The following is a 57,671-nucleotide window of genomic DNA, read 5'->3' as shown; positions in this document are numbered from 1 at the left end:
CAGGGCATCCGGCGCCTCCTCCATGGCCATGACCACCGCAGTGCTGGCCGACAGGTGAATGCGTTCGCCGTGTTGCCGGCTTTTGTGGGCCAGGCCCTGAACGGCCTGTTGCAGTTCCAGCGCCAACAGGCGTGCCTGGCTCTCACCGGTATTGGGCAGCAACACCACGAAGCGGTCGCCGGCCAGTCGGCAAAGCAGGTCTTGCCGGCGCAGATTGAGCAGCAGCAAATGACTGAGCGCCTGCAACACGGCATCGCCCTCGGCATGCCCGAAGGCCTGATTGATCGCTGCGAAGTTATCGACGTCCAGCGCCAGCAATGACAAGGGTTGCGCTTGAGCTCGACTGTCCTCAAGGCTGCCGATCAACTGGCGCTTGAGGTAATCGGCGCCGCCCAAAGGCGTGAGTTTGTCGAACAACCGATGTTCGCGAAAAAGCTTTTCGCGTTTCTCCATTTGCACGCTGATCGCCAGTTGTTCACGGTGCCAGTGATAGATGCCCAGGGTCAGCAGAATCATGCCTACCGGCATCGGCCCGGACTCCAGCCAGTGGTCCCAGGTGATGCTGTCGGGCAGACGGATGAACTCGTCGAGGCTGTCGATCCACCACGAGAAAAAGATGCAGGTCAAGCCCAGCACCAGGTAATGGGTGACGCGCCCGGCCGGGCGACTCTTGAGTACCAGCCCCAGCCAGACCAGCGCGAGCAACGCGGAACCGCCTTCACCGGCGATGTCCAGCCAGACCCATTCGCTGACACTTTTCAGCTCACCGCACGCCAGGTGCAGCAGCAAACCCATGTTCGCCGCCAACAGCAGCAAGGTGAGTTTCCAACGATGGGGTTTGAGCACTGAAAACATGGCCGTGGTCCTTTGGCAAAGAGGTCATGCGCGTCAGCACAGCAGATGTTTGTGACAGTGGGGTGACGGGGCTGTGAGGTCGAATCAGCTCACCCGGTTATGCGGATTTTCTGGCGCAACTGCGTATGAGCGGGCTTGCTGGCGATCAGTCTTCAGCGTTGCGCGGGTGCCGGGACGCCTTCGCTGGCAAGCCAGCGCCTGCAGGGCGCGTTGACGACAGGTCAAATCAGCTCAGTTTGCGTCGCAATCGCGGCAAAACCCCGGTTTGAAGCGCGTCCCGCCAATCGATGTCACAGGACTGTCATCCCCCGACCCTAGCGTGCCCTCCCAGTTGCCGGGCCACTTGCCTGGCGTTATCGGACTCTTGGGGAGGACCACCATGTACCAGCGCAGCCGCACTGCCGGGCTCGTCAGCTTCACGCTCACCGCTTTGGCCATGGCGATGGCCAGCGAGCGCTTGAGCGCCGCCCAAACCACCCCCGACACTGAACACGTCGAAGTGGTCGGGCAGGCAGCGAGTATCGACCAGGCGCTGAAGGAACAGCGCAACGCCGACAGCATCAAGAGCGTGGTGCATGCCGACGGCGTGGCGCAACTGCCGGACGAAAACGTCGCCGAGGCGGTGCAGCGATTGCCGGGGATCAGCGTCGAGCGTGATCAGGGCGAAGGGCGGTTTGTCAGCGTGCGTGGCCTGGGGCCGGACCTCAACAGCGTGACCATCAACGGCACGCTGGTGCCATCGCCGGAAAGCGAACGCCGCGCCGTGGCCCTCGACGTGTTGCCTTCGGAACTGGTGCAGTCGTTGTCGGTGATCAAGACCCTGACCCCGGACATGGACGCCAACTCGCTGGGCGGCACCGTGGATGTGAAAAGCCTCTCGGCCTTCGATCATGCCGGCCTGTTTTACACCGGCAGCAGCGAAGCCAGCTATGACAAGAACACCCACCAGACCAGCCCGAAGTTTTCCGGCGCGGTCAGTGACCGTTTCAGCCTCGGCGATGGCATCGACAACTTCGGTGTCGCCGCCGCACTGAGCTGGCAGAAGCGCGACTTCGGTTCGGACAACGTCGAAACTGGTGGTGCGTGGGATTTTGAGCAGGGCGCCAGACTCGAGGAGTTCGAGCAACGCGACTACGACATCAGCCGCGAACGCGCCGGCGGGGGCCTGAACTTCGATTACAAGCCCGATGACTTCAGCAGCTATTACCTGCGCACCCTCTACAGCCGTTACAAGGACAGCGAAACACGCAACTCGACCAGCCTCGAATTCGCCGACCCGCTGGCCGCAGGCGAATTGGGTGACGCCGAAGGTTCGCGCAAACTCAAGCAGCGCGAAGAGACCCAGGAAATCCAGTCTTACGTTTTTGGCGGCGAGCGCATGTTCGGCCTCTGGACCCTCAGCGGCCAGGCCGGTTACAGCCGTTCCAGCGAGGACAGCCCGGGCCACATCGCCAATGCCGAATTCGCCGGCATCGATGACTTTGCCGACAGCGGTTTCTACGACAACGACAAGCCAAGGCCGATCATTGGCCAGGCGTTCTACGACCCGAGCAACTTCAGCCTCGACAAAGTCGACTGGGAACAACAGAAAACCACCGACACCGAGAAAAACCTGCGCCTGGACCTCGCTCGCGACTACGACTTCAACGGCTATGCGTCCCAGGTCAAGTTCGGCGGCAAGGTCAGCCGGCGCAACAAGGACAACGACCTCGACGCCTGGGTCTATGAAGACTTCGACAACCTGGGTTTCAGCGATGAGCAACTCAATCTGACGCAGTTCAAGAAGGGCACGGTCGACTACCGCCTCGGCCAGTTCGGGCCGGGTATCAGTGGCAGTGCGGTCAAGCAGTTGATCGGCGGCCTGAACAAGGCGGACTTCTATGACGAGACCGAATCGCGGGTCAACGACTTCAAGATCAGCGAGGACATCAACGCCGGCTACCTGATGAACACCCTCGACATCGACGACTGGCGGTTCATCGCCGGCCTGCGCTATGAGGGCACCGAATTCGAAGCCAAGGGCACCGGCGTGACCGATGGCGAATTCCAGTCCACCGAGACCAAGCGCCGTTATCATCACTGGTTGCCGGGGCTGCATGCGCGCTATCAACTGGACAGGAACACTCAGGTTCGCGCGGCCTGGACCAAGTCCGTGGTGCGCCCGACCTTCGGTCAACTGGCGCCGGGTTTTGTCATCGACGATGACGAGGCGACCTTCGGCAACCCGGAGCTCAAGCCGCTGGAATCGAGCAACCTCGACCTCGGTATCGAACACTACATGGGCCGCGCCGGCACCGTCTCGGCGTTCGTGTTCTACAAGGACATCAAGAACTTCGTCTACAACACCGACCTCGCCGGCACCGGTGCCTGGGTCGATTTCACCGAGGCCCACTCGTTCGCCAACGGCGACAGCGCCAAGCTGTATGGTCTGGAACTGGCCTACTCGCAGAAATTCGACTGGCTGCCCGCGCCCTGGAACGGCCTGCTGATCGGCGCCAACACGACGTTCAGCCGCTCGGATGCCGAGATCAAAGGCTTCGACGCCGCCAGTGGCACCCACCGCAAACGCGGCATCGATTTGCCCAATCAGTCCGACACGGTCGGCAACCTGATGCTCGGTTGGGAAGACGACAAGCTGAGCCTGCGCCTGTCGGCCAACTACAAATCGGATTACCTCTATGAGCTGGCCTCGATCAACGACAAGGCCCACGACCTGCACGTCGACGCCCAGACCTTTGTCGACTTCAGCGCGCGCTACTCGCTGACCAAGAACCTGCAGGTCAGTTTCGAGGCGCAGAACCTCACCGATGAGCCGTATTTCGTCTACACCGGCCACCGCGCCTACAACGGCCAGTACGAAGAATACGGCCCGACCTACAAAGTCGGCCTGACCTTCACCCACTTCTAAGCCCCGATGCCGCTGCCCCACGACAAGGACTTTGCCTGTTCATGAGTATTTCGTTTCTACCCACGCGCCACACGCTGGCTGCACTGATTTGCCTGGCCGCCGGCCAGGTGTTGGCGGCCGCACCGGCCCTGACTCTCAAGCCCTGGGCCCCGAACCTGTCGGTCGATGCCGTGGCGTTTCTGCCCGCCAGCCCCGACGGCGAGCGCCTCGCCGCGAGCGAGCGTGATGGTTTACTTCTGCTGGATGCGCAAGGCAAGGAGCTGGCGCGCTTGAAGGGCTCGTTCAATGCCGTGGACAGCCGCGCCGCCGGCCAACGGGTATGGGTCGCGAGCCTCGACAGCCGTCGCCAGCAAGCGCTGCTCGTCAGCCTCGATCCGCGCCAGCGCACGTGGGGTCAACCGGTGTACCTGCCGACGCGGGGTTACCCGGTCAACGGCCTGTGCCTGTACCGCGACGAAGCGAGCAACCTGTTCCTGTTTCTGGTGGGCGAGGAGGGCAAGGGCGAGCAATGGCTGGTGGGCGATGGCGCGACGCTCAGCGCGCAGCCGCAACGTGTGCGCGGTCTGCCGCTGCCGCCTTCGGCCACGGATTGTCAGGTCGACGATGGCGCCAATCAGTTGGTGGTCAACGAGGAGAACGTCGGTTGGTGGGCCTACCCGGCGCACCCGGAAGCCGATGTCACGCGCAGTCCAGTGGCCATGCGTGAACCGTTCGGCGAGATCGAAAATACCGCCGGCGCCATGGCGTTGGTGCCAGGTGGCATCGTCGCGCTCGACCCGAAAGCCGCGCACTTGCACCTCTATCAGCAGCAGGAGGAACGTTGGTCCGCTCGGGCAACCCTGGCGCTGCCAGGCTTGAAGGAACCGGAAAACCTCGCCCTGCGCCCAACCGATAAAGGCCTGCAGATACTCCTGCGCGACGATGACGACGGCCGACTGTATCAAGGCGAACTCGACTGGCAGCCCATGCCGGTGCCGGTGCCCTCCGTGCTGCCGAACGTAAAGGCGCTGAGCCAAAGTGATCCGGTCGGACGTCAGGGCGATGCGGCGGACGATCCGGCGATCTGGATTCACCCGCAGCAACCGTCGCTGAGCCGCGTGTTGGGCACCAATAAAAAGCAGGGGCTGCTGGCGTACGACCTGCAAGGCAAGTTGCTGCAGGACTTGCCGGTCGGCCGTCTGAACAACGTCGACGTGCGACCGAATTTCAAACTCGGCCAGCAGACAGTGGACCTCGCCGTGGCGAGCAATCGCGATCACAACAGTCTCAGCCTGTTCAGCATCGACCGCCGTAGCGGCGAGCTGCGCGAAGCCGGCGAGATCGCCACGCCGCTCAAGGACATTTACGGCATCTGCCTGTTTCAGCCAGCCAGTGGCGAGCTCTACGCCATTGCCAACGATAAGGACGGCACCTTCCTGCAATACCGCCTGAGCGCGCCGAACGGCACGGTGCACGGTGAGTTGGTGCGCCAGTTCAAGGTCGATAGCCAACCCGAAGGGTGCGTGGCCGATGACCAGCGCCAACGACTGTTTCTCGGTGAAGAGGATGTCGGCGTCTGGGCGGTGGATGCCCGCGCCGATCAACCGGCGACATTGAGCAGCGTGATCAAGGTCGGGCCGCAACTGCAGGCGGATGTGGAAGGGCTGGCGCTCTATCAAAGTGCGGGGCACGACTACCTGGTGATCTCCAGCCAAGGCAACGACAGCTACCTGGTGCTGGACGCCGAGCCACCGTTTGCTTCGCGCGGCGCCTTTCGCGTCGGTCTGAACGCCGGGCTCGGCATCGATGGCGCATCGGAAACCGACGGCCTGGAAGTCACCTCGGTGAACCTCGGCGGCCCCTGGAGCCAAGGCCTGCTGGTGGTGCAGGACGGCCGCAAGCGTATGCCCGAACAGACACAGAACTTCAAATTTGTGCCCTGGGCCGAAGTCACCCAGGCCCTGAAGTTGCCTTGACCGGGCCTGTCATCAACGCGTCATCGGATTTCCATCGAATAGCTCAACGGTCGTCGCTCATCGGCGGTCCGCGAGCATCAGACAAGGAGTTTCACCATGCAGGCCACGCTCGAACACATGACGATCTGGGGACTGATCAGCGACGCCAGTCTGTTGGTCAAGGCGGTCATGCTGACCCTGTTGCTGGCTTCGTTGCTCAGTTGGTTCCTGATCATCCAGCGCAGTTGCGTGCTGCGACAACGTGAACGGCAGATGAACTCGTTTGTGCAGCGCTTCCGCGGCGCCTCGGACTTGCTGCCGCTGTACCGGGAAACGGCTGACAGCGAGAAGGGCATCGAGCCGATCTTTCACGCCGGGCTCCACGCGTTCAACCATCTGCACCCGCACACCGGCAGTGCCGCCGACGTGGTGCTCGAAGGTGTGGAGCGGGCGTTGTACGTCGCCATCAGCGAGCAGGAAGTGCAGCTGGAGAAAGGCTTGCAGTTCCTCGCGACCGTCGGTTCGGTGAGCCCTTACATCGGCCTGTTCGGCACCGTCTGGGGGATCATGAATTCGTTTATCGGCCTGTCTCAGGTGCAGCAGGCCACGCTGTCGACCGTGGCGCCAGGCATCGCCGAAGCGCTGATCGCCACGGCCATCGGCCTGTTTGCGGCGATTCCGGCGGTGATTGCCTACAACCGCTTTTCCTCGCGCAGCCAGACCTTGCTGACCCGTTACTACGCCTTCGGCAATGAGCTTCAAATGCGTCTGCATCGCACCTTGCACGGCAAGCCGTTGAACCTGGCCGCTGCAGCCTGAGAGGAGAATCGAGATGCTGGTCAGACCGCAACGCAAGCACGGGCCCAAGGCCGAAATGAACGTGGTGCCGTACATCGACGTAATGTTGGTGCTGCTGGTGATTTTCATGGTCACCGCACCGATGCTGACTCAGGGTGTAAAGATCGAGCTGCCCAAGGTGGCCAGTGAAGCCCTGGCCACGGACACGCGCCAACAGATACTGACCCTATCGGTGAAGGCCGAGGGCGGTTACTACTGGAACCTGGGCGGTGAACTCGATACCCGGCACCAGACTGACAGCGCGGTGACGCTCGACGACATGCGAGCGAAGGTCACGCAGATCGTGACCGAGCGGCATGATACGCAGGTCTTCATCCGCGCCGACAAGGACGCCGGTTATGGCCGCGTGGTCGCGGCGATGGCGGCGTTGCAGCAGGGCGGGGTCAGCAACCTCGGGCTGGTGACCGAGGCCCCGCAATGACGGCGATGATCATGCAGACTCCGACCCTGACGTTGCAGCGCAGTGTTCGCAGCGGGTTCTGGCAGAACAGTCTCGCGGCGGGCCTGGCCGTGGCGCTGCATGTCATCGTCCTGGCCTTGTTGGTACACGGCTGGTCGCCGCAAACAACGCCGGCCACGCAACCAACGGTGTTGCGAACCCAGTTGGTGATGCTGCCACCCGCTGCTCAGCCGCAGGCTCCTGAGCCGGTACCGGCATCAACGCCACCAGCACCTCCCGAGCCCGTTGCTGCCGCCCCCGTCGAGCCGGTCAAACCGGCTGTCGACCCTCAGCTCCAGGTCCAAAAGAAGCTCGAACAGGCCGCCTTGGCGCGCAAACGGGTCGAAGAAAAAAAACGCGAGCAGCAAGCCGAGCAACAACGCGAGCGACTGGAGACGCAACGGCTCAACCGTGAGGCCGAGCAGCAACAACTTGCCCAGCAACAAGCCCAGCAAGCACAACGCGCCGAACAGGCCCGGTTGGCCGACGAACGCGCGCGCCAACTGGCCGCCCAGACGGCTGCCGACAGCCGTCAGTACCTGCCCCTGAGCAAGCAGGCACCGGACTATCCGCAGCGGGCGCTGGACAAAAACATCGAGGGTGATTGCACGGTGGAATACACCGTCAACCCACAAGGCAAAGTCGAAAACCCAAGCGTGCTCGAGGGTTGCCATCCGCTGTTCATTCGGCCGTCGCTGGCCGCCGCCAACACCTTCCGTTACCAACCGCGAATCGTCGACGGCCAAGCCGTTGCGGTGCCGGCCGTGCGCAATACGTTCCATTATCGGATCAAGTGAGGAGGGCACCACGTGAGCGCCAAGTCGGGTACGCCTGTATTCGGGGTTGCTGGCCAACATCAGGCAACCGAGGAATTGGCCAACGCAGGGCAATGGTCGGGCTGACGGCGATATCCAGGCTGGCGCCGTCGCTGGGCCGGCCCGTCAAAGTCTGAGCCAGGCACTCATCAACTGCGCTGAGGGAGGGATTACTTTGCAACAGCCGACATCAGCAACTTGCGAATTTCCCCTGTAATTGCACTTTTGGTGCCTTGTTCCAATATTCCCACCCGGCGCACTGCCAGGTCGCCCGGCAATGGCAGTACCCGCAGGCTTGGGTCTTTGTGCCAGTCGAAATTCTTCAGCAGCGGCACAATGGCCACCCCGACTTGCTGGCGCACCAGGTCGGCGATTCCGATGATCGAATTCAGTTCCAGGATCTCCAGTGGTTCGACCGATTCACTCTTGATGATCGACTGCACCTTGCGACCCACTGCCGTTGACCTGTCGTAGCGAATAAACGGCTGCGTTCTCAGCAACTCCACCGCATCGTTGATGCCAGCGGTCTGTGCGGCATTGGCGAGCATCACGATCGGTTCGTTATAGAGCAGGGTCCAGCTCAAGCCACTGAAGTTTTGCCGCGCAGTCTCGATCAGCAGTGCGGCATCCAGTTTGGCGGCCTGTACCAGGTTGACCACTTCGTCGGATCGGGCGGTCATCAGGTTGACCGATATCCTGGGGTGCAGTTTTTTCAGTTGCACCAGGCAATTGGCGAGCAGGCCCATGCCAGAGGTGATGCCGCCGATCGACACTTCGCCCTCCATGGCCTCGCCGTCAGGGGCTTCGGCGATCATTTGCTCGTAGTCCGCCAGCAGACGCTTGGCTTTGGGCAGCAGTAACACACCATCGCGGCTCAGCTTGATCTGCCGCTGGCTGCGGTCGAACAGCGGCCGGCGCATTTCCTCTTCGAGTGCGCGCATTTGTTGGCCGACGGCGGCATTGGTCAGTGCCACGCGGTCGGCAGCGGCGGCAAAGCTGCCGTACTCGGCGACGGCGATAAACGTCTTGAAAAAACGAATGTTGCTCATGGGTGGGCTCGCAGCCATGGGTAAGGCGTGATCGTAAAGGTTTTGTTTGCTCGGGATAAAGTTTAATTAGATTTTCTTTTTATAGCGCTCGACCAATACTCAAGTCCGAACTGACTCGGCGAACTTTCCACATGAGCAATCCAGATACCAACCCCATCGACGTGGCCTTGCGTGCGGCCAGAAACGTGTATCACCTCGGCGCTACCACGGTGTACTCGCACCACAAGGACAGCCGTTTTGCCTACACTCTCTATGTGCCCGAAACCATCGAAGACAGCTCCCGGCCCGTGGACCTGGTGGTGTCGCTGCACGGCTCGACCCGTGCGATGGAGATTTATCGCAATGGCTTCGCAGAGTTTGGCCGCTGGAACGATTGTGTGATCCTGTCGCCACTGTTCCCGGTCGGCGTGCTCGGTGACAACAACGGCGATGGCTACAAGCAGATGGTCGAGGGTGATATCCGGTACGACCAAGTGTTGCTCGACATGATCGCCAGCGTCGGCAAGCGCTATGGTCGCCGCTTCGATACCTTTGCGCTGTTCGGCTATTCCGGCGGCGGACAATTCACCCACCGATTCTGCTACCTGCATCCCGAGAAACTCTGGGCGGCGTCCATCGGTGCGCCGGGCTCGGTGACGCTGCTGGATGCCGAGCAGGACTGGTGGGTCGGCGTGCGGGACTTCGCGACGCGCTTTGGCAAGCCGTTGAACCTGCAAGCCTTGCAGCAACTGCCGGTGCACATGGTGGTCGGCGATTCAGACCTCGAAACCTGGGAAATCACCCACCGCGAAGGCGGCAAACACTACATGGCCGGTGCCAATGCTGCCGGGCGCACGCGCCCGGAGCGCCTGGCCAGCTTGAAGGCCAGCTTCGAAGCGGCCGGCGTGAAGGTCCACTTCGATCTGTTGCCCAACGTTGCGCACCAGGGCATCAAAGCCATGCCGGCTGCCCAGGATTTTTTCGCCAGGGTGTTGCGCCACAAGCGCAGCCTCGGCTGATACACCGCTGGTCGATGCACTCAGAACAGGCCGTACAACAATAACCAAGGATTCACTCATTCTGATGCCGGTCCTGCCTTGGCCCTCGCCACTGACCGGAAAATTTCTTCAAGGAGTCTTTCTCCCGTGAACAGTTACGTAAAGACGGCACTGGCCGTCGCGATGTCGGCGTGCACCTTTTCCATGGCCATCGCGCAAGACAAGGTCATCAGCGTTGGTCTCAATGGCGATATCCGCAGCACCGACCCGGGCGTCAACCGTGACGACAATACCGATGCGGTGATGATGCATATCGTCGAAGGGCTGGTGGCGTATCGCGAAGACACCAGCATCGCGCCGATGCTGGCCAGTGCAGTCGCTGTCTCGCCGGATGGCCTGCGCTACACCTTCAGCCTGCGAGACGGCGTGCACTTCCAGAATGGCCAGCTGTTGACGGCCAAGGAGGTGCAATGGACCTGGCAGCGCTACCTGGACCCCAAGACTCAGTGGAGGTGTCTGGCGGAGTTCGACGGTCGTGGCGCCGCCAGGATTGTCGACGTCGCCACCCCTGACCCGAAAACCGTGGTGTTCACCCTGGACCAGGCCAACGGCTTGTTCCTCGCCGCGATGGCTCGCCCTGATTGTGCCGGCAGCGGCATCCTGCACCCGGACTCCGTGGCCGCCGATGGCAGTTGGCGTGCACCGATTGGCACGGGGCCGTTCACCCTGGGCAAATGGCAGAAGGGCCAGTACGTCGAGCTGGATCGCTTCAAGGCATACACCCCGCGCGCCGAGGCCGAGGCGGACGGGTACACCGGTAACAAGCAGGCGTTTGTCGACAAGGTACGTTTCGAGGTGATCCCCGATTCGGCCTCGGCCAAGGCCGCGCTGCTCTCGGGTGGCGTCGACCTGCTGCCGGACGTGACGGCGATGGACGCCGCACAACTCAAGCAGGTCAAGAATCTGCAGATCCAGGTCAGCCCGATCATGACCATCAGTGGCTTGCTGTTCCAGACCCGTGACCCGTTACTCAAGGACGTGCGCATCCGTCGCGCAGTGGCGCTATCCCTGGATTACGCACAGATGGTGGCGGCCCTGTCCGATGGCTTGTCGGTGGTCAACAACTCGGTCATTCCCACCGCCAGCCCGTACTACGACGACATCGCGCATCAGGGTTACACCTACAACCTCGACGAGGCCCGGCGCCTGTTGAAAGAGGCCGGTTACGGCGGCGAAAAAATCCGCATGCTGGTCAACAAGCGCTACCCGCAGATGTTCGACATGGGTTTGCTCAGCCAGGCCATGACTCAGGCGGCGGGACTGAACATCGAAATGGAAACCCTGGAGTGGGGCACGCAGCTGGAACGCTACCAGACCGGCAGCTACCAGATGATGTCGTTCTCTTATTCGGGGCGTTTCGATGCGGCGCAGAGCTACGAATCAGTGATCGGCGATAAACGCAAAGAGCCACGCAAGGTCTGGGACAACCCCGAAGCCCTGGCGATATTGCGCGAGGTCCAGCGTGAGGTTGACCCCGCCAAGCGCCGGCCGCTGTTCGACAAGCTGCACACCTTGATGCTCCAGGATGTACCGATGGTAGTCATCTACAACGGTACCGCCATCGGCGCCATGGGTAAACGCATTGAAGGCTATCGCTCCTGGCCCGTTGCCAAACCGCGCCTATGGGGCGTGAAGCTGGCCGACATTTCCAAGTAAGGCGTACCGTTATGTTTCGATTCATAGTGCACAGGCTCGGCATGGCGGTGCCGACCCTGCTATTGATCTCGGTGATTGTATTTGCCTTGATTCGCCTGATCCCCGGTGACCCGGCGTTGCTGATGCTGGGTGACATGGCCGACCCGCAAAGCCTTGCCGACATGCGCAGCAGTCTGGGGTTGGACCACTCGGTGCTGACCCAGTACCTGATCTGGATCAAGTCGGTCCTCAGTGGCGATCTCGGGATGTCCATCAGCAGCCGTCAGCCGGTATTGGCGTTGTTGATCGAACGCTTCAGCGTCAGCGCCACCGTAGTGCTTGTCGCGGTGTTACTGGCAACCCTGCTCGCGGTGCCGGTGGGTTTGCTCGCGGCCTGGAAGCAGAACAGTGCGTTGGACCTGGGCCTGGTGGCCACGGCGACGTTGCTGCTGTCGGTGCCGAGTTTCTGGCTGGGCTTGTTGTTGCTCTACGTATTTGGCATTCAGCTCGGCTGGTTGCCGGTGATCGGTTACGTCGGCTTTGCCAGCGACCCGATGAAAGCGGTGACCTATGTGGCGCTGCCGATCATCACCCTGACCCTGGTGGAGTTCGGCGCCATAGCGCGGATGGCGCGGGCCAGCACCATCGAAGTGCTGCGCCTGGAGTACATCGCCCATGCACGGGCCAAGGGATTGTCGGAGGGGGCGGTGCTGTGGAAACACGCGCTGCGCAACGCCTTTGCTCCCACCTGGACCTTGATTGGCCTGATTCTCGGCAATTTGCTCGGTGGCATTGCGGTGCTGGAAACCGTGTTCACCTTGCCCGGTATTGGCCGTTTGATGGTCGATGCGATCTTTTCCCGTGACTACCCGGTGCTACAGGGTTGCCTGCTGCTGGTCACCTGCATCTACGTGTTGGTCAACCTGTTGGTGGATCTGTTGTATCCGCTGTTCGATCCAAGGGTGAAGCTATGAACCTCAAGACTACTGCCGTGCCGATAGGGCTGGATACCCAGCCTCGACGTGCCTGGCGTTACCCGCCGTTGAATGCGTTGATCGGCGGCAGCTTGCTTGCGGCACTGGTATTGCTGGCGTTGCTCGGCGTGGTGTGGACACCTTATGACCCGCTCAAGCTCGACCTGTTGTCGCGCCTGCAAGCGCCAAATGCTCTGCACTGGCTGGGCACCGACGAATTCGGCCGTGACGTGTTCAGTCGATTGATCATTGGTGCACGCACCAGCCTGTGGATCAGCCTGCTCTCGGTGAGCGTGGCGGTTATCTGCGGCACGGTAATCGGTATGCTCGCCGGTTACCTGCGCGGCTGGACCGACCGCGTGCTGATGATGCTCAACGATGCTCTGCTGGCGTTTCCGGGCATTCTCATGGCCCTGGGCATCATGGCAATCGTCGGTGCCAGCCAGTACGGCATCGTGCTTGCCCTGGGCATTGCCTATACCCCGTCCGTCGTACGGGTGGTGCGCGGCAGTGTGCTGTCGTTGCGTGAGCTGGAGTTCATCGAAGCGTCTCGGGTGATCGGCAACTCTGAGCTGTACACCATGTTTCGCCATATCACCCCCAACTGTCTGGCGCCGCTGTGTGTGCTGGGCACCAGCATGTTCGGCTGGGCGCTGCTCTCGGAGAGTGCACTGAGCTTCCTTGGCCTGGGCGTTCCGCCGCCAGCTGCGACCTGGGGCAGCATGCTCTCGGCGAGCCGCACCTACATCTCGTCGGCGCCGTGGCTGGGGATCTTCCCGGGTATTTTTATCAGCCTGACGTTGCTGGCCATCAATCTGTTCGGCGATGCCTTGCGTGATCGTCTCGACCCGCGCATGAGGAAATGAACATGAGCGTTCCAGTGCCATTACTGGCTGTTGAAAATCTACAGATTCGCGTCGGTGCGGACGGTCCGCTGGCCGTCGATGATTTCAGCTTCACCATGGCCCCTGGCGAGATCGTCGCGCTGGTTGGCGAATCGGGCAGCGGCAAGACCATGGCCGCACGCGCTGCCATTGGCTTGCTGCCGGCACCGATGCAGGTGTGTGGTGGACGCATCACCTTCCAGGGTGAACCGCTGGACAGCAGCAATGCCAAGGCGATGCGTGAAGTGCGCGGTGCGCGGATCGGCATGGTGTTCCAGGAACCAATGGTCTCGCTCAACCCTGCGCTGACCATTGGCCGGCAGATGAGCGAAGCGCTCGCACTGCATACCACGCTGGATGCGGCGACGATTCGCGAGCGCTGCAGCGCCATGCTGCAACGCATCGGTATCAAGGATGCCGAGAAATGCCTGGGGTCCTACCCGCATCAGTTCTCCGGCGGCATGCGCCAACGCATCATGCTGGCCTCGGTGATGTTGCTGCGCCCGGCGCTGCTGATCGCTGACGAGCCAACCACGGCGCTCGATTGCCTGGCACAACTGGACGTGATCGAGTTGATGCTGGAGCTGACGCGCGAGCAGGGTACGGCGATCTTGTTCATCAGCCACGACCTGTCGCTGGTGGCGCGTTATGCCCACAAGGTGGTGGTGATGCGTGCAGGCAAGGCGGTGGAGCAGGGCCGTATCGAAGACATTCTGTTCGCACCGAAGGCCGACTACACCCGGCAGTTGCTTGAAGCGCTGCCACGGCGCGGCGAGCTGGTGCCATTGCCGGCCGCCGACAACGCCTTGTTGCAGGTCCGGGAGGTGTGCATCGAACACCCGGGGCCGCGCAGTTTCTGGGGGCGCAGCGTACCCAAGCGCGTCGTGCATTCGGTGAACCTGAGCATCGCACCGGGCGAGACCCTGGCCTTGGTCGGTGGCAGCGGTTCGGGCAAAACCACCCTTGGGCGTGCAGTGGTCGGACTGGTCACGCCCTGTGCCGGGGCCATCCTGTTCCAGGGCGTGGATATCCTCAAGGCCGCCAACCGCGCGCACCGCCTGCAATGCCAGATGATTTTCCAGGACCCGTACTCTTCCCTCGATCCGCGCATGACCGTCGGCCAGATCATTGCCGAGCCACTACGCCATGAGCCGGGGTTGACGGCCGCACAAAAACGCCAGCGGGTCACCGAGACCCTGGCTGACGTCGGCTTGTCCGAGCAGTTCCGTGAGCGCTTTGCCCATCAACTCTCCGGGGGCCAGCGCCAGCGCGTGGCGATTGCCCGGGCACTGGTCAGGCGGCCCAAGCTGGTGATTGCCGACGAGCCGATTTCGGCGTTGGACATGACCATTCAAAAGCAGATTCTCGAGTTGTTCGAGCGTTTGCAAGGCCAGTACGGCTTCGCCTGCCTGTTCATCTCCCACGACCTGTCGGCCGTGGAGCGCATCGCTCATCGCGTGGCGGTGATGAACCAGGGCGAAGTGGTTGAAATGGGACCGCGCGACACGATTTTCGACGCCCCGCAGCATCCCTATACCCGCCGGCTGCTCGCAGCGGCCAGCCCCTTGGAGAAACGCGCGGATGGCAGTTACCGCCTCCGTGCCAGTGTGATCTAGGTACTGCTGCACCCCCAGGCCATGTCTTGCAATCCAGACCTTCGTCAATCGGTGATCGGCGAAGCGGGCGAAGCCATGGCCGAAGAAAACAAAAACAACCCCACTCAACCTGTCTGCCAGGAACCTACACATGAGTAACCGCATCAACAACGTTTTCACCCGTGCCAGCGTCATGGGCGTCGGATTCATGCCCTTGTTTGCCCAGGCTGACTTTGTCGCCGACAGCAAAGCCTCGCTTGAATTGAAGAACTATTACTTCAACCGCGACTACCGCGAGTCCAGCGGACAGAACAAGCGCGCCGAGTGGGCGCAGGGGTTCATTCTCAATCTCCAATCGGGCTTTACCGACGGCACGCTGGGTTTTGGTCTGGACGCGGTCGGCATGCTGGGCCTGAAGCTCGACTCGAGCCCGGACAACTCTGGCACCGGGCTGCTGGCGCGCTCGAGCGTGGCCGAGCCAGGCTCTCCCAGCTATGCACGCCGTGCCCATGACAATTACTCCAAACTCGGCATCACCGGTAAGGCGCGCATGGGCCAAAGCGAGCTGCGTGTGGGCTACATGGTGCCGGACCTGCCCACCCTGCAACCAAACCTCAGTCGTCTGTTCCCGCAGAGTTTCAGTGGCACAGCGCTCACCTCCAGGGACATCGACAAACTGACCCTGACCTTGGGTCAACTGGACCAGGTCAAGCAGCGTGACTCGACCCACTACGAGGACATGGGCCTTACCAGCCAGTACGGTGCCTACAAAAGCAGCGCCAAAAGTGATGAGTTCCGCTACGCCGGCGGTGAGTACAAGCTCACGCCAACCACGGTCGTCACCTATCAGTACGCGCAACTGGAAAGCCTCTACCAACAGCACTACCTGGGTTTGAAAAACAGCTTCAAGTGGGGCCCCGGTACGTTCAAGACCGACATCCGTTACTTCAACGCCAGTGAAGACGCTGCGGCCCTGGCCGGCAAAGTGGATAACCGTGCGTTGAGTACCCGTATCGGCTACAGCCTTTATGGTCACAACCTCAGCGGCGGTTACCAGGAACAGTACGGCTCGACGCCGTTCACCTACGTGGACGGCACCAACACCTACCTGTTCACCGAGTACCAACTGGCCAACTTCTCCCAGACCGGCGAGCGCGTGTGGCATGCCCGCTACGACTATGACTTCGCCTCGCTGGGCCTGCCGGGCCTACTGTTCTCGACTCGTTACGCCAAGGGCGACAACGCCGAGGTCATCGGATTCAAGGGCGAAGGGCGCGAGTGGGAGCGTGATTTCAGCCTCGGCTACGTGGTGCAAAGCGGCACGTTCAAGGATGTGTCTCTGCGTTGGCAGAACGCCAGCGCCACCAGCAACTTCACCCGTGACACCAACGAAAACCGAGTGATCCTGGGTTACACCGTGGCGCTCTGGTAGCAGTAACGGCGTGCAACAGGGCCAGCCTGTTGTGCGCCAAGGCAGTGCAATTGAGGGGATAGATCAGATGACGAGTTTGCCGTTGCGGCGGGCGCTGCCCAGCCAACAACGCGTATCGGCGCGTGGCGTGAGTGATTTCATTGTTGCGGTGAACGCTGCGGGCCTGGAGTTGCACAGTTTCATGCTGTACCGCGACGGTGCGGTGGTGGCCGAAGCGTTTTGGGCGCCTTATCGTGCCGAACGGTTGCATGTTCAGCACTCGGTCACCAAAAGCTGGGTGTCCATGGCCATCGGGCTGTTGGTGGATGACGGCGTGCTGTCGCTGGACGCCAAGGTGGTGGACTTTTTCACCGCAGATTGCCCGGCCGTTGTCAGCGAAAACCTGGCGGCCATGACCGTGCGCGATTTACTGACCATGCGCACCGGTCATCGTCAGGGCATTTCCGGCGGGGCCTGGCGTGGGCGCAGTGAAAGCTGGGTCAAGCTGTTCCTCGATGAACCGGTTGAAGATCCACCAGGGCAGCAGTTTATCTACAGCAGCGCCTCGAGTTTCATGCTCTCGGCGATTGTCAGCGTGGTCAGCGGTCAGACGGCCCATGAGTTGTGCAATGCCCGTATCTTCCAACCCATGGCCATGGGAGCCATCGAGTGGGACCTTGCACCTGGCGGCTTCAACACGGGCGGCAATGGCCTGAGTTGCAGCACCGAGGACTTGCTCAAGTTTGGTGTGCTGCACCTGCAACAAGGCAACTGGGAAGGGCAGCAGTTGCTTTCCCGGGAATGGGTGGCCGAAGCCACCCGCGGCCATGTCGATGACGTATGGATGGGTGCCTTCGACGGCAAGCGTTACCAGGGCCGCGACTCGAGTGACTCAGGTATCACGCGCCGCGAAGGCTACGGCTACCAATGGTGGATGACCCTGCACGGTGGCTACTACGCCTCCGGGGTATTTGGCCAGCAGTGCATCGTCTTGCCACGCCATAACGCGGTGATTGCGTTTACCGCCGGACTGCCCTTGGGCGAGCGGCGTTTGCACAACCTGCTCTGGGAGCATTTGTTGCCGGCGCTGGGTGTGCCCGCCGACGGCGCGGCGGATGCCGAGTTGGCGGCGCTGTTGGCAAACCAGCGGCGGCCGTCCCTTGCGGGGGCCTCGACCTCGCCGCGTCGTGCCGAGTTCAGCGGCACGTTTGTGGTGGAGGCCAACGAAGATCAAGTCAGCGAAATACGTTTGGTGCTTGGTACGGACCATTGCGACTTCTACCTCACCGACCCCCGCGGCACACACTGCATTCGCGCCGGGCTGGCCAACGGCATTGAAAGCCAGACCAGCATGACCGGCCACTATTTGCATCACCAATACCAGCCGGAACTCACCTCGGTGGTGGCGCAGGCGCGCTGGACCGAAGAGGGGGTGCTATGCATGACCTGGCAGTTTGTCGAGATGGCGTTTTGTGACCGTGTCAGCTGCCGCATCGAGCGCGGCATGTTGTATGTGGACCGCAGCGTCAACGTTAACGCAGGCCCGTTGCAGCGCCCGACGCTGACCGGCCATCCAAGAACAGCTTTGCAGGAGTCGCTATGAACGATATTTCCAACCCGACAGGTTCCGAGTGCGGCGCGTTCTGGGCACCGTTCACGCCAATGCGCCAGTTCCAGCAACAACCGATGATGTTCGCCAGTGCTGACGGCATGTACTACACCACCACCGATGGGCGTCGTGTACTCGATGCAATGGCGGGACTGTGGTGCGTGAATGCCGGGCATGGCCAGCCGAAAATCGTCGAGGCCATTCGCGAAGCGGCGGGGCGCCTGGACTTTGTCTCGTCATTCAAGATGAGCCACCCCCACGCTCTGGAGATGGCCGAACGCCTGATCGACATCAGCCCTGTCGGCATGGAGCAGGTGTTCTTCACCAACTCAGGTTCCGAGGCCGTCGACACCGCGTTGAAGATTGCCCGGGCGTATCACCAGGCCCGCGGTGACAGTCGCCGTACCAAGTTCATCGGGCGGGCCAAGGGCTACCACGGCATGGGTTTCGGTGGGCTGTCGGTATCCGGTATCGGTCGGCAGAAGCGTGACTTCGGTCCGTTGTTGGGCGAGGTATCGCACCTGCCGCTACCCTACGACGCGGGTATGCGTTTCAGCGCAGGGCAACCGCAGCAAGGCGAACGTTATGCCGACGCGCTGACCCAACTGTTGGACATTCAGGATCCGAGCACTGTGGCCGCAGTGATCGTGGAGCCGGTGACTGGCTCCGGCGGGGTGTACCCGCCGCCCCAGGGTTACCTGCAACGCTTGCGCGAGATCTGCACCCGGCACGGCGTGTTGCTGATTTTCGACGAAGTGATCACCGGTTTTGGCCGCGTTGGCGCCAGCTTCGCCGCCCAGGCGTTCGGCGTTACGCCAGACCTGATCACCACCGCCAAAGGCCTGACCAACGGCGCCGTGCCCATGGGCGGCGTGCTGGTCAGCGGTGCAGTGTACGAAGCGTTCATGGCCGGGCCCGCGAACGTCATCGAGCTGATGCATGGCTATACCTACTCGGCGCATCCGCTGGCGTGTGCGGCCGGCTTGGCGACCATCGAGGTGCATCGCGAACTGGGCATCAATCAACATGTCAACGCGGTCAGCGGTCCCTGGCAGACGGCCGCACTGGCGCTGCAGGGTGTGAGTCCGGTGCTGGACGTACGCACCATCGGTTTGCTCTGCGCGGTCGAACTCGAGCCGCGCCCCGGTGCCGCCGGCGCCCGTGGCAGTGAAGTTGCGCAATGGTGCTTTGAGCACGGCGTTCTGGTGCGCGGTTCGGGCGACACCATCGTGATTTCACCGCCGTTGGTGATCAGCCAGCAGGAGATCGCCCAGGTGTTCGACACCTTGGCGGGCGCCTTGAATCAGGTTGTCTGAAGGGAGTCGTGGGTATGTACGATTTGTTTGAGTTCTACATTGACGGTGCCTGGGTCAAACCTCACGGCGAAACCGTCGAGACAGTGGTAAATCCGTCTACCGAACAGGGGGTTGCGCGCATCATCCTGGGCGATGCTCGCGATGTAGACCGTGCGCTCTGCGCGGCCAGGCAGGCTTTTGCGTCGTTCGCCGCCAGTTCGCTCGAGGCACGTATCGACTTGCTGCAGCGCATCATCGAAGCCTACAAACGCCACAGCGAGGCATTGGCCGAGGCGGTTCATCTGGAGATGGGGGCGCCGCTGTCTCTGGCCCGAAGCGCTCATGTCCCGGCAGGCCTGGGCCATCTGGCGCAGGCGCTGGAGGTGCTGCGCGAGTATCGCTTCGAACGACGCCTGGGCCAGACGCTGGTGTTGCGTGAGCCCATCGGCGTGTGCGCCCTGATCACTCCGTGGAACTGGCCACTCAATCAACTCACCTGCAAGCTCGCACCCGCGTTGTCGGTGGGCTGCACCGTCGTACTCAAGCCAAGTGAGTGCGCGCCGTTGTCGGCGTATATCGTCGCGCAAATTCTGCATGAGGCCGAGGTGCCGAAGGGGGTGTTCAACCTGGTCAACGGTAATGGGCCTGGGGTTGGCGCGGCACTGGCCAGCCATGCCGAGGTGGACATGGTGTCGTTTACCGGTTCGACCCGCGCTGGCATCGCAGTGGCCAAGGCGGCGGCCGATACAGTCAAGCGTGTGTCCCAGGAACTGGGTGGCAAATCGGCGAATATCCTGCTCGACGATGCCGACCTGCCTGGCGCGGTGCGCCACGGGGTACTGGCGTGCATCCGTAACAGCGGCCAGTCGTGCAATGCGCCCACGCGCCTGCTGGTACCGCGTGTGCAACAACAGGCGGTGATTGATATCGCCCGGGAAGTGCTGGCGCAGGTGTGCTTCGACGACAGTAACCCGAGCTCCGCCATCGGTCCCGTGGCGAATGCCCTGCAATTCGAACGGGTACAGGCCATGATCGCCCAGGCCATTGCCGAAGGGTCCCGACTGATTGCCGGAGGCCTGGGGCGACCACAAGGGATCGAGCGGGGCTACTACGTGCAACCTACGGTATTTGCCGACGTGACCCCGGACATGCTGGTGGCACGGGAAGAAATCTTCGGCCCGGTCCTTGCGATCATGCCGTACGACAGCGAAGCCGAGGCGATAGCCATCGCGAACGACAGCCCTTACGGCTTGTCAGGCTACGTCACCTCGACAAGCCTCGAACGCAGCTGCAGGGTCGCGCGGCAACTGCGCACCGGCATGGTCCATCTCAATGGTGCCCGCGCCGACCAGGCTGCACCGTTTGGCGGCTATAAGCAGTCGGGTAATGGGCGTGAGTGGGGAGAGTCGGGGTTTGAAGAATACCTGGAGAGCAAGTCGCTGTTCGGGTATTAACGGCTCCAGAAGTTTCAATTCAGGCACTGCCCCGTCAGGGCATCGACATTTACGGTGAGTTAAGCTGCTGCATGAGCTAGCGTTCATGCATGCACTTTTCCGATAACTCGCTGGATACCGTCCCTATGAGAGACCTCCCGCCCACCGCGACCTTGCGCGCTTTTGAAGTTGCGACCCGCCATCCGACGTTTACAGCCGCGGCACAGGAGCTGCATGTTACTCAAAGCGCGGTCAGTCACCAGCTCAAGCATCTTGAGGCGCTTTGGGGCGTGCAGTTGTTCGAGCGTGGCAAGGCGTTGCGCCTTACGGCAGCGGGGGCAACGCTGGCGCCTATCGTGCGGGAGTTTTTCATCAGCCTGGAGGCGACCTTGGGTGACCTGCGCGAGCAAAAGGGCAGGGTTCGACTCAGCGTCAGCACCACCTATTCCTTCGCGCTCAAATGGCTGCTGCCACGCTTGCCGCGTCTTTCTCGCCAGCACCCCGAGCTGCTGGTCTCGCTGGACACTACGGATAAAATCATCCACTTCTCTCAAGGCCAGGCTGATGTTGCGATCAGGCTCGGCAAGGGCAATTACCCAGGTCTGCATTCGGAGTTCTTGTTTGGGGAACAGGTATTTCCGGTGGCCAGCCCCGAACTGCTGCGGCGCGTCGGGACGCCGCAGAGCCCCGCAGAATTGTTGCATTTCCCGCTGTTGACGCGCGATGGTGCCGAAATGGTGCCAAAGTGGGAAGTGTGGTTTCAGGCCGTTGGGCTGGCCTATTTGCCGCTCAAGGAAAGCGTCAGATTTGGCGATACCAACATGACGGTGGAGGCAGCCTTGCTCGGCCAGGGCGTTGCTCTGGTGCGCAGCGGTCATGTCGAGAACGAAATCAGCGATGGCCGTTTGGTGCGCCTGTTTGATGTGCCGCTTCCATCGCCATTGGCTTACTACTTCGTCTGCCCCAAGGGCATCGAATCGCAACCGCACATCGCCAGTTTTCGCCAATGGTTAGCCGGTGAGGCGCTGAAAGTGCAACGCATAGAACAGTGAGCCATGAGTATCCGCTCATGCTGCGATGAGGAGACTTCGCTTTAGTCCCGGCGCCGGCTTGCCTAAAGTGACGCATGCCTATTCATCTTATCTTCCTCGTGCTTTTTGCCGCGCTCCTGCATGCCAGCTGGAACGCGCTGCTGCGCAGCGGTGCCGACCGGCTGTGGTCCATGACGGTGATGTGCATTGCCATCGCCATCACCAGTGTCGTTGCCGCAGCCTTCATGGCGCCCCCAGCGATTGAAAGCTGGGGCTACGCGGTGCTTTCGGCACTGCTGCATGTGGGCTACAACCTGTTTCTGGTGCGCAGTTACCGCGTCGGCGACCTGGGGCAGGTCTATCCGATTTCACGCGGATCGTCGCCGGTGCTGATCACCTTGGGTGCCGCCGTGTTTGCCGGAGAACACATCACGCCTGGCGAGTTACTGGGTATCGCGCTGGTGTCAGGTGGGATTATTTCGCTGGCCTTCAGAGGGCGCAGTCTGTCGATTCCCAGCCTGCCCTATGCGCTGGGGACAGGCGGCTTTATCGCCGCCTACAGCGTGGTCGACGGCATCGGTGCCAGGCTCTCCGGCGCGCCGCTTGCCTACACGGTCTGGATGTGCGGCCTGTGGGGCGTGCTGATGCCGCTGGTCTACATCGGCCTGCGTGACGCCCGCAGCTTGTTCTGCGTCCGGCCCGGAACAGTGACCGCGTTGGTCGGCGGGCTGGTCTCTTTGCTCGCCTATGGAATGGTCATCTACGCCATGAACGAAGCGCCTTTGGGCGCGGTATCCGCATTGCGCGAAACCAGCGTGCTGTTTGCGGCGTTGATCGGCTATGTGTTCCTCGGCGAGACGCTCACCGCACGCCGAATACTGGCGTGCGTGGTGATCGCCAGCGGCACCCTCATCATCGGCTGATACAGCCAACGGCTAAGGAGTTTTGTTCAATGGTCAACGTCTCGCAGGCACCGCTGATTCTGATCACGGGTGGAAGTCGTGGAGTGGGGGCAGCAACCGCGCGGCTGGCCGCCGAAAGAGGTTATGACGTCGCTATCAGCTACGTTGCCAACGAGTCCGCAGCGCTGGCCGTGGTGGCCGACGTGCAAGCATTGGGCCGCAGGGCGTTAGCGATGCGGGCCGACAGTGCGGACCCGCAACAGGTGGCCGATCTGTTCGCTGCGATCGACCGTTCGTTCGGACGCATCGACGTACTGGTCAATAACGCCGCAATGCTGGCGCCTCAGTCTCGCCTGGAAGCGCTCGGCTACGAGCGGATGCAGCGCATCTTTGCGGTCAATGCCCTTGGGCCAATGCTCTGCGCCCAACAGGCGGTGAAGCGCATGGCTTACCGTCACAACGGCCCGGGCGGTGTGGTGATCAACGTCTCATCAGCCTCGGCGCGCCTCGGCAGCCCCAATGAGTATGTCGACTATGCGGCGTCGAAGGGCGCGTTGGAGACTTTCACCATTGGGTTTGCCAAGGAGGTGGCTCGGGAAGGGATACGCGTCAACTGTATTCGCCCCGGACATATCTATACCGACATGCATGCCAGTGGCGGAGAGCCAGGGCGGGTCGATCGCGTCAAGGATTCGATCCCCATGGGGCGCGGCGGCCAGCCTGAGGAAGTGGCACAAGCGATTCTATGGCTGGCGAGCGCGGAGGCATCCTTCGTTACCGGTACATTCCTCGACGTCACGGGCGGTAAATGAGCCAGAGGCACGGATCATCGACTGCTGCGCTCGGTTTCAAGACACAACGGGCTGCCTCACCTTGCGACTCAATCCCGGTGTCTGGCCCGTAATGCGCTTGAATGCACGACTGAATGCGGCCTGGGATGTATAGCCCAAGCGCTGTGCCACCTCTTCAATCGGCAGCCTTTCGAGGGTCAGCCACTGGCTTGCAAGCCGCATTCGCAGTTCGGTGACGTAGCGCAGCGGGGTCATGCCAATCGTCACCTGGAAGCGCTCCGCGAACACCGAGCGCGAGGTATTGCAGTGCTCTGCCAGCTGCGCAACAGTCCAGTCGCGGCCCGGTTGTTGATGGAGCGCAAGCAGTGCACCGGCCAAGCGTGGATCGCGCAAGGCGGCGACCAGCCCGGAAGCGTTGCCGCAGGCGCACTCCACCCAGCCGCGAACGACCATGGCGGCCACCACGTCGGCCAACCGCGCGAGGATACCGGCGAAACCCACTCGGGCGGCGCTGACTTCGCGCTCCATGGTGGTCAGGATCGGCACCAGCCCGGGGTAACGCTGGCCGCCGGCATCAATCAGCATCAGGCCCGGCATCAGCCGGCCAAGGCCATGGATACTGCCCAGTTCGAACTCCATGCATCCACTGAACAAAATAGTGCTCGGCGTGGCGCTGGCATCGGTTCCGGTATCCACCGCGCTGACGGTGTCACCTAAAGGCGCGCCGTCCAGTCGGTCGATGTCTTGAACGGGCGCCTCCGGATCAGAAAACAGTTGATGGGCCGCGCCGTGAGAGATGAACACGGCGTTGCCGGCAGACAGCGCGTAGGTGCTGCCGTCCTGCATTTTCAGCACCGCATGACCGACCGCCATGAAGTGGAACCAGGCATGCCCGGGTTTTTCCGCGAAGCCCAAGCCGAAGGTTGGACCCGCCTGGATACGCCGGTATTCGACGCCACGCAGGCGCATGCCGCGCAACAGCTCGTTGATGAGGTCCGAGGAGAGAGCAAACTGATCATCAGGCATCGTTCAGGTGTTTTGATCAAAAAGTAGAGATTTTCGATCATAGATCATCCAGCTTCCGGCGCCTAGACTTCGGCTCGCCATGAAGATTGGGAGATCCGTGCAATGACTGATTGTGTATGTAACGCCGTGTCCGACCGCCATCCCGGCGTCGGCGCGGACGTAGAACCTGCGACGCCCGCGTGGATGGCCGTCTTCTCGTTGGCAATGGGGGTGTTCGGATTACTGACCGCTGAATACCTTCCGGCCAGCTTGTTGACGCTGATGTCTGCCGACCTGGGCGTGTCCGAAGCGCTGGCTGGCCAGGCGGTAACGGTGACCGCAGTGGTCGCGCTGTTCGCTGGCTTGTTGGTGCCAGGCCTGACCCGTGGCATCGACCGACGTTGGGTGTTGTTGGGTTTTTCCACGTTGATGGTCGCCTCCAATCTGTTGGTCGCCGTTTCCTCCAGCTTCGCGGTGCTGTTGTTGATGCGCATCTTGCTGGGCATTGCCCTTGGCGGGTTCTGGAGCATGGCGGCGGCGGTGGCGATGCGCTTGGTGCCGAGTGCTCTGTTGCCCCGGGCGCTGTCGATCATTTTCAGCGGCATTGCCATCGGCACGGTGGTGGCAGTGCCGCTGGGCAGCTATCTGGGCGGATTGTATGGCTGGCGCAGCGCGTTCTTCGCAGCGGCGGCGGTCGGCATGGTGACCCTGGCTTTCCAGTCGTTCACTCTGCCGCGCCTGGCGCCGCGTCGGCCGGCACGTCTGCGCACCGTTCTCGAGGTGTTGCAGCGTCCGGGCATCGCCATGGGGATGTTCGGTTGTGTGCTGGTGCACAGCGGCCACTTCGCGATGTTCACCTATGTTCGACCGTTCCTCGAAGGCACGACCGGCATCGGCCCGCAAGGGCTGTCACTGATGCTGCTGGGCTTTGGTGTGGCGAACTTCGTCGGCACGCTGTTGGCCGGCAGGCTGCTGGAGCGCCACCCGCTGGCCACGCTGGTGCTGATGCCCGCGCTGGTCGGCGTTGCGGCACTGGCGTTGGTGCTGTTGCCGGCCTCGGTGCCGGGGCAGGCGGTACTGCTGGCGGTCTGGGGCTTGGCCTTTGGTGGTGTGCCGGTGGCGTGGTCCAACTGGGTCGCCAGCGCGGTACCTGATCAGGCGGAAAGCGCCGGAGGCATGGTAGTGGCCTCTGTGCAGTCAGCCATTGCCACCGGCGCCGCCGCTGGCGGTGCGATGTTCAGCCTCGGTGGCAGCGCAGGCGTATTCATAGCCGCGGCGGTGCTGATGCTGCTCGCCGCGTTGCTGATTGCGTTGCGTGTCCGCGTCCCTTCTGCCCATGGCGTTCGCCAGCCCGCGTTGCACCTTTGATCCGGTTTGTCACAGCGCCTCGATCCGTCCGTAATCAGGAGATACCCCATGAACAATACGACGTCTCACCAAGGACGCCTCAAATCGTTGCGCGCAGCAAGTATCGGCAATGCGCTTGAATGGTTTGACTGGACCCTGTACGCAACCTTTTCGGTGTACCTGGCAAGCAACCTGTTCGACAAGACCGATGCGCGCTCGGCGATGCTCGCGACGCTTGCCGTGTTTGCGGTTGGCTTTGTCGCACGCCCTGTGGGCGGCTGGTTGTTTGGCCGACTGAGCGACCGACTGGGGCGCCGGACCATCATGGTGCTCACCATGCTGCTGCTTGCGCTCAGCAGTCTGGGCATTGCGCTTATCCCTGATTACCAGAGCATCGGCCTGTATGCCTCGGTCGCGCTGCTGTTTTTCCGCCTGATGCAGGGGCTCGCCCATGGTGGCGAGACAGGGGTTTCCTACACCTATGTCGCCGAGATAGCCCCAAGCGAGCACCGTGGCTTATGGTCCAGTTCCGTGTACGTGGGGGTGACGCTGGGAGTGATGGCGGCAACGGCCGTGGCGGCACTGCTGACCTGGCTGCTGGGCGCGCAGGCCATGGGCGACTACGGCTGGAGGATCGGCTTCGCCATGGGTGGAGTGCTCGGTATTTACGCGCTGTTTTTGCGCCGCGGTGCCCAGGAATCTCATGTGTTCGTGGAACAGCAGGGGCAAGCGCGGCCGCCGCGCAAGCTGTCGACGGGGGAGATGCTGCGAGTGGCGCGTAACATCGTCATGCTTGCAGCGGCCGCCAATGTCACTTACTACGCCTGGGTCACGTTCGGCGCTTCGACGGCGATTGCCCAGGGCATGGACGCCACGGGTGCCTATGTGGCGAGTCTTCTCGCGCAGATCCTCTGCGTGTGCTGGTTGCCGGTCTGCGGAATGTTGTCCGATCGGGTAGGGCGCCGGCCCATGGTCATCGCCTGGGGCCTGGGTGTGATCCTGCTGACCTATCCCATTTCGATCATGGTAACCACTGAGCCCTACACGCTGTTTCTGGCCCAGATGCTGGGGCTCGGCGCCTGGTCGTTGATCGCGGCGATTTTCCCCGCTGTGCTCTCCGAGCAGGTGCCGACTCAGGCACGGGCACAGGGCGTCGGATTGGTCTCGTCGGTTTCAGTGGCGATCTTTGGCGGCACCGCCCCTTATCTGCACAACTATCTCAGCGGCGCCGACCTTGCCTATCTGTACGTCAGCTATGTCATCGGGTTGGGCGTAGTCACTGTCCTGGCAGGGTTTCTTATCGACGAAACGGCGGGCATCGACCTTGCGCACATCGAGGCGCCGGGCGCTCGAGTCAGCGGAAATGCATTGACGGGTCGAGCCACAGAATCAGCCGATCAAAGGAGTACGAGTCAATGAATTCCACAGACCTGAAAAAACCTGCTGCGCGAGGCGAACGACCGGGCGCCAACGTGACCGTCAGCCAGACTTCGGGGCCACGTCAGGGCGCTCGCGAGACCTGGGTCGAAGTCCCTTCCGAGTCTGGCCCGGCGGCCGCCTGGTGCTACTCGGACCGTCGTGCCTATAGCCCGGGTGATTCGGTTTGCCTGTACCTGTCGTCAAACCGCCCGCAAGTGAAACTCAGGATCTATCGTGATGGCGCCATCGCCCGCACGCTGCATACCACCGACAGCCTTGACGCGCGATTCCACCCCATACCCGAACGTGCCTATGAGCAGGGCTGCCAATGGCCCGTTTTCATGCAATGGTCAATCCCGGCGGATGCCGAGCCGGGTGGCTACATAGTGGAAGTGCGGGACGGCGACAACAGCGTCCTCGGGCATCATCTGTTCATCGTCAAGGCGCTGCGCAAGAGTACCGATGCCTTGGTGCTCGTCGCAGCCACCTCGACTTGGGCCGCTTATAACGACTGGGGCGGTGCCAATCATTACTTTGGCATTCACCCCGACACGCCGCGTGGCCGCTCGCCGTTGCTGTCGGCGCAGCGCCCCTGGGCGCGAGGGCAGGTGTGGCTGCCGGAGGGCGCACCCCGTTGCGTCAACGCGACGCGGCCCCGCAAGCCAGGGCCGGCGCGCTATGAGTTCATCGAATGGGCCAGCCTTAACGGCTACGCCAAGTACTACGCGCTGGCGGGGTGGGCCTCTTACGAGAGACCTTTTGTGGTTTGGGCCGAGCAGCAAGGTTATACGGTGCATATCCTGACCCAGGACGATTTGCATCACGACCGGCACGCACTCGAGGGCTACGCCTGCGCCGTCTTCACCGGGCACGACGAGTACTGGACGCGGGAAATGCGCGACCATGTCGACGCTTTTGTCGAGGAGGGCGGCAAGGTCGCGCGCTTCGCCGGCAACTTCATGTGGCAGATTCGTCTGGAGGATGAGGGGCGGCGGCAGGTGGCCTACAAGTACGATGCCGGTGCGCTCGATCCTGTGGCGGCTACCGAGCCTCATCGGCTAACGGGAGCCTGGGAAGACCCGAGGGTGAATCACCCAGGGGCAAGGACGTTCGGGGTGAATGCTCTGCGCGGGATCTATGCCAGCTTTGGGGGAATGGCTCCGCGTGGCCCTCGCGGGTATACCGTCTTCAGGCCTGAGCACTGGGCGTTCATGGGGACGGGCCTGGGTTACGCGGACATGTTCGCAGACGAAGCCAACATCTTCGGCTATGAGGTGGACGGCCTGGAATACACGTTCGTCGACGGCCTCCCGGAACCGCTCGGCACCGACGGTGCGCCCTGCGGATTGCAAATCCTCGCAATGGGCTTTGCAACCAATGCCGAGCACGGCCGCGCCGAGGATGCCTATTCGTTCATGCTCGGCGATGGCGATGCCCGGTTCCGTGCTTCCATCCTGGCGCCCGACCTTAGCGACGCCAGCATCGATTCGCATAGCCGCGGGGCTGGCATGGTGGTGCACTTCCACAAAGGTCGAGGTGAGGTCTTTACCGCCGCCACGTGCGAATGGGTACATGGGCTGATGCAGGCAGACATTTACACCGTGATGATCACAAAAAATGTGCTTGAGCGTTTCTTGCGCAATACGCAGGAGGATCGCTGATTTTATGGAGCTTGATTCGCGGCGGCGGGGCTCAGGTTGAGATCTTGAGGGGGCGCCTTACCTTCGCTGTTCATGGCCGGTTAAACCGTTGGGCCAGGTTGCTGATCAGTCGTTCGGCAAGTGCAACTGCACTTCCATGGCGTCATGAAGGAGTCTGACGACCTCGATCACGTCGTCGTTTGCCACACGATAGAACACGATATGGCGTGGATTTTTCACCGTTCCATGGGTTTGTTTGGCCTGCTGGCGTGAATAGGAAAGGTGATAGCTGCGAAGGCCCGGTGCAAGCTCATCGCGGTCGTGGCTGCCAATGCGATGAGGTGCGTCGGCAAGCGCTTGCAGCGCCGCGAGGATCAGCGCCTGGTAGCGCTGGCGTGTTTGATCACCGAACTGCGTCTGGGAGAGCCGGAGGATGTCGACAATGTCGGCGCGCGCCGCATTGGAAATCCGATATTGCGACATGCTCAGTGTTTCTCTCTCGCGGGGAGGGTTGCCTCCAGGCTCAAGCCCTCGAGGTAGTGCTCCATATCCCCTTCGTTCACCTGAGTAAAGCGCCCATGCTCAAGATCCATGATGCCGATCGAGGTCGCCTGACGCAGTGCCTCAATTTTGGCGTTGTCTTCGGCGATGCGCTGCTCCAATAAACGCAAACCTTCCCGCATCACTTCGCTCGCATTCTGATAACGGCCGGACTGCACCAAGTCATGGATAACCTGATCCTGGTGAGGGGTGAGCACAACGTTTCGCGTCGCCATAACTAGCTCCAGTTCCATGCAAAACAGGTACTTTTGATTGTTGGCATATTATGCCATCTTCGCTAAGTAAAATAGTTTGGGGCCGACATCCGGCGATCAGGTGATGGCTGATTCGGCGCCATTCAGCAAGAGAGTGGTTCATCCTTGATCCTTGGACAGAGAGCAGCAGCTGCTGATATGGCAGGGTAATGGTCCGCCCCTGGTGGCGGCAATCTACCCAGCGAGTGTATCTGCTGATGTGCCAAAGGCCCGAGGTGTCTATTTTTTTAAGCCCTCGCGCTCAGGGTATGACGCAAACTTTCATCTATGCTCTGCGCATCCCCATGGAAGGATGCTTGCCGCAATGTGCAAAGTCCCTAGTGTCTACGTTCCGTTGTGTTTCATCCTTCTGTCCGGGTGCGCTGCAGTTCCGACTCAGGATGACTGGTTGAAGAAAAATGCTCGTTACGAGATCAAGAACGGCTATTTCGAGACCGCCCATATGGATTACTTATTTCGTAACGAACGAAAAACGGCAGGTAGGAGAGCACCTCCAAACCTCGGTTTAGCATTGGCAGGAGGAGGGACCAAAGCTTCCAGTTTTGCGATGGGAGTGCTTCAAGGCATGCACAGCACTGGGCTAATGAAGAAAGTCGATATCCTGTCAACTGTCTCTGGAGGAGGTTACGCAGGCTACTGGTACTACTCGCGATTGGTTCTGGATACAGGGGACGAATTCAGAGCCCCCGGGAAATTCGATCCTGCGCGGTTGAACCCATTTTTCGCGGATTGCTTGCCTTCTCGATACGTCAAAATGCTTGAGGGACAGCCTCTGAACCTTGAGCGATGCCCCCCTGAAAACTTCACTAATTATGAACACAAGGTTCCTTTCACTGCGCCAGGCGCGAAGGATCTCAATGATCCTTATCGATACCAGAACTACATACGGGCCTATCAGGATCTCTTCAGTACCGGGCGCAATATGTTTGGTGCTCGCTCATTCAATTACGACACCACTGACGAGGATGGCAGCATCAACAACGAGATCGTGGAAAACACGGTTCTGTTGGTAGCCTCGGCAGTTATCAGTGTCATTCCCAATATCGTCTTCGATTGGCAGTGGAATGTGTCATCAACTCAGCGTGCCTATGCCAAAGGCATAGCGCGTACTTATGGCGCGAGCCCACCGCTCTGTCAGGACGGTGGGTGTGTAAAGCCATTGCTCACGAACGGCGAGATACGTCGTGAAGGTGATATCGAGAAGGCGCGTCAACTGACGTTCAAAGACATTCGGCGAACGTACGAAGAGAAGGGCGCGCCGATGTGGATCATCAATACCACCGCAGGAGAGGATCGGTCTGTTCTCGATGTTGGTGGACAGTCCGATTTGCGCTTTACGTCCTTCGAATTCACACCGTATGGATTTGGGTCAGGCTTGTACGGTTACAAAGAAGGTGAACTTGAAGGTATCACGCCTACAGAGGCGGTTGTTTCGTCGGCGGCTTTTTTCGATGACCAGCAAAAGGGGGAGATGAGTGTTCCCTGGAGAAATTTCGCAGCAGCAGGCATGAAGGTATCGACCCTGAACTGGGGGAGTTCATACCGAAATCCGAACGTGGAGGATTTTGCCTATTTTGGTCATATGGCACTGCCGTTTCCGCTTTATTACGTTGACCGTCTGAAAGCTCCCAAGGACTCAACCTTCATACACCTATCTGATGGCGGCCAGTCTGAAAACCTTGGCGCTTATGCATTGATCCGGCGCGGCGTGCCCAACATTATTATCTCCGATCATGCAGAGGATCGCGGTGGCAACATGCATGATGTCTGCCGCCTGAAAACACAGATACGTGAGCAAGGACTTTCGCTTCGGCTGCCAGGTCTTGAAGACTTTGATGAGTTCTGTATCGAAAAGGGTGAGCCTACACACGCATACGATATTTACAATTGGCGTCACCCTGTTCTGCTTGGGTGCATTGTGGAAAGCCCGGTTGATGGTGGCGCTTGCGTCGAGCCGAGTGTGGAGGAAAAGTCGCGAGGACGATATTTCGCCAGGCTTTTCGTTATAAAGCCGGCGATAGGTAACGAGGGAGTCGTTCGCTCGTTGCGTGATATCTCAGAGTCTTGTTCCAAAGACATAGGCCTTTGCGCTAAGGCGCTGAGTGATGCTTGTACCAAACCAGTTTCGGATGTAAAGAGCCCGATGTGGGCAAACGCCGAGCCGGCCTCATGTGAAATGTATGGGTTCATACGAAAAAATGGGCCGGGCACTTCAGGCATCGCCAAAGACGATTGTCCGCACTTTCCACAATACGGCACAGTCGCGATGACCGTGGATTCCTCACCCTGGATGTATGGAGCGATGCGAGATTTAGCGGCTTATTACACGGGGCGCGTTGGGGCGCTTTTCGATGCGCAGGGTGGGGTTGATTTGAATTTGTTCAATGCAGAGCTCGCCTATCAGGCCAAAAGTCCGGTAGAGCTTGTCCGTGCAAATAAAGGATCGATGTTTTTCACGCCCAAGGCTGGCGTCAAAGGGCAGTGCAGTGGATTTAATGCGGTAGCGGTTGTTCGATCTCACTGGCCTTCTGCGTGGGCAACAGTTTCAGCACATCCTTGAAATACGCGTACGGATCATGCCCGTTCATGCGTGCGCTGCCGACGCAGCGGGCGAATGAGGTTACCGAGGTGGATGCCCATCTAACGGTGCAACCTCTGACGGGGCACCGTATCAAGATCTGCCTAGTAGCCCAATTAACGGCATTACCGTGTTATTGCCAGGGCAAGATTTACCCAGTTACCGACAGCCCACTTGGCCTTGGACTGGGGGCATCCTTTTCAAACCCTCCAAAGCATCCCCTCAGATGTGCCCTCAATGTAGCAATCCACTGGAAGTGAATGGCGCTCCATGGTTTATGGAAAGGCAGGAGTAATCAGATAAACAGCCTATCCGACGACATCTAAAGACTGTCAGGATCTCCGAAAAACATCTGAATCCGCGACCTCAACCAGCGTTCCCCCGGATCGTTGTCCTGGGAACCCCGCCATGCCATGTGCAATTCGAAGCTGCGCGTCGGCAATGGCGGGTCTTCGGCGCGCAAGCCGCCTGCGGCGGTCAAGGCTTCGGCGGTGTAATCCGGCACGGTTGCGACGATATCGGTGCCGCTCAGCAGCGTGCCCAGGCCGTTGAACTGCGGCACGGCCAGCACGACGTGCCGTTTGCGCCCGAGTTTTTCCAGTTCTTCATCGATGAAGCCGCTGAGGTCGCCGGCGAACGACACCAACGCGTGGGGGCGGGCGCAGAAGTCGTCCAGGCTCAAGGGGCCCGGAACGCTGTCGGCGCGCAACAACTTGGGCATGCTGCGGCGCAACACTTTGCGCTTGGCATTGGCTGGCAGGTCGGTGGTGTAGCTGACACCGATGGAAATCTCGCCGGAGGCCAGCAAACCCGGTATCAGGATGTAGTTGACCCGTCGAATCACCAGCACGATGCCGGGTGATTCGGCGCGCAGGCGCTTGAGCAGCATCGGCAGCAAGGCGAACTCGACGTCGTCCGACAGACCAATGCGGAACACCGTGGTGCTGGTCGCCGGATCGAAATCTGCGGCACGGCTGACGGCCGTGGAGATCGAGTCCAGGGCGGGCGAGAGCAGCGCGAAGATCTCAACCGCCCGGGCCGACGGCTCCATGCTGCGACCGGTACGCACGAACAGCGGGTCATCGAACAGCCCGCGCAGGCGCGAGAGCGCCGCGCTGATGGCCGGCTGGCCGAGGAACAGCTTCTCCGCCGCGCGGGTCACGCTGCGTTCATGCATCAGTGTTTCGAATACGATTAACAGGTTCAGGTCGACACGACGCAGGTCATTACGATTCATCTGGAGTCCTGGCAGAGTCATCAAGCTTGACGAGAGCGGCCATATGAGAACAATGGCCGGCATGAATATTACGGGGAAAGGCTGCTACTCTGCACCGAGTAATTGAGTTTTCCTACGTAGGTTTTTTCGATTTCTTACGACATTTTGACGAAGTCGCCGCTGCTGCGGAATTAATGACAGGCATGTCGACTATTAATAGCCACTGATGGTCTTGGGCCCAAAGCCCGGATAGAGTTCAGGGCATTAGAGGTTCATTTGGCGAGGTTTGCGATGTCCCGCACGATCCGTTTTCACAAGTTTGGTCCAGCCGAGGTGCTCAAATGCGAAGAGCATGCGGCCGCTCTCCCTGCACCGGGCGAAGTGCAGGTGCGCGTCGAGGCGATTGGCATCAGCTGGTACGACATTCTCTGGCGTCAGAACCTGGCGTCCTCCCATGCCCGCCTGCCTTCAGGCCTGGGCCATGAAATGTCCGGCGTGGTGACCGCCGTCGGCGAGGGCGTCGATGACCTGGCGGTGGGTGACAAGGTCGCCAGCTTCCCAGCCGAGAGCCCGAACGACTACCCGGTCTACGGCGAGCAGATTGTACTGCCCCGCACGGCCCTGACTCGTTACCCGGACGTGCTCAGCCCGATCGAGGCGTCGGTGCATTACACGCCGTTGCTGATTGCCTATTTCGCTTATGCCGACCTGGCTCGGGTCAAACCCGGGCAATTTGCCCTGGTGACCGACGCCAGCCACTGTGCCGGGCCTTCTTTCGTGCAACTGGGCAAGGCCCTGGGTGTGCGGGTGATTGCCGCCACCAAGACCGCTGAAGAGCGTGAGTACCTGTTGTCGCTGGGTGCCGAGAAAGTGATCGTCACCGAGGAAGAAGATCTGCTCATGCGGATCAACAAAATCACCGAAAACCGTGGCGTCGATGTGGTGTTCGATGGCCTGGGCGGTCCGCAGATGTCACTGCTCGGCGACGTCCTGGCACCGCGCGGCAGCCTGGTGTTGTACGGCCTGCAAGGCGGTAACCAGACGCCATTCCCGGCCTGTGCGGCGTTCCAGAAGAACATTCAGTTTTTCGTACACTGCATCGGCAACTTCACCGGCAAGCCGGAACTGGGCATTGTCCAGGACCAGGTCGCACTGCAACGGGCCTTGCGTGACATCAACCAGCTGACGGCCGATCGTGTCCTGGTGCCGCTCAAGACTCGGGTCTTCCCGTTTTCCGAGTTCGTCGAAGCCCACCGCTACATGGACGAATGCCCATGCCGCGAGCGGGTCGCCCTTCAGGTCGAGCCGGCGTAACATCCCACTGGAAAAGTCCGTGCCTGCACGGACTTTTTGTTGCCGGTACGGCGCCGGAATCTGGTGTCGATAAGGCCTGCTCAGCAACTGAGCTGGTTTTTGCCCTTGATCTGTATCTTCTAATCGTCCTTTAAGCCCTGATAATTGAATGATTACTTTCATCTCAAGGAAAGAGTCATGTCTGGGTATCGGGTTGATACTTCTCAATGCACTTCGTTAATACTTCTCCGACAAACCGTTGATCGTTGCGCAGTCCCCCAAACAGTCTGCGCGACTTCTTTCCTTATTTCCTGTGCTAAATGTCTGTGGGGCGCTGTAAGACATTTCCTAGGATATCTCCTTAAGTCTGAAGATCCCTCTATGGCGGGGCTTTCCGGCCTGTCGCCCGTTGACGAAACAGGCACGCGGTCCCTTTACAAAAAATAATGACTCAAGGCTAAAGTGCTAGCCTTTGAATGACCTCCGACACTTCATGGGTGGCAGACAATTCGTTTGCGCACTGCTTGTCGTTGTTTGTGCATGACTGAACTTACGAGCATCAGGTAAATAAACATGACCCTTATCCATGATCAGGCGATGAACTATGTCTATCAGCAGATGCTGCAACGTTTGCTGAGCTTCTTTTCCCGGGCGGAACGCACGGCCTTGCAGCTGTTGATTCAGCGATTGGTCGTCACCGCCGGCGGCATGGAGCACATCGGCGACTACAAGGTGCTGGCGGTCCAGTCCGGGTCTCGGGACAGTTGCTACACCCTGGCGCTGCTGCGTGCCGCGCAGTTGAGCATCGCCGGCCGGGCGCCCGCCACGTTCCAGTTGCGCGTGGCGTCATTGCGCATGAACGGCGTCAGCGCGATAGCCCTGGACAATATCCACCGCAGCAACAGTGCCTTGTTCTTCTACGACGACCCCAGGGTGGAGGTGGTGACGGCCGATCATCGTGAGGTGTTACCGTTCACTCACCCGTCGCCGATCTCCGAAGCAGGCCGAGAAGCCAGCCGACTCAATCTGTTGATGGTCGGGCATCGCCGAGCCATCGGTGCACCGCTGGACCTGTGGGATGACGGATATCTGGCCATGGGCGAGTTCTATGGGCAAATCGCCCGATGGGACAGGGGCGTCGATGCGTTCATCAGCAGTGACACACCGCGTCAGCAGAAACAGTTTCTCGATGGCCTGAGACGAGCGGCGGCGAAGGCGGGCCTGCCACCTCCGCGCCCTGCGGGCAGTGGCTTCGATGAGCTGTACGCAGTACTCGACGACCTGGGCAACGATTTTTACCGCTCGCTATTCGGTACGCAGGGGCAGGCGCAGTGGCGTCCGGCCGAGCAGTTCGAGGCTTGTCGCCGCACTTCCTTCATCGACATTCACGACATGCTGGTCAGCAATCGCGAGGAGCGATGGCCGTTGCTCACCGAGTTTCTGGGGTTTCAGCCTGACGAACTTTCGGCGCAGCTCGGCGAGAACGAGTTTGTCAGCCCAACGATTTCCGCTCATGTCCGGGGCCTGCAGGCGTGCTACGTACATGGCGGCAGCTATGAGTCGGGTGTCGCCGAGTACCTGCAACGAGCATTGGTGATGATGCGCCGCAAGCACCTGCCAGAGCGTCTGTGCGAACAGGCCGTTGAGGTCTTTGGCAACCCGGCGCGCCTGGCCGATCAACGGGCGCTGGCCACAGCCGAAGCGCAGAAGAGCCTGGGTTTGAGCGAGGCGCAACTGGTTTGCCTGCTGTTCGCACCTTTCGTTGAAAACGGCGCCGGTCTTGAGCGTTTCCTGCGCCAGTGCCACCCCGGCATGCTGGTGGCCATGCCCGACTTGCACCGGGCGATGCAGGGCAATCCGGTGTCGGAACAGATAGCGCAGTGGATGGTCGACGTCAGCGGGCTGCCGGTCAACCTGATCGGCAAGCTGTATCGCATGGGGCCGGTGCCCAGGGCCGTGGACGGGCCGAATGATGAACTGTTCGACGGTGCGGACGGACTATCCGCCGACTACGACGCAGCGGTGGCGGGTGAATGGTCAGCGGGACGTTGAAAGGCACTCGCGAGACCGATTTCGCCTATCAGGCGGTGTATCGTTACCTGACCCACCTGATCAATGAACCGACCCACGATGCAAGTGTGCGCTTGCCTTCGTTGCGCCAACTGGCCAATCGACTGAGCGTGTCGATCTCGACCATCCAGTACGCCTATTCGCTGCTGGAGAAGGAAGGGCGGGTCTATTCGGTGGCGAAGTCCGGCTACTACGCGATGCCAGTGTCTTCCCTCGGCCTGCCTGGCGCCGACGGCGATTTGCTCGAAACCCTGTATGTCAGCGCCCGGCGGCCGGGCATGCTGGTGTTCAGCGCCGATGAGCCTGCCCTGTTGCAGCCGCTCGACAGCCCGTTGCTGTTGCTCGAGCGCGAGTTGCTGCGTCAGTACCCGCGTCTGCCGCAACCGCCGTCCCAGCCCTGCGGCGAACTGGAGTTGCGCACGGCCCTGGCGGCGCGCTACACCACCTCGCCGGTGCGCTGCTGGCACGCCGATGATGTCTACATCGGCGCCGACCTGCGTGGCGTCCTGGAAATACTGATCGCGGTCCTGGGCCTCAAGGAGGCTGCGGTGGTGGTGGAGGCTCCGTGCGACTGGACGATCCTGCGCCTGTTGCAGGAGGCGGATGTCCAAGTGGTCGAGTGGCCAGTGCAAACCGATGGCAGCCTGGACGCCGGGCAACTCGAGGAGCTGCTGCAAACCCGGCGGATACGGCTGGTGATGCTGTCGTCGGGGTTGAACGTGCCGCGCGGCAGTCTGGCGCCGGACGAGAACCGGCAGGCCATTGCCCGGTTGCTGGAGCGATATGGCGTCTGGGTGCTGGAGAACGACTGTTACGCAGAGCTGGAATTCGAAACGGGTGGTTTGCGATTTCGCGATCTGCTCGACCCGCAGCGGTTGATCGTGTTTTCCACCTTCGAAAAAGTCATCGGTCCGGAAGCCCCTTACGGTTATCTGCTCTCGCGGCATTTCAGCGAGCAATTGCAGCGGCATTTCCTGCTGCGTGCCTATCGCCTGTCGCCGATTCGCCAGAAAGCGATTGCCCGCTTGTACGCAAATGGCCGGATCGACCAGCACCTGCAGGTGCTGCGCAGGTTGCTCAGGGATCGCAAGGTGCAAATGACACAGCTGTTGCACGAGCGCCTGGGCGATGCCCTGCATGTCGTCGAGCCCCGTGGCGGGGCCACGATCTGGGTCCGCTCACTGCGCCAGGTCGATATGCGGCGGGTGTTTCAGCGACTGCTCAAGCAGCACGTGGTGATTGCGCCGGGGGAATTGTTCAGCTTGCAGGGCCTGCACGCGCAGCATATGCGCCTGAATCATGCCTTCAGCGGTGATCATGACCTTGCAGCGGCGTTGAGCCTGCTCGGGGATGCGCTGCGCCTGGAGGCGATCGACTGAGTGGCGGCGAAAACATCCTTGCAGGCCGGTGGATCGATCCCATCGCGTTACGGTCAAACTGCCAGTAAACTGCGATCCATCCCCGAACCACTCTATCCCAGAGGTTTTGCATGACACTCAGTCCTTTTGCGGGCAAACCGGCACCGGCGCAACTGTTGGTCGACATCCCGCGACTGGTCACGGCCTATTACACCGGCCAGCCCGACGCCGCCATCTCCACCCAGCGCGTCGCCTTTGGCACGTCCGGGCATCGGGGCAGCTCGTTCGATCTGAGTTTCAACGAGTGGCACGTACTGGCGATCAGCCAGGCAATCTGCCTGTACCGCGAAGCCCAGGGCATCGACGGCCCGTTGTTCGTCGGCATCGACACCCATGCGCTGTCCACTCCGGCTGGCGCCAGCGCCCTCGAAGTACTGGCAGCCAACGGCGTCACGGTAATGATCGCCGAGGGTGACGAATACACCCCGACACCCGCCATCTCCCATGCCATTCTCTGCTACAACCGCGGCCGGACCTCCGGGCTGGCGGACGGCATCGTCATCACGCCGTCGCACAACCCGCCGCAAAGCGGTGGCTACAAATACAACCCGACCAACGGCGGCCCGGCCGATACCCATATCACCAAGTGGATTGAAGCCAAGGCCAACGAGCTGCTGGGCAACAAGCTGGCCGGGGTCAAGCGCATCAGTTACGAGCAGGCGCTGAAGGCCAGCACCACCCACCGTCACGATTACCTCAATACCTACGTCGCCGACCTGATCAACGTGATCGACTTCGACGCCATTCGCGATGCAAAGCTGCGTCTGGGTGTCGATCCGCTGGGCGGAGCAGGGGTGCGCTACTGGTCGGCGATTGCCGAGCATTACAAGCTGGACCTCGAGGTGGTCAACAAGGAAGTCGATGCGACTTTCCGCTTCATGACCGTGGATTGGGACGGCCAGATCCGTATGGACCCATCGTCCAGCCACGCCATGCAAGGCCTGATCGGCTTGAAGGAGCGCTTCGACGTGGCGTTCGCCTGTGACCCCGATCACGACCGTCATGGCATCGTGACCCCGTCGGGTGGTTTGCTCGCGCCAAACAATTACCTGGCCGTCTCGATCGACTACCTGTTCCAGAATCGTCCACAATGGCGCGCCGACGCGGCCGTGGGCAAAACCGTGGTCAGCAGCGGCCTGATTGACCGGGTGGCCAAGCGGCTTGGGCGTCGTCTGTATGAAGTGCCGGTCGGCTTCAAGTGGTTTGCCGATGGTCTGTTTGATGGCTCGCTGGGCTTTGGTGGCGAGGAGAGCGCCGGGGCTTCGTTCCTGCGCAAGGACGGTGGTGTTTGGAGCACCGACAAGGATGGCTTGATTCCTGCGCTGCTGGCGGCGGAAATGACCGCCCGCACCGGTCGCGACCCGAGCCAGGCCTACCGCGCGCTGACCGACGAACTCGGCGAGCCGTTCTCGGTGCGGGTCGATGCCAAGGCCAATCCGCAGCAGAAAGCGCTGCTGAGCAAGTTGTCGCCAGAGCAGGTCACCTCGACCCAACTGGCGGGCGAGCCGATTCAGAGCATCCTCAGCCACGCGCCGGGCAACGACCAGGCCATTGGCGGCCTGAAAGTCATGACCGAGAACGGTTGGTTCGCGGCGCGCCCCTCGGGTACCGAAGACATCTACAAGATCTATGCCGAGAGCTTCGTCAGTGACGACCACCTCAAGCAGTTGGTCGCTGAAGCGCAGACGCTGGTGGATGGGGCGATTTCCGCCACGTAATCTCCAACCCCTTCAGGAGCGCGCTTGCTCGCGATGGAGTGCCGGTCAACGCGGGGTGTCAGACAGCCCGCGTTACCGATGCCGTTCCTCTCGAGCAATCGCGCTCCTGCAGGTGGACACTGCATCAAGCCAGATCGACCAACACGATCTCGCTGTCCTCGATGGCCGTGACGCGCAGTACCTGCTCATCGGCCACCGCAACACCGTCTCGAGCTTGTGCGCGTAAGCCATTGACTTCAATGACGCCCGTGGCGGGAACCAGATAAGCACGACGACCATTGTCCAACCGATACTCGGCAGACTCGCCGGCCTTCAGGTTCGCGGCCACCAGGCGCGCATCGGCACGAATTCGCAGGCTCTGGTCGTCACCTGACTTGCCACTGGCCAATGTCACAAAACCCTCACGATCGCCTTTGGGGAAGGGCTTGGCGCCCCAGGACGGAGCCAGTCCGGTTTCATTGGGAATGATCCAGATCTGGAAGATCTTGGTATCGGTGGCTTCCAGGTTGTACTCGCTGTGAGCGATCCCCGTGCCGGCACTCATGACCTGGACGTCGCCGGCTTCGGTACGACCCTTGTTGCCCAGATTGTCCTGGTGGGTAATCGCGCCTTCGCGAACGTAGGTGATGATCTCCATGTCCCGGTGCGGGTGGGTCGGGAACCCGGTGCCAGCGGCAATCACGTCATCGTTCCAGACGCGCAGGTTGCCCCAGTTCATGCGTTTGGGGTCATAGTACTCGGCGAACGAAAAGTGGTGGTGGGCATCCAACCAGCCATGATGGGCGCCGCCCAAGGATTTGAAAGGTCTGAGTTCAAGCATGATCGTCTCCTGAATAGGCTTTTGATGGCGGGCATCATCCATCAGGAACCAATCGCTAAAAAGCGTAAAAAATGCCGCATTAGCATCGAATAAATCGATTTAAAATAACCTCGAAACATTCTCATCCGACCTTCACTTCATCGCATAAGCCAATGACCTATAAGCATTTCACTAGAATTGAACGGCGAATGCAGACACCATAGCCCCAACAGCCTCACACCCTGGAGTCAGCGCGTGCCGCAACACACCTCCGATCTTCCTCCTGAACTTCGTCCCTTGGCCGAGATGCCCTTGCTCAAGCGTCTGGCCGCCCGATTCTTTGGCCATGGCCTGACTCGGCTGCGCGCACAACACCGCGCCTCGTGGCTGCACGGCCAGGCCGATGGTTTTCGCAGCGGGCACAGTGCCGGTGTCGACTACGGCTATAAGGAAGGCAAGCTCGAAGGCCTGGAGGAAGGTCGGCAGGTGTTGCTGATCCGTGACTCGCGCTCGACTGAACACCGCCCGCCGAATGTCGACGACAAGCTGTTCGACGACTGGCGCCTGCCGCTGAGCGCCGACCTGAAGAAACGCATGAAGGCCGATGTGGCGCGCCTGTTGCCAGCCCATGCGCAGCCCAGCGCCGCGCAGTGGAAGATGATCTTCAGTGACACGCCGTCGACCTCGGTCATCGCCGGCGCCGGTGCAGGAAAGTCGACTACCCTGGCGCTGCGTATCGTGCTGCTGACCCAGTACCTGGGGTTTGAACTCGATTCGATGACCGTGGTGACCTTCACCCGCGAGTCGCGCAAGGACTTCATCAACAAGCTGATCGAGTTGTTGGCGCTTTGGGGGCGTGCGTTGAGCTTGAAGGAGGCGCGGGAACTGGTGCGCACCTTTCACTCGCGAATTCTGCCGATGGTGCGCAGCCTGCCTGGCTTCGAGCGTCTGCAGGCGTTCGAAAACCTCAGCAATCGCCCGCAGGGTGGCGAAGAGGATATCGACAGCAATCCTTTCGATCTGCGCATCAACGACGCTCAGCGCCAGTTGCTCAACGCCTGCTACCAGCAATTGCACGACCGCGACGAGCGATTCCGCGAGCTGATCAAGCCATTGTCCCGCCACGCCTTGCAGCTCAAGGAACTGGAACGCGATCACCCGGATGTACAAAAGCGTGTTGCCGTCACCGAGTTAGCGGCAAAGCGTGACGAAGAGCTGTGCGATTTCATCGAGGACCTGTGGTTCGGCGCCGGTGCCTGGCCGATCAAGGGTATCGAACCCATGCGGCAAACCTTCGATATCAATGGCTCGACGTTTCACTGCCATGGCTACATTCCAGCCCTCGATGCATGGGTGGTGCTGGGTTTCGATCCGCGGGAAAACCCTCAGGTCAGTCGCCCGAATGCCAAGCTCAGCGTACGCGCAGAGTGGGCTGTCAAGCGCACCCTGTTTCAAGCTTTTTGCCGTAAGCCACTGATTTGGCTGGATAGTTATGATTCATCTCGACGAGTCCTGGCATCGCTGGCCGGCGATGCCAGTGCCGGGCCTGGGTTCGATTACAAGGTCAAGGGCGAGCTGAGCTCGGCACCCTTGCTCGACTGTTTCGTCGCGGCAGCCGGGTTCATCGAAAACCTGGGTCTGGACGTGCCGAACGCTGTCGGCCAGATGAGTTTCGCCAAGGACGATCCGGATCGGTTCTTCTTCGAGGCCCTGAGCCTGTACTGGCGTGCCCTGGAGGACCATCTGCTGGATCAGAAGCCGCCGGTGATGACCTACAACCGGATGTTTGCCCTGTTCAGCGAGCATTCCCCGGAAAACCAGAAGCTATTAAGTGATGAGCTACTGCGTCCTCTGTCCCACCTGATGATCGACGAATTCCAGGACGTGTCACCGCAGATCGTTTCCTGGATTCGCGCCAGCCTGGCGGAAATCCGCAGCCGTGGGCCGTCGATGCACGTGGGGCGTGGCGCACAGCATTCGTCGTTGCTTTGCGTGGGGGATGACTGGCAATCGATTTACGGATGGCGCGGCAGTTCGCCGACCTATTTCATGGAATTCAACAAAGAATTCCCGTCGCCAAGCACCACCAAGGTCATGCTCAGCGATAACTACCGCAGCCACCAGTACATCATCGACGCGGCCGAGCACATCGTTCGTGCGGCACCGGCCATCGCCGGCAAAAAGGCCCGGGCGAGCGGTGAAGCCGGGCCGCTGCTGCCAGTCAGCGTGCTGGATCGCGATGATCAGGCCATGGCCCAGCGCTTGATGGATCACTATGAAAAGGGTGATTCGATCTTGATGCTTTATCGAAAAAGCAGCGATAAGCTGTTGTTAGAAAAGCATATTCAGCCTGTAATTAATGTGGATTCTAGCTTGCCCTACGCTTCGCGAAGGCTCAAGCAACTGACCTATCACAGTGCCAAGGGCCTGCAAGCCGATGCGGTGTTCCTGCTGGGCGACTGCCAACACCTGACCCGCTCGCCTTACAAGAATCAGGTGTATCGCATGGCGGGGCTTGGCAAGCCAAATGACAAGGAGGCCTACGATAACGCCCAGAAGGACGAGATCCTGCGCCTGGCCTACGTCGGCATCACCCGGGCGGTGAGTCATTGCTACTGGTACGTCGACGCGCAAGATACCCAGGCGGCCAACATGCCCAAGGCGTCCGACCGGATTGGCAAGGGCAAGCCGTTCTTTGCCGATCAGCGGGTGGGAAAGGTGGTGTAGCCAAAGACGGCAAAAAGCCCGCATGACGCGGGCTTTTTGTTTGGAATGACTGTAGGAGCGAGCCTCAGGCATAGCTCCTGAGGGCTACCGGCGGAATGAATGACTCAAGCTCATCTTCCACCGCTTCGATGATACGTTCGACATCCGCCGCATTCATGACGGTTGCGCACGGAATACCGGCAATGGCGATCATGGTCTCGCCACTGGCACGGTCAAACAGACGGGCGATCATGCTGCCCGGTGCGTCCATGCTCGCCTCGAAACCCATGGGATGAAAATGCCAGCGCATCAACTGGCAGGCGTTTGGAAAGGTGACCTTGCTGAAGCCTTTATTCATAGATAGCCCGCCTTCATTCCGAGCGCTTCCTTTAGCTCATGTTAGGGGGGAGAGCCTTCATTGGCTCAACCGGTGACTGGTTAAAAGTAGCATCTGGATGTGAAAATAATGTGGAATTTTCAGGCCGATTGGCGATTGGTTCAGTTTTTTTTGATTCAGGTCACAGCAAGCCGATGATTAGGCGAAGTGCCATTACCGAATCAACGTTGATGCGCTGGGTCAATTTCGGCAAGCTCACTGTTTTACCATCGAGATCTCCAATGCCCGCCGACGAAGAGGGTGCGCTGCAAACCCAGGTTACAAGCGAGATCGTCCTGCGTTATCACCTGCGCTGGAAACACCGCGACCTGGACGGCGTCATGGCGCTCTATCACCCGGACGTCCAGTACAACGACTTTTTCCAGAACCGTGTATTGGGCCTGGACGAGTTGCGCGAGTACGTGCGCAGCAGCATGCCGCGTGACCCGGATGAGGCGCTGGAACACTCGGATCGCATTCGCCTGGATGGCGACACGGCCTTCATTCAGTACCGGATTACCTTGCGCGGCGGTGAAGGCCTGGTGTCATTCCGTGCCAGTGAAGCGATCACCGTACGTGATGGCCTGATCTGGCGGGTCAACGAATACGCATCGCTGGTGCGTGAACAACCTTGTGGCTCATCGGGCAATGCGCCGCGACCAGCCGCCAGCCGGCTCGGGCTGTCGCCACGTCAGTTGAGTTTCATGGCGGAAGACCTGCAGCATTATTTCGAGCGCCAGCAACCCTATCTGGATCCCGAACTCGACCTGCAACGGGTGGCGAAAGAGTGCGGTTACAGTCGTAATCAAATGTCTTATCTCCTGAATCAGGTGCTGGGCCAGAGCTTCTATCGCTACGTCAACCAGGCACGGTTGCGGCATCTGCTGGCCGCGCTGGACGCCGCCACGCCACCGCTGCGCATCGACGATCTGGCATTCGCTGCGGGTTTCAATTCGCTGTCGGCGTTCTATAGCTGTTTTCGCCAGCACACCGGCCTGTCGCCCAAAGCCTACGTCAAACAAATTTCTTTGCGTGCACGCGCGCAAGACAGCCCCTGAGCCCACGCACTAGGATCAACGCCATCGAAGTTTGAGTGGCGGAGTCTTGCATGTCGGCGTGGCGCGGTATCAGTTTGTGGATGGATCAGCTCGACGAGCCTTTGGTGGCGCGCCCGGCGCTGGAGCAGGACCTGGACGTCGACGTCGCGATTATCGGCGCCGGTTACACCGGCCTCTGGACGGCGTATTACCTCAAGCGCCAGGCGCCAACGTTGAACATTGCCATTGTCGAGGCGCAGACCGCGGGTTTTGGCGCCTCGGGGCGCAACGGCGGCTGGCTGATGGGCAATATGCTCGGAGAAGACCGCTTGTTGGCCCCTCTGTCGGTCGAACAGCGCCGCGCCTCCTACGACCTGCTGCACAGCATTGCCGATGAGGTGGAGATTGTCCTTGAGCGTGAGGGCATCGACTGCGATTACCGCAAGGGTGGGGCCCTGTATTGCGCCGCGCGCTATCCCGAACAGCAAGCCAGCCTGCGCCAGTATCTGGACAACCTCTACCGGCAAGGCCTGACGGAGCGCGACTATCGCTGGCTCAGCCCCGAGCAACTGGCGCAACAGATCAGAATCGCCAAGTCCTATGGCGGCATTTATGCGCCGCACGTCGCCACCCTTCACCCGGCGAAACTGGTGCGCGGCCTGGCCAGGACCGTGGAGCGCCTGGGCGTAAGGATTTACGAGAACAGCCCGGTCACCCACTGGCAGCCCGGCAGCCTGCGCACGGCAAAAGCCTCGGTGCGCAGCCGCTGGGTCGTGCCGGCGGTGGAGGGATACGCCGCGACTTTGCCAGAGCTGGGCCGATACCAGCTCCCGGTGCAAAGCCTGATTGTCGCGACCGAACCGCTGTCCGCCGCGACCTGGGATGAAATCGGCCTGAGCGGCGGGCAGGCTTTCGGCGAAAGCAGTCGCCAGGTCACTTACGGCCAGCGCACGGCGGATAACCGCCTGGTGTTTGGTGCGCGGGGCGGTTATCAGTTTGCCGGCAAGCTGCGCAATAACTTCGACTTGACCCGCGATGAAGTGGAGCTGCGCCGTTATCTGTTCGGTGAGCTGTTCCCGCAGTTGAAGAATGTGCGCATCACCCATGGCTGGGGCGGCAACCTGGGCATGTCCCGGCGCTTCCAGCCGCACATGCTGTGTGATCCGGCCAGCGGCATCGCCTTGTCCGGCGGTTATGGCGGGGAGGGTGTGGGCGCCAGCAACCTGGGTGGTCGAACCCTGGCCGACTTGATCCTGCAACGCGATACCGAGTTGACTCGCCAGCCCTGGGTGATCCCGCAGGGCGGTCTCCACGCGCTGAAGGCCTGGGAGCCGGAACCCTGCCGCTGGCTCGGGTACAACGCCATCATCCGCAGCTTCGTCCACGAAGACCAGGTGCTCGCCAACCCGGCGACCGCGCCCTGGCGGCGCAAGCTGGCCAGCGCTATCGCCGGCTTCATGGAAGGCTTCATGCACTGACTTTTACATCGACAGGTATCCCCATGAGCATCACGCAATTCAAGCACACCGCAACCCTGCAACTGGACGAATCGAACCCGGTGGCCGTGCCGCTGGGCACCCCCGTAGCGGTGGCTTCCACCACCAGCGTCGAGCGCGACGATGGCGTCGAGACCGGCGTCTGGGAGTGCACGCCCGGCCGCTGGCGTCGGCAGATCGTGGCGCAGGAGTTCTGTCATTTCATCCAGGGCCGCTGCACCTTCACCCCGGATGACGGTGAAACCCTTCACATAGAAGCCGGCGATGCACTGATGTTGCCAGCCAACACGCTCGGTATCTGGGACATCCAGGAAACCGTGCGCAAGACCTACGTCTTGATTTTTTGAATGTTGATTTTTTGATTGCCTGCCAATAACAAAAGCCCATACACAGGAATCGACTCATGCTGCGAAAGACACTGACACTGGCGCCCCTGGCACTCGTTGCGACACTCAGCCAGGCGGCTGAAACCGTCAAGATTTTCAACTGGTCGGATTACATCGCGCCGGACACCACGAAAAACTTCCAGGCCGAAACCGGCATCGGCTTCACCTATGACGTCTACGACAGCAACGAAACACTGGACGGCAAGCTGATGACCGGCAAATCCGGTTACGACGTGGTGTTTCCGTCCAACCACTTCATGGCCCGGCAGATCCAGGGCGGCGCCCTGAAAAAGCTCGACAAGAGCCAGCTGCCGAATTGGAAGAACCTCAATCCGGTGCTGCTCAAGGCCCTGCAAACCAATGATCCGGGCAACGAGCACGGTTTCCCGTACCTGTGGGGCAGTACCGGCATTGGCTACAACATTGCCAAGGTCAAAGCGGTGCTGGGCGACAATGCGCCCGTGGACTCCTGGGACCTGATCTTCAAGCCGGAAAACATGGCCAAGTTGCAGAAGTGCGGCGTGGCAATCCTCGACAACGGTCCGGAACTGCTTCCGGCCGCCTTGAACTACCTGGGCCTGCCGCATCACAGCAAGAATCCGGAAGACTATAAAAAGGCCGAAGCGCTGCTGATGAAGGTGCGCCCGTATGTCAGTTACTTCCACTCGTCCAAGTACACCAGCGACCTGGCCAATGGCGATATCTGTGTGGCGGTGGGCTTCTCCGGCGACATCCTGCAGGCGGAAACCCGCGCCAGGGAAGCGAAAAACGGCATCGAAATCGGCTACGCGATTCCCAGGGAAGGCGCCGCGATCTGGTTCGACATGGTGGCGATGCCGGCCGATGCCCCGGACGAGAAGGCCGGTTATGCGTTCATGAACTACCTGCTGCGCCCGGACGTCATGGCCAGCATCAGCAACTACGTGCACTACGCCAACGGCAACGAACAGGCCGACAGCCTGATTGATCCGGCGATCAAGAACGACACCAAGGTGTACCCGAGCCCGGAAATGATGGGGAAACTGTTTGCGCTGGAAGCGATGCCGCTGAACATCGACCGCATTCGCACGCGGGTGTGGAACAAGATCCGCACCGGCAGTTGAAAGTGTTTGGCCTGTAAGGGCCTCTTCGCGAGCAGGCTTGCTCCCACAAGGATAACGCCGGATCTGTGGGAGCGAGCCTGCTCGCGAAGGTCATCAACGATGCCGCAGGGTGGCTGATGCCCGGCGGCGGCCTCGGGTTCAATGCGAGCAGGTTCGCTACCACAGGGTTTCAATCTTCTTTGCGAACGGTCGCCACCTCATCCGCCTTGACCCGTACCTTGGCGCCGGAAATATCCTCGAATTCGTAGAAACCGTCTGCGGTGTCGGTGTCCGGCATGTCTTTGGTCAAATACTGGGTGCCGTTCTGCAGTGTCACCACGGTCGGCGTCGAGCAACCGGCCAGGGCCAGGAAAGCGGCGACGGCCAAGGGTAAACCCAGGTTCTTGATGTTCATGAGCACCTCTCTACATTGTCTGCGATGACACAGTGACCACGGTGAGTCGAGCCACCGCCGTCAATCCTCTAACGCGGTTGGTTCGGTGGATCGGCAGAAAGTTCGACCGAACCGAGAAAAAAACGGCCTGGCCGTCGCCGCTGATCCTTTTCCATTTGCACCGCACGGGTCGTTGCTGGTATCTGTACGCATAACCAGTATTTCCAGCCATGGCCGTGTTTTCCCGTGACCCAGAATCCCTTAGATGATCCGTTCTACTACCTGAACAACTTCACGCAAGTGCTTGATTGGCTGGATCAACGCTATGCCGATGTACTGAGTGTCGACGAACAGGCGTTCATTCGCGACTTCAATCGATTGCCCCGTGAATCCCGCGCGCTGCTCGTGCGGATGGTGATGCGCAAGGGCATTCATTTCCGGGCGAACAAACTGTATTACCTCGAGATCGGCGACATCGCCAACGCTGCAGGCCCGTTGCTGGCACTGGGCTGGATCGACGATCAGGCGCCGCTGCCCCTGGAAACCCTGTTCGAGGTGCTGCTCAAGGCGGAAATCGTGCAGTGTTTCGGCGCCTTCATCGATCAGCCCAAAGGCAGGAAGACCGATTGGCTGCCGGTATTGGCCGAACAGTTCCCCCAGGCCCAGGCGTTCAACCATTGGTGCGAGGCCCTCCAGGACCGCGTGTTCAGCCTGACCATCATGGGCCTGTGCGATCGCCTGCGCTTGATGTTTTTCGGCAATCTGTATCAGGACTGGTCGGAGTTCGTGTTGGCCGACCTCGGTATCTTTACCTACGAAAAGGTCGAGTTCTGCGCCGAATCCCGTGGTTTGCGCACTCGCGACGACGTGGATGCCTGCCTGTTGCTTCATCAGTACCAGGAGGATTTCGCAGCCGGTGAAGCGCTGGCCACCGTCGTAGAGCGGATCAACGCCCTGACATTGACCAATCCCTGGCTGCACAAGCGCCGCGCCAAGCTGTTGTTCCAGATCGGCCAGCACTGTGAACGCGTGGCCGATTTCGCCAATGCGCTGGGCATTTACCGTGACTGCGACTGGCCCGGTGCGCGGGGGCGGATGATTCGAGTGCTGGAGCGTTGTGGTGAGTACCAACTGGCGTTGGACCTGGCCACGGTTGCCGAGCAAGCGCCGCAAAGCGCTGCCGAGCAACAGCAGTTGCTGCGTGTCCTGCCAAGGTTGCGCCGCAAGCTGGGCGGCCCGCCGAACAAAAGGCCGGTGCCCAGGGCTATGCAGCGCCTGGACCTGCAATTGCCCAGAATCGATCCTGAACTGCCGGTGGAGTATTACGTTCAGGCCCATCTGGCGCAGGAATCGGCGCCGGTGCACTACGTGGAAAACAGCCTGATCAACTCGCTGTTCGGCCTGCTGTGCTGGCCAGCGATCTTCGCGCCGTTGCCGGGCGCATTTTTCCACCCGTTCCAGCGCGGACCGGTGGACCTGCACAACGAGGATTTCCATGCGCGCCGGGCGGATCTGTTCCAGGCCTGCCTTGCCGAACTCGATGACGGGCGCTACCGGCAGACGATCCGCGAACGTTATGCCAGCAAGTGGAACGTTCAATCGCCTTTCGTCTTCTGGGGTGCATTGAGCGGCGAACTGCTGGACCAGGCGCTGGATTGCCTGCCGGCCGCGCACCTCAAGCACTGGTTCAGCCGGTTGTTGCTGGACATCAAGGCCAACCGTGCCGGCATGCCGGACCTGATCCAGTTCTGGCCGCAGGACAGGACCTATCGCATGATCGAAGTCAAAGGCCCCGGCGATCGCCTGCAGGACAACCAATTGCGCTGGCTCGAGTTCTGCCATGAACACCAGATGCCCATCGCCGTGTGCTATGTGCAATGGGCGGAGCATAGCGCTTGAGCTACAGCATAGCGGTGCGGGCGTTGTGTGAGTTCACCGCCAAGGTCGGCGACCTCGACCTGCGTTTCACGCCATCGCCGACAGCCCTGGAAGGCATCGTCGGTCACCGCACGGTCGCGTCCCGGCGCAGTGATGGTTATCAGAGCGAAGTCGCGCTGGAAGGCCTGTACCGGACGTTGAAGGTCAGGGGCAGGGCGGACGGCTACGACCCGACGCAAAACTGTCTCGAAGAAGTCAAAACCTACCGCGGCGACCTGAGCAGGCAGCCGGCCAACCATCGGCAACTGCACTGGGCACAGGCCAAGGTCTACGGCTGGCTGATGTGCCGGAAACTGGACCTGGCGCAGATCAATGTGGCGCTGGTGTACTTCGACATCGCCAGCGAAAGGGAAACCTGCCTGGTCGAAACTTTCAGCGCCGAAACGCTGAAAGGGTTCTTCGAGCACCATTGCCAGTTGTTCCTGCGCTGGGCCGAACAGGAAATGGCCCATCGCCAGGCGCGCAACGACGCGGCGCAACGACTGGCGTTTCCCCATGCCGGGTTTCGCCCGGGCCAACGGCATCTGGCGGAGTCGGTGTTCAAGGCCGTCAGCACTGGCCGGTGCCTGATGGCCCAGGCGCCGACCGGCATTGGCAAGACCGTCGGCACGCTGTTCCCGATGCTCAAGGCCCTGGCGCCGCAGCAATTGGACAAGGTGTTGTTCCTGACGGCGAAGACCCCGGGACGCAAGCTGGCGCTCGATGCGGCGCAGGTCATTCTCGACAGCGCCACCGCTCCACCGCTGCGGGTGCTGGAAATGATCGCCCGGGACAAGGCCTGCGAGCATCCGGACAAGGCTTGCCACGGCGAATCCTGTCCGTTGGCCCAGGGGTTCTACGACCGCTTGCCCGCCGCACGCCAGGCGGCCAGTAAGCGGCGGCTGCTCGACCAGGCTGCCCTGCGTGAGGTGGCCCTGGAGCACGAGGTCTGCCCCTATTACCTGAGCCAGGAAATGGCGCGCTGGGCCGACGTGGTGGTCGCCGACTACAACTACTATTTCGATTTCAGCGCGCTGCTGTTCGGGCTGGCCCAGGCCAACCAATGGAAAGTCGCGGTGCTGGTGGACGAAGCGCACAACCTGGTGGAGCGCGGGCGGCAGATGTACAGCGCCAGCCTCGACCAGTCGACCCTCGATGGCGTGCGCAAAACCGCACCGCAACCGTTGAAGAAATCCCTGCAGCGGGTCAATCGTGAATGGAATGCCTTGCATAACCTGCAACTGGCGCCGTACCAGGCCTACGACAAGCCTCCGGAAAAATTGCTCCAGGCCCTGTTTTCCTGTGGCGCCAGCATCGGCGATTACCTCAACGATCACCCGCAGGGCCTGGACAGCGGCCTGCAGAACTTCTACTTCGACCTGCTGCAGTTCTGCCGGGTGGCTGAGCTTTTCGACGAGCAGTACCTGTTCGACATCAGCAAGCGCGACCTCGATCGCAAGCGCCCGTTGTCGCAGCTGTGCCTGCGCAACGTGGTGCCCGCCGGTTTCATCGGCCCGCGTCTGACGGCGGCGCGCAGCACCGTGCTGTTCTCCGCGACCTTGAGTCCCCGGCATTACTACGCCGATCTGCTCGGTACGCCGGCCAATTCGGTATGGATCGATGTCGAGTCGCCGTTCCATGCGGATCAGTTGCAAGTGCGGATCGTCAGCCAGATCTCCACCCGTTTCGTGCATCGACAGTCTTCCCTGGCGCCTATCGTGGCGCTGATCGCCCGGCAGTTCAGCGAGCGCCCGGGCAACTACCTGGCGTTTTTCAGCAGCTTCGATTACTTGCAGCAGGTGGCGCAATTGCTGGCCGAAACCCATCCGCACATCCACCTCTGGTCACAATCGCGGGGCATGGCCGAAGGTCAACGCCAGGCCTTTCTCGATCAGTTCAGCGCTGAGGGCCAGGGCATCGGCTTCGCCGTACTGGGCGGGGCCTTTGGCGAAGGCATCGATCTGCCGGGAGCGCGGTTGATCGGCGCCTTTATCGCCACCCTGGGACTTGCACAGCTGAACCCGGTCAATGAACAACTGAAACACCGGATGGCCGCGATTTTCGGTGCCGGTTACGACTACACCTATTTGTTTCCCGGCGTGCAGAAGGTGGTGCAGGCGGCGGGACGGGTGATTCGCACCCAGCAGGACCGCGGGGTGGTGATGTTGATCGATGACCGGTTTGGCGAAAACAAGGTCAGGCAATTGCTGCCGCGCTGGTGGTCGGTGGGTGACGCCTTGGGTGCAATGCCGACCGTTTGAACCTGAAACAAACTGATCAGGATTGTTTTTCCTGCTGTCCAATTTTTACGTTTGTCCCATACTTCAGCAAAACCCTCTTGCCGTGAGCGCTTAATGAACGAAGATCGATCCCAGACCAGCGTCATCGACGACGGGCGTTTTCGCCTGTTGATCGATGCGGTTGTTGACTATGCGATCTACATGATTGATCCCGACGGCGTCATCACCAGCTGGAACGCCGGCGCCAGACGCTTCAAAGGCTACGAAGAGGCCGAAATTCTCGGTCAGCACTTTTCTGATTTCTACACCGAAGAGGACCGCGCCAAAGGGCTGCCCCAGCGAGCGCTGGACACGGCCATTCGTGAAGGGCGTTTTGAAGGCGAAGGCTGGCGGGTCCGCAAGGACGGTTCGCGGTTCTGGTGTCACGTGGTGATTGACCCGATCTACGAGCCGAGCGGCCGGCTGCTGGGCTTTGCCAAGATCACCCGCGACCTGACCGAACGCAAGATGGCCGAGGAAGTCCTCAAGCAAAGCGAGCAGCAATTTCGGCTGCTGGTGCAGAGCGTCACGGACTACGCGATCTACATGCTCGACCCACAGGGGCGTGTGACCAACTGGAATGCCGGCGCCCAGCGCATCAAGGGTTACTCGCCCCTTGAAGTGATCGGCGAGCATTTTTCCATGTTCTACACCCCGGAAGATCGCGATGCCGGTGAACCGCAACGCACGCTGAGCGTTGCCATCAATGAAGGGCGTTTCGAGAACAAGGGATGGCGACTGCGCAAGGACGGTACGCGCTTCATGGCTCACGTGGTGGTCGACCCGATCTGGGGTGACACCGGCACGTTACTCGGCTTTGCCAAGATCACCCGGGACATCACCGAAGCGACACAGGCCCAGCAAACCCTCGAGCAAACCCGCGAAGCGCTGTTCCAGGCGCAGAAAATGCAGGCCATCGGCCAACTCAGCGGCGGGATCGCCCATGACTTCAATAACCTGTTGACGGTGATCCTGGGCAATCTGGAAATCGTGCGCAAACGGGTGGACGGTGATTCGAAACTCACCCGCTTGCTGGATAACGCCACCCAGGGCGCCCTGCGCGGGGTGTCGCTGACCCAGCGCATGCTGGCGTTCGCCAGGCGTCAGGAGCTCAAGACCGAGCCTGTGGACATACCCGCTCTGGTGGAAGGCATCAGCAGCTTGCTGCGCAGTTCCCTCGGGCCTTCGGTGTTGCTTGAAACCCGTTTTCCCCCGGAAATCGAGGCGGTGCTGGCCGACGTCAACCAACTGGAACTGGCCATCCTCAACCTGGTGACCAACGCCCGAGATGCCATGCCCCATGGTGGCAAGATCCTGATCAGCGCGAAATCGGAAGAGGCGACGGAACAGGTCACGCTGACGCCGATGTCCGGGCGTTTTGTCTGCCTGAGTATCAGTGACACCGGGGAAGGCATGGATGACGAGACCCTTGCCATGGCAATGGATCCGTTCTTCACCACCAAGGGGGTCGGTAAAGGCACGGGGCTGGGGTTGTCGATGGTTCACGGCTACATCGAGCAACTCGGCGGACGCTTCATTCTCAAAAGCCGCAAGGACCACGGCACCACGGCCGAATTGTGGATTCCAGTGGCGACTCAGGGCTCGGTGGCCCCGTCCGTTCAGGAAGAAGCGATACCGGGGGTGTCCCGTCTGTGCGTACTGGTGGTGGACGACGACAGTCTGGTCCTGACCAGTACCTGTCTGTTGCTTGAGGACCTGGGGCATCGGGTGCTCAGCGCGGTGTCCGGGGCCCAGGCGCTGGAAGTATTCGACAACGAGAAGGGCATTGACCTGGTCATTACCGACATGGCCATGCCGCAAATGAATGGTGCACAGCTTGCGCACGCCATCCGTTCGATCAGACCGAACCTGCCGATCATCCTCGCCACCGGCTACGCCGAACGGCTGGAAGGTTTTGCGCTCAAGTTGCCGCGCCTGTCCAAGCCGTTCACTCAACTCAACCTGGTCGAGATCATTGCCGCCACCCTGAAATGATCACCCGGGATCGAGCTGAACTTGTGGGAGGGCGCATCTTCTAAACGGTTTGCCTCCAGCGCGTGACACCCTATGCCGAGAATACTGACGCAACCCACTGCTGAAGAAGCGTTGACCGAACACAATGCGAAGATGTTCGGCTCACCCAAGGAACGGCTGGATTTCTATCGCAGGGAAATCCAGTACGAAACCAGCATCCTGGCCAATCGCACCGATGCCTACCTGGCGGCGCAGTCGTTTCTGGTGATTGCGTTTGCTTCGTGCATGGCCAATCTCAACCCCGAATGGGGCAAGCTGTTCACCCTGGTAGTCCCGCCGTTCCTGGCGCTCTTGGGGGGGCTGAGTTCACTCAATGCCTGGCCAGGCATTCGCGCGGCCTATGACATCATCGATCACTGGCATTACAAACAGAGTGAGTTGCTGCGCAGCGAACCGCTGATGGGCCTGGCTTATGATGAGTCGCCGCTGTTCAGCGAGATGGAGTCGTCCCACAAGGGTTACCGCAAGTCGTTGCTGTTCTCGGTGCGTACGCCCTGGATTTTCGCCACATTCTGGGTATTGCTGGGGAGTTACGCGGTATACATCCAGGTTACCAACCCCGGCGCATGATCCCGAAAACACCCGAACGCCTGCAGGCGCCAGCTTGCTCCTGCAGGCGTTCGGGAATTCAGGCGATGGATTCGTGCCGGATCACTTCGCGAGGCACGCTGGCCGCCTGGTGGATCGGAGGGAAGTTCTCGTTGAGCACGCGCAAATGTTCGATGGCTTCGGCGAACTTCAGGTCGGCTTTCCTGCGCAACGCCTGATAGCGATCGAACAGCTCCCCATCCAGATCGCCGGCTTCCAGCAAGTCGAAGGCGTTGCGACTCAGCGCCTGGGCTTCTTCGAACATCTGGTGGTTGCGCTCCAGGGCAAAGGCCCGGCAGGCCTTGATTTCATCGCGGGTGGAATACTGGATCATGACCGGCACCTTGATTGTGTGGGTTAAGCTTGTGACCCGTCAGGCCGCGCCAGGATTTCAATTTTATGAACATGAAAATTGGATAATTCCTGACAGAAAGTTGCAGGCATCCAATCAAGGAATTTGCTCTTTGCGCCGTTCATACCACGCCAGCAGCGGTTGCGTGCTGAAACCATGGATCAGGATACTCAGCGCGACCACCGACAAGGTCAGGTCGGTGCAAAGCGCGGCAATCGAAGGCGCCAAGCCATGGTTCAAGGCATAAAACAGGTAGTACAGGCTGCCGATGCCGCGAATGCCGAACCAGCCGATCAACAGGCGCTGACGACCGTTCAGCAGGCGACGCCAGGGCAGGGCGGCGACGCTCAATGGCCTTATCAGGCAAAACAGTGCGGCGCCGATCCACAGTGCGCGCCAATCCCAGTGTGCAATCAGCACGACGCCGAGCAAGGTGACCAGGAACACCTCCATGGCCCGCTCCACCAGACCGCCGAAAGCGAGCATGTCACCCATCATGATGCCCGCAGCCACCTGACTGTCTTCCATGCGCCGGGTATCACCGTGCACCGCGTGTTGCGGTTCCACGTTCTGGTGGCCGACCACCGGCTGAACCAGATGCTCGGCGGGCAGCTCATCGTCGCCAGTGGAGTTGACCTCCTCATGGCGCAGACCAAGGCCGGCGGCAAACACCGACAGAAAGCCGTAGCCATGCAGCGCCTCGGCGCCGACGTACGCCAGGGCGATCAAGGCGAGGGCCAGGTAGTCGTTGGGTGAGAGGGTGCTGTCCTCGTTCCTGATCCGTAGCGCCAGGGTCAGGCGACCGATCCCGCGCCCCATGCCGTAACCGATCAGCAGACCGGCGGGAACCGCCCACAGTACGCTTTGCAGCGCCCAGTCGCCAAGAAAGCCGGGGTTGTCGTCCTGGCGCATCAGCAATAGACCGAGGATCACGAACGGGAAAGCGATGCCGTCATTGAGACCGGCTTCTCCGGAGAGCCCGAAGCGCACGCTGTCGTCATCCCGCGCGTCGTTGACCTGCACCAGCGCGGCGAGCACCGGGTCGGTGGGTGCCAGGATCGAGCCCATCAGCACCGCAACGCCCCAGGGCAGTTCAAAGCCGTAATGCAGCAGCAACCCTGTGCTGGCGATGGTCAACAGCATCACTGGGCCGGCCAGGCTGACAGCAATGCGCCAGTTCTTGTTCCTGAAGGGGGAACGCAGCTTCAAACCGCAGACAAACAAAGAAAAGAGCACCGCGACTTCCGTCAGGTGCTCCATCCAGGTGCTGGCGTCGTCCAGGTCCAGCCGCAGAAACCCGAGCGCCGCCGGTCCGATGGCGACACCCAGCACCAGGCACACCGCCGATGTGGTCACCGGCATCCAGCGCAAGTATGACGAGGTCAACGCCAACGTCAACAGCACCGCCCCGAGCACCGCCACCCAGTGAATGAAGCTCATGCGCTGTACTCGCCCGAGGCCGGGATCGGAGGCTTAACCCACTGTCGCGCGCAGATACTCCGGCGACAGGACGTTGAACCACACGAGGATCATTTCGACCAGGATGGTCACCAGCACCAGCAGGCCGACACCCCAGACACAGGCAGCGTTCAACAGCCCCTGTTCCTTGCGCTCATGCATGAAGGTCGGCAGCCCGACGAACAACAGAAAGGTCGAGTACACCGAGGCGGCGCCCAGCACGATAATTGCGAGCCAGCGGCTCGGGTAAAGGCCGGCAAAACCCGCGATGAAGAACGGGGTCACGGTGTAGGCGGCAAACCCGATGCACTGGTTGAGTGTGGGACGTGCCTCGAACGTACGCGACATCCAGCGGATGAACAGCCCCATCAGCGCCACGCCGGCGACGATGGTCACGTACAGCAGCACGCATAGTTGCAGCGCGCTGGCGCTGCTGAGTTTCACCGTTTCATTCTCGGCCAGGCTCCAGCCGACGTAGGTTGTGCCAATGAACAGGCACACGGCGGGGATCAGGGCGAGCAACAACAGATGAGCGAGGTAGTGGCGCGGATGCGCTTCTTCCTCCTTGCGGATATCCGTCCAGGCGAAATTCGGCTGGGTAAACAGTTTGACGAGGGGGGCGGACATGACAACCTCCTGAAGGGGAGCGGCCCGCGTTGGGGCCCTTAAAGCTATTGAGGGGCAGGATTTGTCAGGGGTTCAGTTTTTCTCGGCGAGGGTGCCGCTGCCGGAAACCCGCAGCGGCACGGTGGGTTACAGCATTGGCTTGCCACCCGTGATGCCGTAACGTTGA

The 57,671-nt window shown here is 60.9% G+C and carries 46 protein-coding genes and 1 pseudogene (2 of these 47 only partly in view); 33 read left to right on the top strand and 14 right to left on the bottom strand.

Features of this window, described 5'->3' with window-relative positions:
- Positions 1–855, bottom strand: the 5' portion of a protein-coding gene (locus tag IB249_RS23325) for a GGDEF domain-containing protein (protein WP_192308095.1). The gene continues 60 nt to the left of window position 1, outside the view; the window shows 855 of its 915 coding nt (coding positions 1–855); it begins with the start codon at positions 853–855; the stop codon falls past the left edge of the window.
- A gap of 379 nt (positions 856–1,234) precedes the next feature.
- Between IB249_RS23325 and IB249_RS23320 the strand changes: the two genes are divergently transcribed.
- The 5 genes from IB249_RS23320 to IB249_RS23300 all read left to right on the top strand — a co-directional run bounded on the left by IB249_RS23320 (position 1,235) and on the right by IB249_RS23300 (position 7,791).
- The gene (locus IB249_RS23320; RefSeq protein WP_192308094.1) at positions 1,235–3,763 is read left to right on the top strand and encodes a TonB-dependent receptor; all 2,529 of its coding nucleotides are present in this window, start codon (positions 1,235–1,237) and stop codon (positions 3,761–3,763) included.
- A 41-nt stretch (positions 3,764–3,804) separates the two neighbouring features.
- The gene (locus IB249_RS23315) at positions 3,805–5,718 is read left to right on the top strand and encodes a phytase (protein ID WP_192308093.1); all 1,914 of its coding nucleotides are present in this window, start codon (positions 3,805–3,807) and stop codon (positions 5,716–5,718) included.
- A 96-nt stretch (positions 5,719–5,814) separates the two neighbouring features.
- Positions 5,815–6,516, top strand: coding sequence for a protein TolQ (tolQ, locus tag IB249_RS23310; protein ID WP_192308092.1), 702 nt, complete (start codon positions 5,815–5,817; stop codon positions 6,514–6,516).
- Positions 6,517–6,529: 13 nt separating this feature from the next.
- The gene (gene tolR / locus IB249_RS23305) at positions 6,530–6,976 is read left to right on the top strand and encodes a protein TolR (protein WP_192308091.1); all 447 of its coding nucleotides are present in this window, start codon (positions 6,530–6,532) and stop codon (positions 6,974–6,976) included.
- Positions 6,973–7,791: a TonB family protein gene (locus IB249_RS23300; protein WP_192308090.1), complete on the top strand. Its 819-nt coding sequence runs from the start codon at positions 6,973–6,975 to the stop codon at positions 7,789–7,791. The genes tolR and IB249_RS23300 overlap by 4 nt, the downstream gene beginning before the upstream one ends.
- A gap of 188 nt (positions 7,792–7,979) precedes the next feature.
- Here the strand turns inward: IB249_RS23300 and IB249_RS23295 are convergent, their stop codons facing one another.
- The gene (locus IB249_RS23295; protein WP_192308089.1) at positions 7,980–8,858 is read right to left on the bottom strand and encodes a LysR family transcriptional regulator; all 879 of its coding nucleotides are present in this window, start codon (positions 8,856–8,858) and stop codon (positions 7,980–7,982) included.
- Positions 8,859–8,989: 131 nt separating this feature from the next.
- Between IB249_RS23295 and IB249_RS23290 the strand changes: the two genes are divergently transcribed.
- The 12 genes from IB249_RS23290 to IB249_RS23235 all read left to right on the top strand — a co-directional run bounded on the left by IB249_RS23290 (position 8,990) and on the right by IB249_RS23235 (position 23,476).
- Positions 8,990–9,856 (top strand): alpha/beta hydrolase, encoded by an 867-nt coding sequence (locus tag IB249_RS23290; RefSeq protein ID WP_192308088.1) that lies wholly within the window; start codon positions 8,990–8,992, stop codon positions 9,854–9,856.
- A 126-nt stretch (positions 9,857–9,982) separates the two neighbouring features.
- Complete coding sequence (locus IB249_RS23285) at positions 9,983–11,551, top strand: ABC transporter substrate-binding protein (RefSeq protein ID WP_192308087.1); 1,569 nt, start codon at positions 9,983–9,985, stop codon at positions 11,549–11,551.
- A gap of 11 nt (positions 11,552–11,562) precedes the next feature.
- The gene (locus IB249_RS23280; RefSeq protein WP_192308086.1) at positions 11,563–12,504 is read left to right on the top strand and encodes an ABC transporter permease; all 942 of its coding nucleotides are present in this window, start codon (positions 11,563–11,565) and stop codon (positions 12,502–12,504) included.
- The gene (locus IB249_RS23275) at positions 12,501–13,370 is read left to right on the top strand and encodes an ABC transporter permease (RefSeq protein ID WP_192308085.1); all 870 of its coding nucleotides are present in this window, start codon (positions 12,501–12,503) and stop codon (positions 13,368–13,370) included. Before IB249_RS23280 ends, IB249_RS23275 begins: the two co-directional genes overlap by 4 nt.
- Positions 13,371–13,372: 2 nt before the next feature.
- Complete coding sequence (locus tag IB249_RS23270) at positions 13,373–15,004, top strand: ABC transporter ATP-binding protein (RefSeq protein ID WP_192308084.1); 1,632 nt, start codon at positions 13,373–13,375, stop codon at positions 15,002–15,004.
- A 130-nt stretch (positions 15,005–15,134) separates the two neighbouring features.
- Positions 15,135–16,415, top strand: a complete 1,281-nt coding sequence (locus IB249_RS23265) for an OprD family porin (protein WP_192308083.1) — start codon at positions 15,135–15,137, stop codon at positions 16,413–16,415.
- A 67-nt stretch (positions 16,416–16,482) separates the two neighbouring features.
- On the top strand, positions 16,483–17,997 hold the full coding sequence (locus IB249_RS23260) for a serine hydrolase domain-containing protein (protein WP_192308082.1): 1,515 nt from the start codon (positions 16,483–16,485) through the stop codon (positions 17,995–17,997).
- Entirely contained in the window at positions 17,994–19,319 is a 1,326-nt protein-coding gene (locus IB249_RS23255) for an aminotransferase class III-fold pyridoxal phosphate-dependent enzyme (RefSeq protein ID WP_192308081.1), read from the top strand. The genes IB249_RS23260 and IB249_RS23255 overlap by 4 nt, the downstream gene beginning before the upstream one ends.
- 14 nt (positions 19,320–19,333) lie before the next feature.
- Positions 19,334–20,752 (top strand): aldehyde dehydrogenase family protein, encoded by a 1,419-nt coding sequence (locus IB249_RS23250; RefSeq protein ID WP_192308080.1) that lies wholly within the window; start codon positions 19,334–19,336, stop codon positions 20,750–20,752.
- A gap of 125 nt (positions 20,753–20,877) precedes the next feature.
- Positions 20,878–21,783: a transcriptional regulator GcvA gene (gene gcvA / locus IB249_RS23245; protein WP_192308311.1), complete on the top strand. Its 906-nt coding sequence runs from the start codon at positions 20,878–20,880 to the stop codon at positions 21,781–21,783.
- Between the two features lie 74 nt (positions 21,784–21,857).
- Complete coding sequence (locus IB249_RS23240) at positions 21,858–22,685, top strand: DMT family transporter (protein WP_192308079.1); 828 nt, start codon at positions 21,858–21,860, stop codon at positions 22,683–22,685.
- Between the two features lie 29 nt (positions 22,686–22,714).
- Positions 22,715–23,476: an SDR family oxidoreductase gene (locus tag IB249_RS23235; RefSeq protein ID WP_192308078.1), complete on the top strand. Its 762-nt coding sequence runs from the start codon at positions 22,715–22,717 to the stop codon at positions 23,474–23,476.
- Between the two features lie 36 nt (positions 23,477–23,512).
- Here the strand turns inward: IB249_RS23235 and IB249_RS23230 are convergent, their stop codons facing one another.
- Complete coding sequence (locus tag IB249_RS23230; protein WP_192308077.1) at positions 23,513–24,481, bottom strand: AraC family transcriptional regulator; 969 nt, start codon at positions 24,479–24,481, stop codon at positions 23,513–23,515.
- Positions 24,482–24,583: 102 nt separating this feature from the next.
- Here IB249_RS23230 and IB249_RS23225 point away from each other — a divergent pair, with 102 nt between their 5' ends.
- Genes IB249_RS23225 through IB249_RS23215 form a run of 3 tightly spaced genes read left to right on the top strand, consistent with a single transcriptional unit; the run spans position 24,584 to position 28,887 of the window.
- Complete coding sequence (locus IB249_RS23225) at positions 24,584–25,828, top strand: MFS transporter (protein ID WP_192308076.1); 1,245 nt, start codon at positions 24,584–24,586, stop codon at positions 25,826–25,828.
- A 48-nt stretch (positions 25,829–25,876) separates the two neighbouring features.
- Positions 25,877–27,226: an MFS transporter gene (locus tag IB249_RS23220; RefSeq protein WP_192308075.1), complete on the top strand. Its 1,350-nt coding sequence runs from the start codon at positions 25,877–25,879 to the stop codon at positions 27,224–27,226.
- Positions 27,223–28,887, top strand: coding sequence for a N,N-dimethylformamidase beta subunit family domain-containing protein (locus IB249_RS23215; RefSeq protein ID WP_192308074.1), 1,665 nt, complete (start codon positions 27,223–27,225; stop codon positions 28,885–28,887). The genes IB249_RS23220 and IB249_RS23215 overlap by 4 nt, the downstream gene beginning before the upstream one ends.
- 105 nt (positions 28,888–28,992) lie before the next feature.
- Here the strand turns inward: IB249_RS23215 and IB249_RS23210 are convergent, their stop codons facing one another.
- From IB249_RS23210 to IB249_RS23195, 4 genes and pseudogenes are all read right to left on the bottom strand, one after another.
- Positions 28,993–29,349 carry a type II toxin-antitoxin system RelE/ParE family toxin gene (locus tag IB249_RS23210; RefSeq protein ID WP_192308073.1) on the bottom strand — a complete coding sequence of 119 codons (357 nt, stop codon included), beginning with the start codon at positions 29,347–29,349 and terminating at the stop codon, positions 28,993–28,995.
- A gap of 2 nt (positions 29,350–29,351) precedes the next feature.
- Positions 29,352–29,642, bottom strand: coding sequence for a type II toxin-antitoxin system ParD family antitoxin (locus IB249_RS23205; RefSeq protein WP_192308072.1), 291 nt, complete (start codon positions 29,640–29,642; stop codon positions 29,352–29,354).
- A 2,531-nt stretch (positions 29,643–32,173) separates the two neighbouring features.
- A pseudogene (locus IB249_RS23200) lies at positions 32,174–32,284 on the bottom strand (transposase domain-containing protein); the annotation flags it as partial.
- 297 nt (positions 32,285–32,581) lie between these two features.
- On the bottom strand, positions 32,582–33,496 hold the full coding sequence (locus IB249_RS23195; protein WP_225607157.1) for a LysR family transcriptional regulator: 915 nt from the start codon (positions 33,494–33,496) through the stop codon (positions 32,582–32,584).
- Between the two features lie 270 nt (positions 33,497–33,766).
- Between IB249_RS23195 and IB249_RS23190 the strand changes: the two genes are divergently transcribed.
- The 4 genes from IB249_RS23190 to pgm all read left to right on the top strand — a co-directional run bounded on the left by IB249_RS23190 (position 33,767) and on the right by pgm (position 39,974).
- Entirely contained in the window at positions 33,767–34,789 is a 1,023-nt protein-coding gene (locus IB249_RS23190; RefSeq protein WP_192308071.1) for a zinc-dependent alcohol dehydrogenase family protein, read from the top strand.
- A gap of 552 nt (positions 34,790–35,341) precedes the next feature.
- The gene (locus IB249_RS23185) at positions 35,342–36,820 is read left to right on the top strand and encodes a hypothetical protein (RefSeq protein ID WP_192308070.1); all 1,479 of its coding nucleotides are present in this window, start codon (positions 35,342–35,344) and stop codon (positions 36,818–36,820) included.
- Complete coding sequence (locus IB249_RS23180) at positions 36,817–38,217, top strand: PLP-dependent aminotransferase family protein (RefSeq protein WP_192308310.1); 1,401 nt, start codon at positions 36,817–36,819, stop codon at positions 38,215–38,217. Before IB249_RS23185 ends, IB249_RS23180 begins: the two co-directional genes overlap by 4 nt.
- A gap of 110 nt (positions 38,218–38,327) precedes the next feature.
- Positions 38,328–39,974 carry a phosphoglucomutase (alpha-D-glucose-1,6-bisphosphate-dependent) gene (gene pgm, locus IB249_RS23175; protein WP_192308069.1) on the top strand — a complete coding sequence of 549 codons (1,647 nt, stop codon included), beginning with the start codon at positions 38,328–38,330 and terminating at the stop codon, positions 39,972–39,974.
- Between the two features lie 124 nt (positions 39,975–40,098).
- Here the strand turns inward: pgm and IB249_RS23170 are convergent, their stop codons facing one another.
- Entirely contained in the window at positions 40,099–40,794 is a 696-nt protein-coding gene (locus IB249_RS23170; RefSeq protein WP_192308068.1) for a pirin family protein, read from the bottom strand.
- Positions 40,795–41,028: 234 nt separating this feature from the next.
- Here IB249_RS23170 and IB249_RS23165 point away from each other — a divergent pair, with 234 nt between their 5' ends.
- Positions 41,029–43,500: a UvrD-helicase domain-containing protein gene (locus IB249_RS23165; protein ID WP_192308067.1), complete on the top strand. Its 2,472-nt coding sequence runs from the start codon at positions 41,029–41,031 to the stop codon at positions 43,498–43,500.
- 64 nt (positions 43,501–43,564) lie between these two features.
- Here the strand turns inward: IB249_RS23165 and IB249_RS23160 are convergent, their stop codons facing one another.
- Positions 43,565–43,837, bottom strand: coding sequence for a DUF1652 domain-containing protein (locus IB249_RS23160; RefSeq protein WP_150711725.1), 273 nt, complete (start codon positions 43,835–43,837; stop codon positions 43,565–43,567).
- A 260-nt stretch (positions 43,838–44,097) separates the two neighbouring features.
- On the opposite strand from IB249_RS23160, the gene IB249_RS23155 reads away from it, so the two are divergent.
- Genes IB249_RS23155 through IB249_RS23140 form a run of 4 tightly spaced genes read left to right on the top strand, consistent with a single transcriptional unit; the run spans position 44,098 to position 47,877 of the window.
- Entirely contained in the window at positions 44,098–44,913 is an 816-nt protein-coding gene (locus tag IB249_RS23155; RefSeq protein WP_192308066.1) for a helix-turn-helix domain-containing protein, read from the top strand.
- A gap of 50 nt (positions 44,914–44,963) precedes the next feature.
- Positions 44,964–46,370, top strand: a complete 1,407-nt coding sequence (locus IB249_RS23150; protein WP_192308065.1) for an NAD(P)/FAD-dependent oxidoreductase — start codon at positions 44,964–44,966, stop codon at positions 46,368–46,370.
- A gap of 23 nt (positions 46,371–46,393) precedes the next feature.
- Positions 46,394–46,735 (top strand): cupin domain-containing protein, encoded by a 342-nt coding sequence (locus IB249_RS23145; RefSeq protein WP_192308064.1) that lies wholly within the window; start codon positions 46,394–46,396, stop codon positions 46,733–46,735.
- A gap of 56 nt (positions 46,736–46,791) precedes the next feature.
- Positions 46,792–47,877 (top strand): polyamine ABC transporter substrate-binding protein, encoded by a 1,086-nt coding sequence (locus tag IB249_RS23140; protein ID WP_192308063.1) that lies wholly within the window; start codon positions 46,792–46,794, stop codon positions 47,875–47,877.
- A gap of 169 nt (positions 47,878–48,046) precedes the next feature.
- On the opposite strand, the gene IB249_RS23135 is transcribed toward IB249_RS23140, so the two are convergent.
- Entirely contained in the window at positions 48,047–48,271 is a 225-nt protein-coding gene (locus IB249_RS23135; protein ID WP_192308062.1) for a YgdI/YgdR family lipoprotein, read from the bottom strand.
- 225 nt (positions 48,272–48,496) lie between these two features.
- Between IB249_RS23135 and IB249_RS23130 the strand changes: the two genes are divergently transcribed.
- The 4 genes from IB249_RS23130 (at position 48,497) to IB249_RS23115 (ending at position 55,050) form a co-directional block, all read left to right on the top strand.
- Complete coding sequence (locus IB249_RS23130) at positions 48,497–50,149, top strand: VRR-NUC domain-containing protein (protein WP_192308061.1); 1,653 nt, start codon at positions 48,497–48,499, stop codon at positions 50,147–50,149.
- Entirely contained in the window at positions 50,146–52,428 is a 2,283-nt protein-coding gene (locus IB249_RS23125; protein ID WP_192308060.1) for an ATP-dependent DNA helicase, read from the top strand. The genes IB249_RS23130 and IB249_RS23125 overlap by 4 nt, the downstream gene beginning before the upstream one ends.
- Before the next feature lie 93 nt (positions 52,429–52,521).
- Positions 52,522–54,441, top strand: coding sequence for a PAS domain-containing sensor histidine kinase (locus tag IB249_RS23120; RefSeq protein WP_192308059.1), 1,920 nt, complete (start codon positions 52,522–52,524; stop codon positions 54,439–54,441).
- A 72-nt stretch (positions 54,442–54,513) separates the two neighbouring features.
- The gene (locus IB249_RS23115; protein WP_192308058.1) at positions 54,514–55,050 is read left to right on the top strand and encodes a hypothetical protein; all 537 of its coding nucleotides are present in this window, start codon (positions 54,514–54,516) and stop codon (positions 55,048–55,050) included.
- A 58-nt stretch (positions 55,051–55,108) separates the two neighbouring features.
- Here IB249_RS23115 and IB249_RS23110 read toward each other — a convergent pair whose 3' ends face one another.
- The 4 genes from IB249_RS23110 to IB249_RS23095 all read right to left on the bottom strand — a co-directional run.
- Positions 55,109–55,402, bottom strand: a complete 294-nt coding sequence (locus tag IB249_RS23110; RefSeq protein ID WP_192308057.1) for a hypothetical protein — start codon at positions 55,400–55,402, stop codon at positions 55,109–55,111.
- Between the two features lie 114 nt (positions 55,403–55,516).
- On the bottom strand, positions 55,517–56,860 hold the full coding sequence (locus IB249_RS23105) for a cation:proton antiporter (protein WP_192308056.1): 1,344 nt from the start codon (positions 56,858–56,860) through the stop codon (positions 55,517–55,519).
- A 33-nt stretch (positions 56,861–56,893) separates the two neighbouring features.
- Positions 56,894–57,505, bottom strand: coding sequence for a Yip1 family protein (locus tag IB249_RS23100; RefSeq protein ID WP_192308055.1), 612 nt, complete (start codon positions 57,503–57,505; stop codon positions 56,894–56,896).
- A gap of 126 nt (positions 57,506–57,631) precedes the next feature.
- Positions 57,632–57,671, bottom strand: the end of a protein-coding gene (locus IB249_RS23095) for a glucose 1-dehydrogenase (RefSeq protein ID WP_192308054.1). The gene runs 818 nt beyond the window's last position; the window shows 40 of its 858 coding nt (coding positions 819–858); the start codon falls outside the window, past its right edge; the stop codon is at positions 57,632–57,634.

Source organism: Pseudomonas sp. PDM04, assembly GCF_014851765.1.
GTDB lineage: Bacteria > Pseudomonadota > Gammaproteobacteria > Pseudomonadales > Pseudomonadaceae > Aquipseudomonas.
The sequence above is the reverse complement of the archived record's forward strand: the minus strand, read 5'-3'. Positions and strand labels throughout refer to the sequence as shown.

What these genes read in the sequence shown, in the direction of transcription:
- IB249_RS23205 (WP_192308072.1), bottom strand. Translation starts at nt 29,642, where the DNA reads ATGGCGACGCGAAACGTTGTGCTCACCCCTCACCAGGATCAGGTTATC.
- IB249_RS23255 (WP_192308081.1), top strand. Translation starts at nt 17,994, where the DNA reads ATGAACGATATTTCCAACCCGACAGGTTCCGAGTGCGGCGCGTTCTGG.
- IB249_RS23170 (WP_192308068.1), bottom strand. Translation starts at nt 40,794, where the DNA reads ATGCTTGAACTCAGACCTTTCAAATCCTTGGGCGGCGCCCATCATGGC.
- tolR (WP_192308091.1), top strand. Translation starts at nt 6,530, where the DNA reads ATGCTGGTCAGACCGCAACGCAAGCACGGGCCCAAGGCCGAAATGAAC.
- IB249_RS23155 (WP_192308066.1), top strand. Translation starts at nt 44,098, where the DNA reads ATGCCCGCCGACGAAGAGGGTGCGCTGCAAACCCAGGTTACAAGCGAG.
- IB249_RS23265 (WP_192308083.1), top strand. Translation starts at nt 15,135, where the DNA reads ATGAGTAACCGCATCAACAACGTTTTCACCCGTGCCAGCGTCATGGGC.
- IB249_RS23110 (WP_192308057.1), bottom strand. Translation starts at nt 55,402, where the DNA reads ATGATCCAGTATTCCACCCGCGATGAAATCAAGGCCTGCCGGGCCTTT.
- IB249_RS23250 (WP_192308080.1), top strand. Translation starts at nt 19,334, where the DNA reads ATGTACGATTTGTTTGAGTTCTACATTGACGGTGCCTGGGTCAAACCT.
- IB249_RS23105 (WP_192308056.1), bottom strand. Translation starts at nt 56,860, where the DNA reads ATGAGCTTCATTCACTGGGTGGCGGTGCTCGGGGCGGTGCTGTTGACG.
- IB249_RS23115 (WP_192308058.1), top strand. Translation starts at nt 54,514, where the DNA reads ATGCCGAGAATACTGACGCAACCCACTGCTGAAGAAGCGTTGACCGAA.
- IB249_RS23100 (WP_192308055.1), bottom strand. Translation starts at nt 57,505, where the DNA reads ATGTCCGCCCCCCTCGTCAAACTGTTTACCCAGCCGAATTTCGCCTGG.
- IB249_RS23320 (WP_192308094.1), top strand. Translation starts at nt 1,235, where the DNA reads ATGTACCAGCGCAGCCGCACTGCCGGGCTCGTCAGCTTCACGCTCACC.
- IB249_RS23120 (WP_192308059.1), top strand. Translation starts at nt 52,522, where the DNA reads ATGAACGAAGATCGATCCCAGACCAGCGTCATCGACGACGGGCGTTTT.
- pgm (WP_192308069.1), top strand. Translation starts at nt 38,328, where the DNA reads ATGACACTCAGTCCTTTTGCGGGCAAACCGGCACCGGCGCAACTGTTG.
- IB249_RS23230 (WP_192308077.1), bottom strand. Translation starts at nt 24,481, where the DNA reads ATGCCTGATGATCAGTTTGCTCTCTCCTCGGACCTCATCAACGAGCTG.
- IB249_RS23235 (WP_192308078.1), top strand. Translation starts at nt 22,715, where the DNA reads ATGGTCAACGTCTCGCAGGCACCGCTGATTCTGATCACGGGTGGAAGT.
- IB249_RS23240 (WP_192308079.1), top strand. Translation starts at nt 21,858, where the DNA reads ATGCCTATTCATCTTATCTTCCTCGTGCTTTTTGCCGCGCTCCTGCAT.
- IB249_RS23300 (WP_192308090.1), top strand. Translation starts at nt 6,973, where the DNA reads ATGACGGCGATGATCATGCAGACTCCGACCCTGACGTTGCAGCGCAGT.
- IB249_RS23220 (WP_192308075.1), top strand. Translation starts at nt 25,877, where the DNA reads ATGAACAATACGACGTCTCACCAAGGACGCCTCAAATCGTTGCGCGCA.
- IB249_RS23190 (WP_192308071.1), top strand. Translation starts at nt 33,767, where the DNA reads ATGTCCCGCACGATCCGTTTTCACAAGTTTGGTCCAGCCGAGGTGCTC.
- IB249_RS23270 (WP_192308084.1), top strand. Translation starts at nt 13,373, where the DNA reads ATGAGCGTTCCAGTGCCATTACTGGCTGTTGAAAATCTACAGATTCGC.
- IB249_RS23275 (WP_192308085.1), top strand. Translation starts at nt 12,501, where the DNA reads ATGAACCTCAAGACTACTGCCGTGCCGATAGGGCTGGATACCCAGCCT.
- IB249_RS23185 (WP_192308070.1), top strand. Translation starts at nt 35,342, where the DNA reads ATGACCCTTATCCATGATCAGGCGATGAACTATGTCTATCAGCAGATG.
- gcvA (WP_192308311.1), top strand. Translation starts at nt 20,878, where the DNA reads ATGAGAGACCTCCCGCCCACCGCGACCTTGCGCGCTTTTGAAGTTGCG.
- IB249_RS23135 (WP_192308062.1), bottom strand. Translation starts at nt 48,271, where the DNA reads ATGAACATCAAGAACCTGGGTTTACCCTTGGCCGTCGCCGCTTTCCTG.
- IB249_RS23225 (WP_192308076.1), top strand. Translation starts at nt 24,584, where the DNA reads ATGACTGATTGTGTATGTAACGCCGTGTCCGACCGCCATCCCGGCGTC.
- IB249_RS23145 (WP_192308064.1), top strand. Translation starts at nt 46,394, where the DNA reads ATGAGCATCACGCAATTCAAGCACACCGCAACCCTGCAACTGGACGAA.
- IB249_RS23260 (WP_192308082.1), top strand. Translation starts at nt 16,483, where the DNA reads ATGACGAGTTTGCCGTTGCGGCGGGCGCTGCCCAGCCAACAACGCGTA.
- IB249_RS23295 (WP_192308089.1), bottom strand. Translation starts at nt 8,858, where the DNA reads ATGAGCAACATTCGTTTTTTCAAGACGTTTATCGCCGTCGCCGAGTAC.
- IB249_RS23280 (WP_192308086.1), top strand. Translation starts at nt 11,563, where the DNA reads ATGTTTCGATTCATAGTGCACAGGCTCGGCATGGCGGTGCCGACCCTG.
- IB249_RS23215 (WP_192308074.1), top strand. Translation starts at nt 27,223, where the DNA reads ATGAATTCCACAGACCTGAAAAAACCTGCTGCGCGAGGCGAACGACCG.
- IB249_RS23195 (WP_225607157.1), bottom strand. Translation starts at nt 33,496, where the DNA reads ATGAATCGTAATGACCTGCGTCGTGTCGACCTGAACCTGTTAATCGTA.
- IB249_RS23315 (WP_192308093.1), top strand. Translation starts at nt 3,805, where the DNA reads ATGAGTATTTCGTTTCTACCCACGCGCCACACGCTGGCTGCACTGATT.
- IB249_RS23150 (WP_192308065.1), top strand. Translation starts at nt 44,964, where the DNA reads ATGTCGGCGTGGCGCGGTATCAGTTTGTGGATGGATCAGCTCGACGAG.
- IB249_RS23140 (WP_192308063.1), top strand. Translation starts at nt 46,792, where the DNA reads ATGCTGCGAAAGACACTGACACTGGCGCCCCTGGCACTCGTTGCGACA.
- IB249_RS23290 (WP_192308088.1), top strand. Translation starts at nt 8,990, where the DNA reads ATGAGCAATCCAGATACCAACCCCATCGACGTGGCCTTGCGTGCGGCC.
- IB249_RS23160 (WP_150711725.1), bottom strand. Translation starts at nt 43,837, where the DNA reads ATGAATAAAGGCTTCAGCAAGGTCACCTTTCCAAACGCCTGCCAGTTG.
- tolQ (WP_192308092.1), top strand. Translation starts at nt 5,815, where the DNA reads ATGCAGGCCACGCTCGAACACATGACGATCTGGGGACTGATCAGCGAC.
- IB249_RS23210 (WP_192308073.1), bottom strand. Translation starts at nt 29,349, where the DNA reads ATGTCGCAATATCGGATTTCCAATGCGGCGCGCGCCGACATTGTCGAC.